Raw genomic sequence first — 55,563 nt, forward strand, 5'->3', positions numbered from 1 at the left:
TTCGCTCTCGCTGTACGGGAGGGTGTCGTAGGCCTGACGCTCGCCGCCTTCGAGTTCACGCTGGCCACGCGGGGCACCGAAGTAGATGCCGCCGGTCAGCTCACGGACGATGAGGATGTCCAGGCCCGAGACGATTTCCGGCTTGAGCGACGAGGCATCGGCCAGTTGCGGGTAGAGGATGGCCGGGCGCAGGTTGGCGAACAGGCCCAGCTGCGAGCGGATTTTCAGCAGGCCGCGCTCAGGGCGGATGTCCCGCTCGATCTTGTCCCACTTCGGCCCGCCCACAGCGCCCAACAGAACGGCATCGGCCTGGCGCGCACGCTCCAGGGTCTCGTCGGCCAGCGGCACGCCGTGCTTGTCGATGGCAGCACCGCCGATCACGTCGTGCTCGAGGCTCAAGCCGAGCTGGAACTTGTCGTTGGCCAGCGCCAGCACCTTGACCGCCTCGGCCATGATTTCCGGACCAATGCCATCACCTGGGAGAATCAGAATCTGCTTGCTCATGCTTTCCTCTATCCATTCAAGCGGTGCGGCCAGCCCGGCCGCACCGTAAAAAACTCAGCGCTCTGCCCACAACACGATCACGTCGGTGCTGAACGAGCCGTCTGCCTCAATCTGGTAATACTGCCGCACTTCCTCGCCCATGGCTTGCTGCAACTGGCGTATGGCCACGCGCAGCGGCTCGGGCGTGCGCATGCGCTCGACCCACGAGGCCCACTCCAGGCGCAGGCGCTGGCGGGTGTGGCTGCGGGCATGCAGGCCAGCTTCGCTGACCTGGCGCTGCCACTGGGCGGCAGAATAATCGCGTACGTGGCTGGTGTCGCGCAGCACTTCAACCGTTTGCAGATAGGTATCGAGCAACGGGCTGCCCGGCGACATCACGTCAATGAAGGCTGCCACCCCGCCCGGCTTCAACACCCGCCGCACTTCGCGCAAAGCCACACCCAGGTCGCTCCAGTGGTGCGCTGAATAGCGGCTGAAGACGTAATCGAACGAGGCATCGGCGAACGGCAGGCGTTCAGCGGCACCACGCTCGGTGGTGATATTGCCCAGGCCGCGCTCGGCGGCGGCGCTGGCAACCACGTCAAGCATCGACTGCGACAGGTCGTAGGCGACCACCTCTGCCACCAGAGGCGCTACGTGGAAGCTGACATGACCGGCACCACAGCCCAGGTCCAGCACGCGAGCCGCACCCTGCCCCGCCAGCTCGGCTTGCAGCAGGGCGAACTCACTGCCCTGGGCGTGCACGGCGCTGCTGAGGTAGGCACTGGCCTGTTCGCCGAACTGGCGTTGGACCACATCGGTGTGGGTGGTGCTGGTCATGGGCGCATTCCTTTTGATTTTGGGTTGTCTCTACGGCCGCTATCGCCGGCAAGCCGGCTCCCACAGCGACTGCACAGTGCGGGGTCGATGTGGGAGCCGGCTTGCCGGCGATGAGGCCAGCAAACCCGATTACATCATTCAGGCATCACGGAACAGCCAAGGCTGTGCGGTGCGGTGTTTGCCTTCAAACGCCTTGATCGCCTCGCCGTCCTGCAAGGTCAGGCCGATATCGTCCAGGCCATTGAGCAGGCAGTGCTTGCGGAACGCGTCGATCTCAAAGTGCAGCACCTTGCCGTCCGGACGGGTCACCGCCTGTGCCTGCAAGTCGATGGTCAACTGGTAGCCAGGGTTGGCTTCGACCTGCTTGAACAGCTCGTCGACTTCCTCATCGCTCAGAATGATCGGCAACAAGCCGTTCTTGAAGCTGTTGTTGAAGAAGATGTCGGCGAAGCTCGGCGCGATCACGCTGCGGAAGCCGTATTCGTCCAGCGCCCAAGGGGCGTGCTCACGGCTCGAACCACAGCCGAAGTTCTCCCGCGCCAGCAACACACTGGCACCCTGGTAGCGCTCGTGGTTGAGCACGAACTCTTTGTTCAGCGGGCGCTTGCTGTTGTCCTGGTAAGGCTGGCCGACGTCCAGGTAACGCCACTCGTCGAACAGGTTGGGGCCGAAGCCGGTACGCTTGATCGACTTGAGGAACTGCTTGGGAATGATCTGATCGGTGTCGACGTTGGCACGGTCCAACGGCGCGACGAGGCCGGTGTGCTGGGTAAAGGCTTTCATGCTGCGCTCCCTTGGATCAACTCGCGAACATCGATGAAGTGACCAGTCACCGCCGCAGCGGCAGCCATGGCCGGGCTGACCAGGTGGGTACGGCCACCGGCGCCCTGACGGCCTTCGAAGTTGCGGTTGGACGTGGACGCGCAATGCTCGCCGCTTTCCAGGCGGTCCGGGTTCATCGCCAGGCACATCGAGCAGCCTGGCTCACGCCATTCGAAACCAGCCTCGAGGAAGATCTTGTCCAGGCCTTCACGCTCGGCCTGGGCCTTGACCAGGCCCGAACCCGGCACGACGATGGCCTGCTTGACGGTGGCAGCCACCTTGCGACCTTTGGCGATTTCGGCTGCAGCGCGCAGGTCTTCGATCCGCGAGTTGGTGCAGGAGCCAATGAACACGCGGTCCAGTTGGATATCGGTGATCGCCTGGTTGGCGCTCAGGCCCATGTACTTGAGGGCGCGCTCGATCGAGCCACGCTTGACCAGATCGGCTTCGGCGGCAGGGTCCGGCACACGCTGGTCGACGGCCAGGACCATCTCGGGCGACGTGCCCCAGCTGACCTGCGGCTTGATTTGCGCTGCATCGAGCTCGACCACGGTGTCGAATACCGCATCGTCATCGGATACCAGGTCTTTCCACGCCTCGACCGCACGCTCCCACTGCTCGCCTTTGGGCGCATAAGGGCGGCCTTCGACGTAGGCAATGGTGGTGGCATCGGTCGCAACCAGGCCAACCCGTGCACCGGCCTCGATCGACATGTTGCAGATGGTCATGCGGCCTTCCATGGACAGGGCGCGGATGGCGCTGCCAGCAAATTCCATGGCGTGGCCGTTGCCACCGGCGGTACCGATCTTGCCGATCACGGCAAGCACGATGTCCTTGGCCGTCACGCCGGCAGGCAATGTGCCCTCGACGCGCACCAGCATGTTCTTCATCTTTTTGGCGACCAGGCACTGGGTGGCGAGCACATGCTCGACCTCGGAGGTGCCGATACCATGGGCCAAGGCCCCGAAAGCGCCGTGGGTGGAAGTGTGCGAGTCGCCACAGACCACGGTCATGCCGGGCAAGGTGGCGCCCTGCTCGGGGCTGATGACATGGACGATGCCCTGGCGCACGTCATTCATCTTGAATTCGACGATGCCGTATTCGTCACAGTTCTCATCGAGGGTCTGCACCTGCAGGCGCGACACCTGGTCGACGATGGCCTCGATCCCGCCCTTGCGTTCCGGGGTGGTCGGCACGTTGTGGTCCGGGGTGGCGATGTTGGCATCGATGCGCCACGGCTTGCGGTTGGCCAGGCGCAGGCCTTCAAAGGCCTGGGGCGAGGTCACTTCGTGAATGATATGGCGGTCGATGTAGATCAAGGACGAGCCGTCATCACGGCGCTTGACCTCATGGGCTTCCCAGAGTTTGTCGTAGAGCGTTTTGCCAGCCATCAGACTGTTCCTCATCAGCGTCTTTCTATGCCAAAGACCCCTTGGCTTGTACGGACGATGCTATGGCGATAGATTGAATAACTCAAATTCATAATTTTCATGCTTTGCATAACCATCAGGAATTCGAACAATGGACCTGGCCAACCTCAGCGCCTTCATTGCCATTGCCGAGACCGGCAGCTTCTCCGGGGCCGGCGAACGCCTGCACCTGACTCAACCGGCCATCAGCAAGCGCATTGCCGGGCTGGAGCAACAGCTGGACGTACGCCTGTTCGATCGCCTGGGCCGCGAGGTGACCTTGACCGAAGCCGGCCGCGCCCTGCTGCCACGCGCCTATCAGATCCTCAACGTCCTCGATGATACCCGACGTGCGCTGACCAACCTGACCGGGCAGGTGAGTGGTCGCCTGACCCTCGCCACCAGCCATCACATTGGCCTGCACCGCCTGCCCCCGCTGCTGCGGGCATTCACCCGCCAGCACCCGGCCGTTGCGCTGGATATCCAGTTCCTCGATTCAGAAGCGGCCTATGACGAGGTTCTGCACGGGCGCGCCGAGATAGCGGTCATCACCCTGGCGCCAGAGCCCCATCACCTGATCAAGGCCATCCCCGTCTGGGACGACGCACTGGACTTCGTCGCCGCCCCCGAGCACCCGCTGGCCAGCAATACCCAGGTCAGCCTGGCTGACGTTGCCCGCCATCCGGCGGTATTCCCCGGCGGCAACACCTTCACCCACCACATCGTCCAGCGCCTGTTCGAAAGCCAGGGCCTGGCCCCGAACATCGCCATGAGCACCAACTACCTGGAAACCATCAAGATGATGGTCTCGATCGGCCTGGCCTGGAGCGTGCTGCCGCGCACCATGCTCGACGAGCAGGTTGCACCCATCGCTTTGCCCGGCATACAGCTGTCACGCCAGCTAGGCTACATACTGCATACCGAGCGAACGCTATCGAACGCCGCCCGGGCCTTCATGGCCCTGCTCGACAGTCACGCAGGGGCCGCCTGACCGGTCGTCAGCCCTGCACTTCCAACCAGGGACGCGTCAAACGCCAAAGGTCTGGTATCCATGCCCAAATCAGCAAACCGCTTTCCGCGCCTGCCGCGCATCCCTGCGGCCGACCCCCAGGAGTCGGAACTGGCCTGGCAGAACGCTCCGCAATTACTGGCTGCGCTCAATGGTGCCCGCCTGGGCGCCTGGCTGTGGGACATCGACAGTGGCCGGGTCAGCTGGTCGCGCGGCACCCAGGCACTGTTCGGTTTCGATCCGCAGCGCCCCTTGCCCAACGACATCGACTACCTGGACCTGTTGCCGGAAGAAGATCGCGCCCGCACACGCCAACTGTTCCAGGCAGTGGTCAACGGTGAACCGGCCGAGAAAGCCATGCGCCATCGCATCCGCTGGCCGGATGGCAGCCTGCACTGGCTGGAAATCAACGGCAGCCTGACCCATGATCGCCAGGGCCGGCCTCAGATGATCGGGGTAATCCGCGAGATAACCCGCCAGCGCGAGCGGGAAACCGCCCTGATCAACTCGGAGAAACGCTTTGCCACCCTGTTCCACCTGAGCCCCAACGCAATTCTGCTCACCCGCCACCACGACGGCATGATTTTTGAAGTCAACCAGCATTTCGAAGACATGTTCGGCTGGCCGGGTGACCAAGTGATCGGCAAGAGCACCCTGGAGCTGGGCCTCTGGGCAACCCCGGAGCAGCGCCACCTGGTACTGGATGCGACCCGTGCCAGCGGCGGCCCGGCCATCTTGGAAGTGCAGTTGCGCGCCAGCAGCGGCAAGATCCACGATGGCATCCTGTGCGCCCAGGGCATCGAACTGGAAGGGGTGACGTTCCTGCTCAGCACCTTCGTCGACACGTCCGAGCGCAAACGCGCCGAGCAAGCGCTCAAGGATAGCCAGGAACGCCTTGACCTGGCCCTGGACTCGGCGCAACTGGGCACCTGGGACTGGCACATACCCAGCGGCATGCTCTATGGCTCGGCCCGTGCCGCACAATTGCACGGGCTGGACCCGATACCCTTTCACGAATCGTTCGACGCATTTTTCGAAGGCGTGCCCCAGGACGAACGCGATGGCATGCGCCAGGCTTACCGCAGCCTGCGCGAAGGCCCAGAAGGCAACTACCAGATAACCTACCGGGTGCAACTGGAAAACGGCGCTTCACGCTACATCGAAAGCCGCGCTCGCCTGTACCGCGACGAGCACGGCAACCCGTTGCGCATGGCTGGCACCCTTCTGGACATCACCGAGCAGGTCGAGCGCGAACTGCGCCTTAGCGCCTCGGAAGAGAAGTTCGCCAGCCTTTTCCAGGTCAGCCCCGACCCGATCTGCGTAACCCGCCAGGACACTGGCCAGTTCATCGAGATCAACCCGGCCTTCACCCAAACCTTCGGCTGGAGCGCCGAACAGGTGATCGGCCGCACCGCCGAACAGATCGGCCTGTGGGCCGAGTCGATCGAACGCGCCCACCGCATCGAACGGGTTATCCGCGAACAGGCCCTGAGCAATGTCGCCGTGGTGGTCAACCACCGCAACGGCTCACCACTGACCTGTGTGATTTCCAGCCGGCTGGTCAGCGTCGACAACCAGCCCTGCAGCGTCACGACCCTGCGCGATATAACCCAGCAGCAACGGGCCGAAGCGGCGCTCAAGTCCAGTGAAGAGAAGTTCGCCAAGGCATTTCACTCCAGCCCGGACGCCATCACCATCACCGAGCGCCACAGCGGTCGCTATGTGGAAGTCAACGATGGCTTCTGCCGGCTGACCGGCTACAGCACCGCCGAAGTGATCGGCCGCAGCGTCTACGAGCTGGGTATCTGGGCCGACGACAAGCAGCGCAACGCGTTGCTGGTGGAGCTGAAGGAGCGTGGCCGGGTACACCACCGGGAGATGCTCGGGCGCAACAAGCGTGGCGACATTCTCACTGTGGAAGTATCGGTTGAGCCGATCAGCCTCAACGAGGCCGATTGCCTGTTACTCACCGCGCGCGATGTCAGCCAGTTGAAGAATGCCCAGGCACAGATCCGCCACCTGGCCTACCACGACCCGCTGACCAACCTGCCCAACCGCGCCTTGCTGATGGACCGCCTGAGCCAACAGATCGCCCTGCTGCGCCGGCACAACCTGCGCGGCGCCCTGCTGTTCCTCGACCTCGACCATTTCAAGCACATCAACGACTCCCTCGGCCACCCGGTGGGCGACACGGTGCTGAAGATCATCACCGCCCGCCTGGAAGCCAGTGTGCGCCTGGAAGACACGGTGGCACGCCTGGGTGGTGATGAATTCGTGGTACTGCTCAGTGGCCTGGAAGGCAGCCGCGAAGCGGTGGAGAACAAGGTTCGGGAGCTGGCCGATACCCTGCGCGAACTGCTGGCCGAACCCATGTCGCTGGACGGCCAGCGTCTGCAGGTAACCCCAAGCATTGGCGTGGCACTGATCCCCGACCACGGCACCACCCCCGCCGACCTGCTCAAACGCGCCGACATCGCCCTGTACCGCGCCAAGGACTCAGGGCGCAACACCACCCAGCTGTTCCATACCACCATGCAGAAGGCCGCCAGCGAGCGCTTGCGCATGGAAAGCGACCTGCGCCTGGCCCTGGCACGGGGCGAGCTGGCCTTGCACTTTCAGCCCCAGGTGGATGCCCGCGACAACCGCATTGTCGGGGCCGAGGTACTGTTGCGCTGGCATCACCCGCAATTGGGCCAGCAACCGCCGGCTCAGTTCATCCAGGTGCTGGAGGAAAGCGGCCTGATCCTGGAAGTTGGCAGCTGGATACTCGACGAAGCCTGCGACGCTTGTTCGCGCATGCTCGCAGACGGGTTGATCGATGCCGATGATTTCAGCCTGTGCGTGAACATCAGCCCCCGGCAGTTCCGCCAGAACGACTTCGTCCAACGGGTGCTGCGCAGCCTGGACGACTATCGCTTGCCACGGCACATGCTCAAGCTGGAAATCACCGAGGGCATCGTGATCCAGAACCTGGAAGACACCATCAGCAAGATGCGCGAGCTCAAACGCTATGGGGTGAGCTTCGCCATGGATGATTTCGGTACGGGCTATTCCTCGCTGACCTACCTCAAGCGCTTGCCGGTGGACGCGCTGAAGATCGACCAGACCTTCGTGCGCGACGCCCCGCAAGACTCCAACGACGCCGAGATTGTCCGCGCCATCGTCGCCATGGCGCGCAGCCTTGACCTGGCGGTGATCGCCGAAGGCGTGGAGCTGACAGAGCAACTGGAATTTCTGGAGCGGCTGGGGTGCCACCTGTACCAGGGTTACCTGCACAGCCGGCCGCTGCCGCTACCGGAGTTCCGGCAGATGCTGCTGGAGGCCCCCGCCGATTTCTGAGCAAGGAAAAAAGGATTTGGGGCCGCCAGGCGGCCCAATGCAGGAAAGCCGGCTCCCACAGGGTAGGAGCCGGCTTGCCGGCGATGGGCTGCGTAGCAGCCCTGATAACGCCGCCAGCCTCAGTTGAGTGCTGGTTTGTCACCATTGATCGGGATGCGCTTGGCCTTGGCTTCTTCCGGCACAATGCGCAGCAAGTCAATGCTGAGCAGCCCATTGGCGAGGCCTGCCGATTTGACCTCGATATGGTCCGCCAGGCGGAACGACAGCTTGAACGCGCGCTGGGCGATGCCCTGGTGCAGGTAGGTCACTTCTGCGGCGCCGTTTTCGCGTTTGCCGCCGATCACGGTCAGGACGCCTTTCTCGACCTGAAGGTCGAGGTCCTGCTCCTGGAAACCGGCTGCGGCAACGACGATGCGATAGTGGTCATCGCCATGCTTTTCAACGTTGTAGGGAGGGTAGCTGCTACCCGCCTCGTTACGTGCCGCAGACTCGAACAGGTCGTTGAAACGGTCGAAGCCAACGGAATGGCGGAACAGAGGTGCAAGAGAGAAAGCGGTAGTCATGGTCATAAACTCCTGAGATTCAGCAAGTAAAGTCACTACGCGACCCGGCTTCGGCATCGCGTACTGAATAAATAGGGCTCAGGAGATGGCTTTCAAGGGGCAAAAACAAAAAATTTTGCGGTGGCTTTACCGGCCCCAGGCAGAACTGATCACGCGACACATTCCTCGAATGCCTGCACTTCAACGCCCAGTAACCGGCTGATCCGCTGGCAATCATCTTCCCTGCGCAGCTCGGCAAACAGCAGCACCGCCTCGGGGTAGCTACGCGTCAGCATCGCCAACCACTGCTTCATCCGCCCCGGTGCGTAGCGCGGCGACAGCTTGGCCTGGGCCTGGCGCCAGAACTCGCGCAGCAAAGGCAACAACGCCTCCCAACTCATCGGCTGGTACTCACGCCCGTCCCGCGCAGCCGCAATCTGCAAGGCCAGGTCCGGCCGCGACACCAGCCCCCGCCCGAGCATGATGTCCTCGGCGCCGCTCACCTCGCGGCAACGCCGCCAGTCGTCCACGGTCCAGATCTCACCGTTGGCGAACACCGGCACCTTCACCACATCCTGCACCCGCGCCACCCACTCCCAGTGCGCTGGCGGCTTATAGCCCTCGACTTTGGTGCGTGCATGTACCACCAGGTGCGCCGAGCCGCCCTCAGCCAGCGCGGTCGCACAATCGAGCGCACCGTCCGGGGTATCGAAGCCAAGGCGCATCTTGGAGGTGACCGGGATGTGCGCCGGCACTGCGCGCCGCACTTCACGCACGATGGCGTGCAGCAGTTCGGGTTCCTTGAGCAGCACTGCGCCGCCGCGTGACTTGTTCACGGTCTTGGCCGGGCAACCGAAATTAAGGTCAATCACCGGCGCCCCCAGCTCACAGGCCAGCGCAGCGTTTTCGGCCAGGCAGACGGGGTCCGAGCCCAGCAACTGCACACGCATGGGTACACCGGCAGCCGTGCGCGCGCCCTGACGCAGTTCAGGTGCGAGCTTGTCGAAGGAAGAAGCAGGCAACAGGCGGTCGCACACGCGGATGAACTCGGTGACGCACCAATCGATGCCGCCCACTCGGGTCAGAACGTCGCGCAGGATGTTGTCGACCAGCCCCTCCATAGGGGCCAGGGCAATTTGCATTTCGAGGTCTCGGCGGGAAAAGCCGGCAGTCTACCAAAAAATGCCGGGTATTCAGGCGCCGATCAGCGCAGGACCGTACCCGTCGATGAACTCCGTCGGCATGCGCCTGGGTTTGCCACTGGACAACTCGATGCAGGCAAAGGTGGTCTGCGCGCGCAGCAGCGTCACACCGTCACGCGGGCGCTTGAGCTGGAAGCGCCGGGACATGCGCAGGCGCTGATCCCAATCGATGATCCAGGTTGCCAGTTGCAACTCGTCATCTTCGTAGGCTGCAGCGAGGTAGTCGATTTCATGGCGCACCACCGCCATGGCCCGGTCCAGGCGCCGGTATTCGGCCAGGTCCAGCCCCAGGCGCTGGGAGTGGCGCCAGGCGCAACGCTCCAGCCACGTGACGTAGACCGCGTTATTGGCGTGCCCGAGGCCGTCGATGTCCTCGCTGCCGACGCGCAGGTCGATGATGAATGGCGTTGCCAGGTCCCAACTCATGCCCGCTCCCAATGTCAGTGAACGGGCAGAGTGTATCGGATGTTCAAGCGCTTTGCCGGGCGGGCGCACTGACACGCGCCAGTAATTCGAGCACCGCCTCGCTCACGCGCGGGTTGGCGAGCACGCGCTGGTGGCCACCCTCCTCCAGCCGCAGCAGGCGGCTGTCGAACCAGGCCTTGTGGATGATCTCGGCCTCACCGGCGGGCACCAAGGCATCATCGGCGGCATGCACGACCAGCCCTGGCAGCTCCAACTGGTAACCACTGACATCCAGGCGGTTGATCTGCATGCCGACGTCCTGTTCGACCTTGCGGATGAACGCGGCCCTGGCTCGCGCCGGCAGGCCAAGGTGGCGGGCGAAGCCGCGCAGCACACCAAGCAGCTGGGCCGGCGCTGCAATACTCACCGCAGCCTCGGCCCGAAGCCCCATCTGCAGTGCCAGCAAGACACTGGCACCGCCCATGGAATGGCCTATCACGGCACGCAACGGCGGCAGTTCGGCGGCAGCCTCCAGCAGCGCACGGGCAAACAACACCACGTGCGCTTGCTGCCCAGGCGAACAGCCATGGGCCGGCCCCTCCAGAGAGACCACGGTATGCCCGGCCTTTACCAGGGTTTCGATCAACGCGGCAAACTGGGTCGCACGCCCTTCCCAGCCGTGCATCAACAACACGGTCGGGCCTTGCCCCCAACGCAATGCCGACAGCCCGAAGCGCAGGGTGATGCGCTCGGCGCTCGCCAGCAATGGCAACTCCCACTGCCTTGGCGGCAGGTTGCGCGGGGTCATGAAGGCCCGGCGCATCTTGCCGGCCACATGCTCGGGGGCCAGACGCCCCAGGGTGCCATTCACGCCGCGAATCCAGCTCAGGGTAGTCATTGCCTTGCTCCAGAGTCAGAAGCTTAGATAACCGCCGATTTGGCGGCACGCAGGATGCGGTCAGAAAGATCGCCCGTGCCCAAGGCACGCGCCAGGGCCAGGCCGCCTATCATCAGGGCCAGATCAGCCAGGGCCTTGTCGGCATCTTCAGGGCGGTCAACCATCGCCGCCGTCATCAATTCGATGTGCTCGGCCAGTACCTCGCGAAACACGTCTGGCAGGCGCTGCATCTCGCCGATCGAATTGGGCAGTGGGCAGGCATGCACCTGAGCATCGCGGTGCTTGCGCGAAAGGTAGAACGCGCTCACCAGCGCCCGCCGCCCTTCCCCGTCCAGGCTCGGGTCAACGTGAGCCAGCAGGGCCCTGCGCTCGCTGAGCAATTGCCGAAATGCCTCCAGCATGAGCTCGTCCTTGCTGTCAAAGTGCGCATAGAAGCCTCCCACGGTAAGCCCTGCAGCACCCATGACCTGGCTGACGCTTGGCTCGGCGGGGCCGTGCTGGATCAACGCGCTTCGCGCAGCCTCAAGGATACGCTCGCGGGTCTTGGTCTTCTTGTCGCTCATGGCGGGCTCACGATCAGAATATGATGATCGAAATATTATCCTCATAATATTTTTTGGCAAGCAGAATTGACCACCGCCTGTCGGTGCACATTTTTCAGGGAGGGAAAAAAACAAAAGGCCCATTCAATAATCGAATGAGCCTCTAAAGTCCCGCAAAACGCGGGTAAAAATGGCGTCCCCTAGGGGACTCGAACCCCTGTTACCGCCGTGAAAGGGCGGTGTCCTAGGCCACTAGACGAAGGGGACATAACCTTCGCGAAGATCCGCATGTGCGAACCCTGGCTAAATTGGTGGAGCTAAGCGGGATCGAACCGCTGACCTCCTGCATGCCATGCAGGCGCTCTCCCAGCTGAGCTATAGCCCCGAAAACAAAAGGCTCATCCAATATGCGAATGAGCCTCTTTAAGTCCCGCAAAACGCGGGTAAAAGTGGCGTCCCCTAGGGGACTCGAACCCCTGTTACCGCCGTGAAAGGGCGGTGTCCTAGGCCACTAGACGAAGGGGACGTAACCTTCGCGAAGATTCGCTACTGCGAACCCTGGCTAAATTGGTGGAGCTAAGCGGGATCGAACCGCTGACCTCCTGCATGCCATGCAGGCGCTCTCCCAGCTGAGCTATAGCCCCGGATTTCTAGCCTCTCGGCCCAGCGGCGTTTTAAACATCGCTTGTGCAAAACTGGCGTCCCCTAGGGGACTCGAACCCCTGTTACCGCCGTGAAAGGGCGGTGTCCTAGGCCACTAGACGAAGGGGACGAACCTTCTTACCTTCAAGACCCGGTTGCTGGACCCGGTCTTGCTTATCAGCCGAAGCTGTTAAGCGGAATTTGGTGGAGCTAAGCGGGATCGAACCGCTGACCTCCTGCATGCCATGCAGGCGCTCTCCCAGCTGAGCTATAGCCCCACAATGTCGCTTTGAACTGAATTACCGGCTGGGTGCCTGGCGCTTCGTTTCGTTCATCGCTGTGGACGGGGCGCATATTAAGTTCGGATTGCAGGGCTGTCAAACGAAATTTTGAAATTATTCAAAAGTTTTTTCACAGATAACAACCACTTACCACCCTGCCCTGATTTGCGCACTCTGCTTTTGAGCACTTGAACCATTGCCAGCGGCATAGCCCGCTGGCAATGGCCCCGCGTCAAAGCCGCATCAGGCGATGTTGGCCAGCAGCTTTTCCCACTCTTTGTTTTCTTTCTTCGACACACCACCGAGCAGGTCCAGGGCTTGGCGCAGGCGATAGCGGGTAAGGTCAGGGCCGAGGATCTCCATGGCATCGAGCACCGACACCGAGCTGGCCTGGCCGGTGATGGCGGCGAACATCAGCGGCATGGCGTCACGCAGCTTCAGCTCCAGCGCTTCGACCACTGCCTGGATGCAGCCGGTGATACACTCTTTTTCCCACTGGCGAAGGCTTTCCAGTTTCCACAGGATCAACTGCATCACCTGGCGCACCTGGTCGGCGGAGAGTTTCTTGCTTTCGAACAGTTTGGCGTCGAGCTTGAGCGCGCCCTCGAAGAAGAAACCACCCAGCGGAGCAACCTGGCTGAAGGTTTCGACCCGCCCCTGCACGTGCGGGGCGATTTTCATCATGTAGTCGCTGTTGAACGCCCACTTCTGCACGCGCGCGGCGAATTCTTCCACCGGCAGTTCGCGCAGCCACTGGCCGTTGAGCCACGACAGCTTCTCGATGTCGAAGATCGGGCCACCCAGAGAGATACGCGACAGGTCGAAGTGCTCGACCATTTCGGCCAGGGAGAACTTCTCGCGCTCGTCCGGCATCGACCAGCCCATGCGGCCGAGGTAATTGAGCATGGCCTCAGGCATGAAGCCCATGCGCTCGTAGAAGGTCACCGAGGTCGGGTTCTTGCGCTTGGAGAGCTTGCTCTTGTCCGGGTTGCGCAGCAGCGGCATGTAGCACAGCTTGGGCTGTTCCCAGCCGAAGTATTCGTACAGCTTGATCAGCTTGGGTGCCGATGGCAGCCACTCTTCACCGCGCAGTACGTGGGTGATGCCCATCAGGTGGTCGTCGACCACGTTGGCCAGGAAGTAGGTCGGCAGGCCGTCGTTCTTCATCAGCACCTGCATGTCCATGCGGTCCCATGGGATCTCGACATCGCCACGGAGCATGTCCGGGACCACGCAGATACCTTCGCTCGGTACCTTCATGCGGATCACATGGGGCTCGCCAGCGGCCAGGCGGCGCTGCACTTGCTCGTCGCTCAGCAGCAACGCGCGGCCATCGTAGCGCGGGGTTTCGCCACGGGCCATCTGCTCGGCGCGCATCTGCTCCAGCTCTTCGGCGGTGCAGAAGCAGTAGAACGCATGGCCGGCATCGACCAGTTGCTTGGCGTACTGGGCGTAGATCTCGCCGCGCTCGCTCTGCCGGTACGGGCCGTGCGGGCCGCCCACATCCGGGCCTTCGTTCCATTCGATGCCAAGCCAGCGCAGGGCGTCGAAGATCTGCTGCTCCGACTCGCGGGTCGAGCGCAACTGGTCGGTGTCCTCGATGCGCAGGATGAACTCACCGCCATGCTGCTTGGCGAAGCAGTAGTTGAACAGGGCGATGTAGGCGGTGCCGACATGGGGGTCGCCCGTGGGCGATGGCGCGATACGCGTGCGTACGGTGGTCATGGAGGGTCTCGAACGAAAGATGAAACAAAGGCACGATGTTAGCAGGGTGCGGGCACCGCGCTCCAGCGCGGGAGGTGGGTTATTGGGCTATCGGACGCCTGGAGACCGCCAAACATCATGCCGCTCCCCAAGGACCGAACCAGGCTTCAACTGGTAATCAACCGCTCGCGCAGCTTGGTAATCTCGTCGCGCAACTGCGCCGCCGCCTCGAATTCCAGGTCGCGGGCAAACTGCATCATTTTCTCTTCCAGTTGCTTGATGCGCTTGGTGATCTCGCCCGGCGTGCGCAGTTCGGCCTCGTAACGGGCGCTCTCCTCGGCGGCCTTGGCCATGCCCTTGCGCTTCTTGCTGCGCGACCCCGGCACGGTGGCGCCTTCCATGATATCGGTGATGTCCTTGACCACGCCCTTGGGCACGATGCCATTGGCCTGGTTGAAAGCGATCTGCTTCTCGCGGCGGCGCTCGGTTTCATCGATGGCACGCTGCATGGAGCCGGTTATCTGATCGGCATAGAGAATCGCGCGGCCATTGAGGTTGCGCGCGGCACGCCCGATGGTCTGGATGAGCGAGCGCTCGGAGCGCAGGAACCCTTCCTTGTCGGCGTCCAGGATCGCCACCAGTGACACCTCGGGCATGTCCAGGCCCTCGCGCAGCAGGTTGATGCCAACCAGTACATCAAAAGTGCCCAGGCGCAGGTCACGGATGATTTCGACCCGTTCCACGGTATCGATGTCCGAGTGCAGGTAGCGCACCCGCACATCGTGATCGGCCAGGTAGTCGGAGAGATCCTCAGCCATGCGCTTGGTCAACGTGGTGGCCAGCACCCGCTCGCCCAGCGCCACGCGCTTGTGGATTTCCGACAGCAGGTCGTCGACCTGGGTCAGCGCCGGACGCACCTCGACCTGCGGGTCGACCAACCCGGTCGGGCGCACCACCTGCTCGACCACCCGCCCGGCGTGCTCGGCTTCGTAAGGCCCGGGCGTTGCCGAGACAAAGATGGTCTGCGGGCTGACCGACTCCCACTCATCGAAGCGCATCGGCCGGTTGTCCAGCGCCGATGGCAGGCGAAAGCCGTACTCGACCAGCGTTTCCTTGCGCGAGCGGTCGCCCTTGTACATCGCCCCGACCTGCGGAACGCTGACGTGGGATTCGTCGATCACCAGCAGCGCATCGTCCGGCAGGTAGTCGTAGAGGGTGGGCGGCGGCGCACCCGCCGGGCGCCCGGACAGGTAGCGCGAGTAGTTCTCGATGCCGTTGCAGTAACCCAGTTCGAGAATCATCTCCAGATCGAAACGGGTACGCTGCTCCAGGCGCTGGGCCTCGACCAGCTTGTTGGCCTTGTGCAGGTACTCGAGGCGGTCCTTCAACTCGTCCTTGATACCCTCCACCGCGTCTAGCAAGGTTTCCCGCGGGGTAACGTAATGGCTCTTGGGATAAAAGGTGAAGCGCGGCAACTTGCGGAAGACTTCCCCGGTGAGCGGGTCGAACGCAGCGATGTTCTCCACCTCGTCGTCGAACAGCTCGATGCGGATGGCTTCAAGGTCCGATTCGGCCGGGAAGATATCGATGACATCGCCGCGCACACGGAAGGTGGCACGGGCAAAGTCCATCTCGTTGCGCGTGTACTGCAGATCGGCCAGGCGGCGCAACAGCGCGCGCTGGTCAAGCTTGTCGCCGCGGTCGACGTGCAGGACCATCTTCAGGTAGGTTTCGGGGCTGCCCAGGCCGTAGATGCATGAAACCGTGGTGACGATGATCGCATCGCGACGCTCCAGCAGCGCCTTGGTCGCTGAAAGCCGCATCTGCTCGATATGATCGTTGATCGAAGCGTCCTTCTCGATGAAGGTGTCCGAGGAAGGCACGTAGGCTTCGGGCTGGTAATAGTCGTAATAGGAAACGAAATACTCGACGGCGTTGTTCGGGAAGAACGCCTTGAACTCGCCATACAACTGCGCGGCGAGCGTCTTGTTGGGCGCCAGCACCAAGGTCGGGCGCTGCACCTGCGCAATGACGTTGGCAACGCTGAAGGTCTTGCCCGAGCCGGTCACACCGAGCAGGGTCTGGTGCGACAGGCCTGCCTCGATGCCCTCTACCATCTGGCGGATAGCCTCGGGCTGGTCGCCGGCCGGCTGAAAACGGGTGACGAGCTGGAACTCGGACATGTCGGACCTCGCGGTAACGCAGCAACTGTAAATTTAGCCAGTAGTCTATACCCAAATGCGCCCGCCTGGGGCCGCATTCAAGGCGGCGGTATGAACGCTCACTGCGGTGGACCGGGCAATTCGACCAATGGTTGAAAAAAATTTGCGCAAATAGCCGGAAAAGCTGCGCCACACTGTCGCAGTGACCGGTCGGTATCACTATACTGACTCCCCGTTTGTGCACCGCTTCAGTGCATTCGGCTGGAGCGTGTACGCCCTATCACTCTCCATTCAGAGCCAAGGTAACAATGAGCCTGTTTTCCGCTGTCGAGCTGGCACCCCGCGACCCCATTCTGGGCCTCAACGAAGCATTCAACGCCGATCCCCGTACCGACAAGGTCAACCTGGGCGTGGGCGTGTACTGCAATGAGGAAGGCCGCATTCCGCTGCTGCGCGCCGTGATCGAAGCCGAAACCCAGCGTGCCGCCCAGCACGCTTCGCGCGGCTACCTGCCGATCGACGGCATCGCCACCTACGACCAGGCCGTGCAGAAACTGATCTTCGGCGCCGAGTCGCCACTGCTGGCCGCTGGCCGCGTGGTTACCGTGCAGGCCGTTGGCGGTACCGGTGCACTGAAGATCGGCGCCGACTTCCTCAAGCGCCTGTCGCCCAATGCCGTGGTCGCCATCAGCGACCCGAGCTGGGAAAACCACCGCGCCCTGTTTGAAACGGCCGGCTTCCCGGTACAGAACTACCGCTACTACGACGCCCCGAGCAACGACGTCAACCGCGCCGGCATGCTCGAAGACCTGAACAACCTGCCGTCTGGCTCGATCATTGTCCTGCACGCCTGCTGCCACAACCCGACAGGCGTCGACCTGGGCCTGGACGACTGGAAAAACGTTCTGGAAGTGGTCAAGGCCAAGGGCCACGTACCGTTCCTCGACATGGCCTACCAGGGCTTTGGCGAGGGCATCGGCGAAGACGCCTTCGCCGTGCGCCTGTTCGCCGAGTCGGGCCTGGACTTCTTCGTTTCCAGCTCGTTCTCCAAGTCGTTCTCGCTGTACGGCGAGCGCGTTGGCGCACTGTCGATCGTGACCGGCAACAAAGACGAAAGCACCCGCGTGCTGTCGCAGGTCAAGCGCGTGATCCGCACCACCTACTCCAACCCGCCGACCCACGGCGCAACCATCGTTGCCACCGTACTCAACAGCGCCGAACTGCGCCAGATGTGGGAAGCCGAGCTGGGTGAAATGCGCCAGCGCATCCACGGCATGCGCAAGCAGATGGTCGAACTGCTGGCCGAGTACGGCGCCAAGCGCGACTTCAGCTTCGTTGGCCGCCAAGCGGGCATGTTCTCCTATTCGGGCCTGACGGTAGAGCAAGTGGCACGCCTGAAGAACGAGTTCGGCATCTATGCACTGGACACAGGCCGTATCGCCGTGGCCGCACTCAACCAGAGCAACATCCACGTGGTCACCAAGGCCATCGTAGAAGTGCTGTAACTGCTTGATTTGGCTGGCTGATTCGCTGGGGGCGGGTTGACTTGCCCCTGGCAATCGGTAAGATATGCGCAGATTCCGCGATAGCTCAGTCGGTAGAGCAAATGACTGTTAATCATTGGGTCCCTGGTTCGAGTCCAGGTCGCGGAGCCAAATACTAAAAACCTCCAGATGCGCAAGCACTGGAGGTTTTTTTATTGCTACGCCGAGGTATTCAGCAGTTGCGCCCGATGGGATAGAACTGCCCATGGCTCCAGACGCCCAGCCATTGCTCGCCATCGATCTCACGAGGCACCGCCAGCTCGACCAACTGGTAGAACACATTGCGATGGATCAACGCCTCTAGATTGTTGCGCATCAGCACATAAGGCGAAGGCTCCTGAGTGACAGGGTCAACCTCTACCCGCAGCGGATTGCGCGGCCCGGCCTCTACCTGATCCTCGACGTTGCTGGTAAAACTCAGCACCTGCTGCTCGCCCGTGCCCCGCACATCCAGCGTCACGGCAACGAACGGCGCATCGTCGACCCGAATACCCACTTTCTCTACCGGCGTGACCAGGAAGTAGTCGTCGCCATCCCGGCGGATGATGGTGGAAAACAAGCGCACCATCGGCTTGCGCCCGATCGGCGTGCCCAGGTAGTACCAGGTACCGTCACGGGCAATACGCATATCGATATCGCCACAGAAGTCCGGATTCCACAGATGCACCGGCGGCAGGCCCTTGTGCTTGGGTAACTGCGCCAGAAGATCATTGGCCTTGCCGGAATCTGTCATCACCCTGCCCTCACTCACTCATGCCCAGAAGGCTACGAGCGTACTCGCGCATCGGCGCTGCGAGCAAATCCTGCGGAGCATTGTCGTGGAACGTCAACAAACCGCCACGGCTTTTGATTCGCGCAGTGTCGATGAGGTAGCGGGTACTGGTTTCGATCAGCATCATCTGCACCACACCGGTGTCCCAGCCCAGGCGGTCGACAGCCTGCTCGTCGTACCACTCATCGCCATTGCCGATACGGTCGTCGGTGCGGGCAAAACGGGTATACAGCACATAGTCGGCGCCGACCGAGCGGGCCTCGGCGATGGCCTCTTCGAGGCCCAGCGGGCCCTGGGCGCGCCGTACCAGCGGGAAATACTCGACGAAGCTCTTGAAGGCCTCCTCGGCAACCACGTTCTGCTTCGGTACTGGCCCTTTGCTTGGCGGCATGAAGGCGCCCTGGCCGATGAAGATGAACGAATCGGGCTGCAGGCGAATCGACAGCGTGCGGCGTGTGTCGCTGTGATCCAGCAGGCCGGCATCGCTCATGTGGTAACGGACGCCCTCGCCCATATCGCTGACATTCATGCAGCCGCCCAGCGCCATAAGCGCCAGCAGCAAGACCAGGCTACGCATCTTTCCTCCAGTGACCGGCGACGAAAAACCGGCGAATAGCCGGCGGATGCAGCTTTTGCGCCAGATCAGCCGCCAATCACCTTCATCACCATCACGTCACCGGAAAACGCCAGCGCCTGTTTGTCGGCCAACGCCTTGACCAGCAACCGCTGCAGGGCTGGGAGCGCCTGATGACGGGGCTGCTCCAGCAGATCGCCGACAAAGTGACGGTTGCTCGACGACAGGCACCCGTGCAGCCAGCCGGTAGATGACAGGCGCAGGCGCGAGCAGCTCCGGCAGAACGGTACGCTCTCGTTGGCGATCACGCCGAAATGGCCCTTGCCCGGCACCTGGTAACGCAGCGCAGTGGCATCCAGCGGCGCATCGGCCCTCTCAAAAGCATGCGCGTGGCCAATCAGATCCAGCAGTTGGTCCAGCCCCACGAACTGCTGCAGGAATGCGTTGTGATCACGGGCCAGATGGCCCATGCGCATCAGTTCGATGAAACGCAGTTCGAAACCGCGGGCCAGGCAGTAGTCGAGCATGGGCACAACCTGGTCCAGGTTCTGCCCACGCATGGGTACCATGTTGACCTTGATCTGCATGCCCCTGGCACTGGCCTGCTGCATGCCCGCGAGAACGCTGGCCAGGTCGCCACCACGGGCGATGCGCCGAAATGCCTGGGGGTCGAGCGTATCGAGGGACACATTCAGACGACGGATGCCGGCCGCCTGCAACTGCGGCAACTTGCGCCCGAGCAACTGACCATTGGTGGTCAGGGTGATGTCCTGGAGCTCGAGCTTGGCCACTGCAGCCAAAAAAGCATCCAGCCTGGGGCTGACCAGTGGCTCACCGCCGGTAATACGCAGGCGCTCGATACCGGCTGCCTCGATCAGGTAGGCCACCCCGCGGGCCAGCGCCTCGGCGGACAGCTCATCCTGCGCCGCAACCAGGCGTTTGCCGTTGGGCACGCAGTAGCTGCAGGCATAGTTGCAGGCAGCCGTCAGGCTGACGCGCAGGTTGCGAAAACGCCTGCCTTGACGATCGACAATCATGAATGACTCCGGCATGGATGAAACGGGGCCGGCAAAACCTGACTCAAAATTCAGGTTTTTGCAAGCCCCCGTTCCACACCGGATTCAACCGCCCGGGACGGAGCGCTTCAGTTCGCGGGTTCCGGGTCACGCTTGCGCTTGTTGCCCATGCGCACGCCGATGTCCATGAGGAACTGGAAGAAACCTTCCTGGTCCTCGAGCACATTGCTCCAGAATGGCGAGTGGTAGAGCGCCACGGCACCGTGCACCAAGGCCCAGGCGGCGCAGTAATGGAAGTATGGCGGCACGTCTTCGAGCTTGCCTTCGCTGATGCGGCCCTTGATCAGCTGGGTCAGCCGGTCGAAGTTGGAGGCACGGATGCTGTGCAGCTCCTCGACCATCTCCGGCACCTGGTTGCCCTTGACCACCTTTTCTTCCAGGCGATCGAACAACCGGTAACGCTGCGGGTCGCGCATGCGGAACTCGAAATAGGCGCGCGACAGCGCCTCCTTGTCGCGGTCGACATCGGCCGAATGCAACAGCGCATTCAGGTCACGCTCGTAGTCGAGCATCAGGCGCAGGTAGATCTCCGCCTTGGACTTGAAGTGCTTGTAGATCGTACCTTTGCCGATACCTACAGCGTCAGCGATCATCTCGACGGTGACACTGTCTTCACCCTGTTCGAGAAACAGCTTGAGCGCAGTATCGAGGATTTCCTGTTCGCGACGGCGAAACTCACGGACCTTACGAGGTTCTTTCTGCATGGGAAGGACTGGATGACATTGAAGCGGTTTATTATGCCTAACTTGCAGCAAATTGCACGGATCATCCAACCATGTCTATGTTTCACGATGAGTTTGACCAGGCTCCGGGGCTGCGCTACCTGAACCATGCGGCCATCGCCCCCTGGCCACGCAGGGCCAGCGAAGCCGTGGCGCGCTTTGCGCGGGAAAACGTGAACCTGGGCGCCAGTGACTACCCGGCATGGTTGGCCACCGAGCGACGCCTGCGTGAGCGGCTCGCGCGCCTGCTCAACGCACCCTCACGCGGCGATATCGCGCTGGTCAAGAACACTTCCGAGGCGCTGTCACTGGTAGCTTTCGGCCTGGACTGGCAGCCCGGCGACCAGGTGGTGATCAGCGACGAGGAGTTCCCCTCCAACCGGGTTGTCTGGGAGGCGCTGACCGATCGCGGCGTCGAGGTGGTTCAGGCAAGCCTCGCCGGGGCCGATCCGGAGGCTTCGCTACTGGCGGCCTGCAACCGGCGCACACGCCTGCTGGCGGTCAGCGCCGTGCAGTTCGGCAGCGGCCTGCGCCTGGACCTGACGCGCCTGGGCCAGGGGTGCCGGGCACGCAAGGTACTGTTCTGCGTCGATGCCATTCAGCAAATTGGCGCCCTGCCTTTCGACGTGCAGCGCTATGAGTGTGATTTCGCCATGGCTGACGGGCACAAATGGATGCTGGGCCCTGAAGGCCTGGGGGTATTTTACTGCAGGGCCGCGCTGCGCCCGCAGCTAAGGCTCAACGCCTATGGCTGGCACATGCTGGATAATATGGGTGACTTCGAACGCCGCCAGTGGCAGCCCGCCCGCAGCGCACGGCGGTTCGAATGCGGCAGCCCGAACATGCTCGGCGCCTGCGCGCTGGAGGCCAGCCTGTCGCTGCTCGAGGAAGTCGGCATGGACGAAGTTGCCCGGCAATTGCAGCAACGTGTCGAGCAGTTGCACCAAGGGCTGGCGGGTATTTCCGGGGTCCAGTTGCACAGCCCGGATAGCCCGGCGCGACGGGGTGGAATCGTCACATTCAGTATTTGCGGCCAGAACAGCGCAGACATTCACCGCAGCCTGACCGCAGAGCGGACGATCTGTGCCCTACGAGGCCCAGGTGTGCGCTTTTCGCCGCACTTCTATACCAGTGAGCAGCTTATCGACGAAGCTGTGCAGCAAGTACGGCGCCTGGCCATGCGCTGAGGAAGGAAGCGGGCCCGCGCGTATTCCAAATCTGTTTAAAAAACGAACAATTGGCACTGGCACTGCGCCAAACCTGACCAATACTTGAAGTGTTGGCGCGGCGCATCCCCCCCAGTGGCGCGTCGATAAAGGTGCTCACGGACCGCGTACCTTTGTTTTACTCCTAATGGTCTTAACCCGGATTCCTCCCCCAGAACCCGGGTTTTTTTTGCCTCAATGGCGCAGCTGGGGCCACGGGCAGATTTGCAGCGCCCTTGAAAGTCAGCGCCCGGCTCAGGCCACCCGGGCCAAAGGGAACAACCGCTTGAAGTTGTCGGTAGTCTGCCCGGCCAACTGCTCATAGCTGACGCCGCGCAAGGAAGCCACGTACTCGGCCACCTCACGCACATACTGCGGCAGGTTAGGCTTGCCACGGTAAGGAATCGGAGCCAGGTACGGCGAGTCGGTCTCCACCAGCAAGCGATCGACCGGCACCTGTCGCGCCACCTCGCGCAAGGCATCGGCATTGCGGAAGGTGACAATACCGGACAGCGAAATGTAGTAGCCCAGGTCCAGGGCCGCCTTGGCCATTTCCCAGTCCTCGGTGAAGCAATGCAGCACGCCGGCCTGCGGCAGGCTGGCCTCACGCAGCAGCGCCAAGGTGTCGGCTTTGGCTGCTCGCGTATGCACAATCACCGGCTTGCCGGTCTGGCGCGACGCCTCCAGGTGCAGGCGGAACGACGCCTGCTGCAGCTCGGCCGCCTCCGGCTCGTAGTGGTAGTCCAACCCGGTTTCACCGATCGCGACGACATGCGGGTGCGCCAGTTCGCGCAGGAGCCATTCCAGCGCTGGGGTCTCGCCGGGGGCCAGGTCAAGCGGGTGCACGCCCACCGAGCAATCGACATCGGCGTACTGCTCGCTCAGCGCCTTCACTGCCCCGGCATTTTCGGCGCTGACACCGATACACAGAAAATGCCCGACCCCGCGCTCGCGGGCCGCCTGCAGGGCGGCATCGAGGGAGCCCTGATGGGCACTGAGGTCAAGACGGTCGAGGTGGCAATGAGAATCTACGAGCATGGGAGACGTCACACATGAAAAAATGAAAAATCAGCGGGAGCCGGGCAACTGCACCCAATGGGCCAACAAGGCTTCCAGCAGCAGCACGCGGTTGAGGTTGGCCTTGCCCAGCACCTTCTGGCGCTGCTCGAGGATCCACGCCTGCACCTCGAGCACCTTGGCCTGCCGGCTCTTCTGCGCAAGGTATTGCACCACCTTGCGCATATCGGCCAAGCCTAACCCCTCCTCGTCCTGGGTCAATTGATAACGCAGGATCAGGTGCGACCAGTCGAAGAACCAGTCAAACAGCAGCAACAAGGGCACACCACTCCACGCCTCGGCCAGCTGACTGGGTGATTGCTGTTGCTTGAGCAGCTTTTTCACCCCATCGGTCACCAGCGCACGTTGCTCGCGCACACCTTGGGCCTGCAGGTTCACCGCCATCAACGGCGAGCCGGCAGCGAGGGTCAGCAGCTCGTCACGCTCGGCCTCGTCACTGCCGGCCAGCGCAGTGGCCAGCCAGGCCTGGCTCTGGGCAAGGCTCGGCTGCGGGCAGCTGACCTGCTGGCAGCGGCTCTTGATGGTCGGCAACAGGCGGCTGGGCTGGTGGCTGACCAGCAGCAGCACGGTGTCGCCGGAAGGCTCTTCCAGGCTTTTGAGCAGGGCGTTGGACGCATTGACGTTCATCGCCTCGACCGGCTCGATCAGGATGACCTTGCGCCCGCCCAACTGCGCCGTCTGCACGACGAAGGACACCAGTTCGCGCACCTGATCGACCTTGATCGGCTTGTCAGCCTCTTCAGGCTCCAGCACAAAGTTGTCCGGATGGCTGCCCGCTTTGAGCAGCAAGCAGGACTTGCACTGCCCGCAGGCATCAAGCCCCTGTGGCTGCTGGCACAACAAGCGGGCCATCAGGCGCTCGGCCAAGGCGCGCTTGCCGATACCCTGCGGCCCGTGCAGCAGGTAGGCGTGGGCATGCTGCGCACGCCCCGCCAACTGCTGCCACAGCGCCTGCTGCCAAGGGTAGGCTTCAGCCACGGCAACGCTCCAGGATGCCCGGCAACAGCGCGTCAATGGCGCGCTGCACGGCTTCCAGCGGCTGCGCCGCGTCCAGCAGGTCGTAGCGCTGCGGCTCGCGCCGGGCGCGCTGCAGGTAAGCCTGGCGCACGGCCTCGAAGAAGGCCTGGCCCTCCTGCTCGAAACGATCCAGCCGCCCACGGGCGGCAGCACGGGCCAACCCTACTTCCACCGGCAGGTCGAAAACCAGCGTCAGGTCGGGGCGCAGCTCGCCTTGAACGAACTGCTCGAGCACGGCGATCCGCTCTACCGAAAGGCCGCGGCCACCGCCTTGGTAGGCGTAGGTAGCGTCCGTGAAACGATCACATAGCACCACGGCCCCACGCTCCAGCGCCGGGCGGATCACCTGCGCCAGATGCTGAGCGCGCGCGGCGAACACCAACAACAGCTCGGTGTCGGCAGCCATCACTTCATCACTCGGTGCCAACAGCAGTTCGCGGACCTTTTCAGCCAGCGGAGTACCGCCAGGCTCGCGGGTAAGCACCACATCCAGCCCCTGCTCTCGCAGGCGTGCTGCCAGGTAATCACGGTTGGTACTTTTGCCCGCGCCTTCGGGGCCTTCCAGGGTAATAAACAAGCCGCTCACAGGCAGTCCTTAATGTTGTTCGTCAGCCGCAGGCGCGTCGGCCGGCGCGGGGTCGCTGGCCGGTGCCGGGTCCTGGGCAGAGGGTTCGCCAGACTCTGGCGACGCTTGGGGAGCGGGGCTTGACCGGTAGTCTGCACGGCGCTTGAGCTGATACTCGCGCACTGCAGAATTGTGATCGTCCAAGTCATCGGAGAACACATGGCTGCCATCACCCCGGGCGACGAAGTACAGGCTGGTGCCATCGGCTGGATGGAGCGCAGCGTGGATCGCCTCTCGCCCGACCATGGCGATCGGCGTGGGCGGCAGGCCAGAGATGGTATAGGTGTTGTATGGCGTTGGCTCACGCAGGTCGGCACGGGTGATTCTGCCGTTGTAGCGTTCGCCCATGCCGTAGATGACCGTAGGGTCTGTCTGCAGCATCATGCCCAGCCGCAGGCGACGAACGAACACCCCGGCAATCTGCCCGCGCTCCTGAGGGATGCCGGTTTCCTTCTCCACCAACGAGGCCATGATCAACGCCTGGTACGGGTCACGATAAGGCAGGTCGGTGGCGCGCTCGGCCCACTCTTTGGCCAGCACTTCGTCCAGCCGCATATAGGCCTGCTGCAGCAGCTCGACGTCACTCATGCCCCGCACGAAACGGTAGGTATCAGGGAAGAACCGGCCCTCCGGAAACACGCCGGTGTGGCCAAGCTTGTCCATGACTTCGGAGTCGGTAAGACCATCGAGGGTGTGCTTGATCTTCTCGTGCCTGGCGATCGCCGAACGCACCTGGCGGAATGTCCAACCCTCCACCAGGGTCAGGTTGTACTGCACCACATCGGCACGGCGCCAGGCGTCGAACAACGCTTCGACGGTCATGCCCGGCGTGATGCGATATTCGCCGGTTTTCAGGGGTGTGCCGGCCATGTTGAAGCGCCAGTACAGGCGCAACCAGAAGGCGTCATCGAGCAACCCCTCGCCCTCCATGCGGTAGAACATGCGATTGGGGTTGGTGCCACTGGGCACGTCGAGCAGTTGCTCCTGCGTCACGCGCAAGGGCTGCTCCAGCACCGAGTTGACCTTCCAGGCAGACCAGCCCAATGCCAGGCCGGCCAGGATCAAGCCCATTTCCAGCAGCAGCAGGATTTTGCGTCTCACGAATTCAGGTATCCAGTAACGTACGGGCAAAGGCCTGCAGTTTACGGGTGAGCGGGCCCGGCGACCAGTTCAGCGCAGCAAAAGCCCGCACCGGCCAGACCCCATAAACGCTGTTGCAGATGAATACCTCATCGGCCAGCGCAAGCTCGTCGAACGGCAGGTCACGCACCTGCACCGGAATGGCCAGTGCCTGCGCCTGTTCCAGCAACGCACCGCGCATCACCCCTGCCACGCCGCAACGGCTGAGCTCGGCAGTAAGCAACACGCCGCCGCGCACCAGGAAAAGATTGCTGTAAACACCTTCGACCAGCCTGCCTTGCCCATCACACATCAAGCCTTCGGCATGTTCGCTGTCCTGCCATTCGGCACGGGCCAGCACCTGCTCCAGGCGGTTGAGGTGTTTGAGGCCTGCCAGCAACGGTTGTTCCCCAAGCCGGGTCTGGCAAGGGAAAAGACGCACACCGTGTTCGGCATGTTCGGCAGGGTAGCCGGGCAGCGGGCTGCCCAGCAGGATGCGCCGCGGCGCGGCACCTGCCAACGGCGCATAGCCACGCTGGCTGTCGCCCCGGGTGAGGATCAGCTTGGCGACACCGTCACCCAGCTGGCTGGCATAACGCAGGATTTCATCGCGCACCAACGCCAGGTCGGCATCGATTGCCAGGCGCTGGCAGCCCAGGGCCAGACGCGCCAGGTGACCGTCCAGCATGCTGGGGCGGCCACTGCGTACGGCGATGGTCTCGAACAGACCATCGCCGTAGGCCAGGCCACGGTTCTGCAGGTTGACCGCAGTCGCGGGCTGGCCGTCGATCCAGCTGTGCATCAGCCGGCGAACCGGCGGAACACCAGCGAGCCGTTGGTGCCACCAAAGCCGAACGAGTTGGACAGCACTACGTCGATCGGCATGCTGCGCGCCTGATGGGGCACGAAGTCGAGGTCGCAGCCTTCGTCCGGCTCATCGAGGTTGATGGTTGGCGGTGCCATCTGGCTGTTGATCGCCAGCACGCTGAAGATCGCCTCTACAGCGCCCGCAGCCCCCAGCAGGTGACCGGTCATCGACTTGGTCGAGCTGACAGCCAGCTTGTAGGCGTGCTCGCCAAACACGCGCTTGATCGCCGCGACTTCAGCAATATCGCCAGCCGGAGTCGAGGTACCGTGGGCGTTGATGTAGCTGACCTCAGCCGGCTGGATGCCAGCATCACGCAAGGCGTTGGCCATGCAGCGCGCAGCGCCTTCGCCACTGTCGGGTGGCGAAGTCATGTGGTAAGCGTCGCCGCTCATGCCGAAACCAACCAGCTCGGCATAGATGGTCGCACCACGGGCCTGGGCATGCTCCAGCTCTTCGAGCACCAGCGCACCGGCGCCGTCGGAGAGTACAAAACCGTCACGCCCCTTGTCCCACGGGCGGCTGGCACGGGCCGGCTCATCGTTGCGGGTCGACAGTGCGCGAGAAGCACCGAAGCCACCCATGCCCAAGCCGCAAGCGGCCATTTCGGCGCCACCGGCGATCATCACGTCGGCTTCACCGTAGGCGATGTTGCGAGCAGCCATGCCGATGCAGTGGGTGCCAGTGGTGCAGGCAGTGGCAATGGCATAATTGGGGCCCTGCAACCCCAGATGGATCGACAGGAAGCCGGAGATCATGTTGATGATCGAGCCTGGCACGAAGAACGGCGAAATGCGGCGCGGGCCTTGATCGTGCAAGGTGCGACTGGTTTCTTCGATATTGGTCAGGCCGCCGATCCCAGAGCCCATGGCCACGCCAATGCGCTCGCGGTTGGCGTCGGTGACTTCCAGGCCGGCATTGCGTACCGCCTGGAAACCGGCCGCCAGGCCGTACTGGATGAACAAGTCAAGCTTGCGAGCTTCCTTGGCCGACAGGTACTGCTCGACCTCAAAGCCCTTCACCGAGCCGCCAAAACGGGTGGAGTAGGCAGAAAGGTCCGTATGCTCGATCGGACCGATGCCACTGCGGCCAGCCAGAATGCCCTGCCAGGTGCTCGGTACATCCGTACCCAGTGGCGACAGCATACCCATACCAGTGACCACGACGCGTCTACGCGACACAGTACTCTCCTTTTCTAATAACAGAGTCTCTTGCCATTGCATTCAAGGCAATGGAATGAAATGGCAACAGGCTCTCGAAGCCCGCGGATCATTGCAGGACCTTCGCAAAGAAAAAACCGCACGCCGGCAAAGGCAGTGCGGTTCTTCTCGACAAGAAGCGTCGACTACAGCGTCTTAAGCCTGGTGGGCGTTGACGTAGTCGATGGCCGCTTGAACGGTAGTGATCTTCTCGGCTTCTTCGTCAGGGATTTCGGTCTCGAATTCCTCTTCCAGAGCCATCACCAGCTCAACGGTGTCAAGCGAGTCGGCACCCAGATCATCAACGAAAGAAGATTCGTTCTTGATTTCCTCTTCCTTGACGCCCAGTTGCTCGGCGACGATTTTCTTGACGCGTTCTTCGATGGTGCTCATACCTAGTTTTCACTCCTAATGGATATATGTCAGGCAGCTGGCCGGTGACCAATTTTATAGAAAGACGTTCGCTTTTCAAGCGGAACGCACCTTCGCTTCAGTCACCCTGCCCCCTGCCTGGAATCTGGTTGCAGCTTTATAACGGATTTTAGGCTGGGAGTATGACTCTTTTTTTAAGCAATCCGTCACATTGAGTTGCAGTGTTACATGTACATCCCGCCGTTCACCGGCACGGTAGCGCCGGTGACATAGGCTGCGCCGTCGGATGCCAGGAAGGAAACCACCTTGGCGATTTCTTCGGCCTGACCCAGGCGGCCCAGCGGAATCTGGGTCTGCAGGGCTTCGCGCTGCGCTTCTGGCAATTCGCGGGTCATGTCGGTATCGATGAAGCCCGGGGTCACCGAATTGACGGTGATGCCGCGCGAGCCGACTTCACGCGCCAGGGCGCGGCTGAAGCCTTCCAGGCCGGCCTTGGCGGCCGCATAGTTGGCCTGGCCAGCGTTACCCATGGCACCGACGACCGAGCCGATGCTGATGATACGACCCCAACGCGCCTTGGTCATGCCACGCAGCACGCCCTTGGACAAACGGTAGAGGCTGTTCAGGTTGGTGTCGATCACATCGAACCACTCGTCGTCCTTCATGCGCAGCATGAGGTTGTCGCGGGTGATGCCAGCGTTGTTGACCAGAATGGCCGGGGCACCGAACTGCTCGCCGATGGCACCCAGTACCGCCTCCACCGACTCGGCGCTGGTGACGTTCAGCTCCATGCCGGTACCGGTGATACCGTGCTCTTTCAGGGTGGCAGCGATGCGCTCGGCACCGGAAGCCGAGGTGGCGGTACCGATCACGGTAGCGCCCTGGCGGCCCAGCTCGAGGGCGATGGCCTGGCCGATACCCCGGCTGGCGCCGGTAACCAGTGCAACTTTACCTTGCAGGCTCATGCAAGCTTCTCCAAATTCAGGCCAGCGCCGCACGGGTGGCGGCGACGGCGTCGGGGGTGTTGAGGTTGTAGGTGGTCACACCGTCGGCGCAACGCTTGTTCAGGCCGGCCAGCACCTTGCCCGGGCCACATTCGACCAGGTTGACCGCGCCGTTCGCGGCGAGGGTCTGCACGCATTCAACCCAGCGAACCGGCTGATACAGCTGCGCCAGCAGATCCTGCTTGAGGGTGTCGAGGTCGGCGGCGACGGCGGCAGTAACGTTCTGCACTACCGGAATCTGCGGCGCCTTCCATTCGACGGCATTGACGTGCTCGGCGAAACGATCGGCAGCCGGCTTCATCAGGGCGCAGTGCGACGGCACGCTGACCGGCAGCGGCAAGGCGCGCTTGGCGCCCTTGGCCTTGCACAGCTCGATGGCACGATTGACCGCCGCGACGTTGCCGGCGATGACCACCTGGCCCGGCGAGTTGAAGTTGACTGCGCTGACCACTTCATCTTCGGCCGCTTCGGCGCAAATGGCCTTCACATCATCGTCGCCCAGGCCGAGGATGGCGGCCATGGCGCCATGACCGGCCGGCACGGCTTCCTGCATCAGTTCGCCACGGCGCTTGACCAGCTTGACGGCGTCTTTGAGCGACAGGCTGCCAGCAGCGACCAGAGCGCTGTACTCGCCCAGGCTGTGGCCCGACACGAAGGCCGGCTGCGCGCCACCCTCCTCCAGCCACAGGCGCCACAGGGCGATGGAGGCAGTGAGAATGGCCGGTTGGGTCTTGTCGGTTTGATTGAGTTGCTCTTCCGGGCCTTCCTGGACCAGCTCCCACAGGTCGTAACCCAGAGCCTCGGAGGCTTCCTTGAAGGTCTCAACGATCACCGGCTTTTCAGCGCCCAGTTCTTTGAGCATGCCCAGCGACTGGGAACCTTGACCGGGGAAGACGAATGCGAGGGATGCAGACATTGAACAAGCCCTTATGATCTTGTCGTCGGATAGGGTGCGCCGAGCCAAAGACTAGACGCGGAAACTGAAAACTTGGATGGAAACGCGGACCAAGCGGTCACATTTAAGCACTTCATCGGCGAAATGCCTAAGGCAACAGGTCTTCAAGGCGCCCGTGCAAGCGCTGCGGGAGGTTTTCCTGGATCTCGATCAGCGCACGCTGGATGGCGCTTTGAAAGCCCTGCACGCCGGCCGAGCCATGGCTCTTGATGACGATACCCTGCAGCCCCAGAAAACTTGCCCCATTGTGCCGCGCCGGCGCCAGGTCGGCCTGCAGACGCTTGAGCAACGGCATCGCGACAGCCCCGGCAACACGTGACAGCGGGCCACCCTTGAACAGTTTTTCGATACGCGCAGCGATCATCGTCGCCAGGCCCTCGCTGGACTTGAGCAGGATATTGCCGACAAAGCCGTCGCACACCACCACGTCCGCCTCCCCCCGATAAAGGCCATCACCCTCGACGAAGCCGACATAATTGAGGCCGCGAGCGTTCTGCAACAGCGTGGCAGCCAGCTTGACCTGCTGATTGCCCTTGATGTCCTCGGTGCCGATATTCAACAGTGCCACCCGCGGGCGCTGGACACCCAAGGCCTGTGCGGCCACCGAGCCCATTACAGCGAACTGGTAGAGGTTTTCGGCACTGCAGTCGACATTGGCACCCAGGTCGAGCAACTGGCAGTACCCCGCCTGAGTCGGGATAGCCGCGACCATGGCAGGCCGATCGATACCCGGCAGCGTCTTGAGCACCAAGCGCGACAACGCCATCAGCGCGCCGGTATTGCCGGCACTGACGCAGGCCTGGGCCTTGCCATCACGCACCAGTTCAAGGGCGATGCGCATCGACGAGTCCGGCTTGCCGCGCAGCGCCTGGGATGGCCGCTCGTCCATACCGATCACCTCACTGGCAGCGACAATCTGCAGGCGCGCACGATCCGCAGCCGCAAGGCCACTGACAAGATCTTCTAGGAGGGATGGTTGACCGACGAGGGTCAGGTGCAGCGAGGGGGTAGCCGAAAGGCAGGCTATGCTAGCCTGGACAATGCTGCGGGGACCGAAGTCCCCGCCCATTGCGTCGATCGCGATGATCTGAGCAGACAAGGATTACTCGTCAGCGCCCTTGTCGATCACTTTACGACCACGGTATACGCCTTCTGGCGATACGTGGTGACGCAGGTGTACTTCACCGGTGGTCTTTTCTACCGACAGCGCGTTTTCCGACAGAGCGTCGTGCGAACGGCGCATGTCACGGGCAGAGCGGGATTTTTTGTTCTGCTGAACAGCCATAATTGATTAACTCCTAAACGTTTGGGTCACGCTTTAACTGCGCCAAAACACTGAACGGGTTGGACCGCGATACCTCGTCCTTGCTCGATTCGGGCTCGTCTGCGCCCGCCGGCTGCTGGCATTCTTCCGGATGATGAGCAGGCACGATGGGCAAGGCGAGCAGAAGCTCCTCCTCGATCAAGGCCTGCAGATCCAAAGGATCTTCGCCCAGTTCCAGCACGTCATAGCCTTTCGGCAACGACTGGGTATTCGCACCCTCCTTCACCACAGCGTAAGTGCATTCGCTGTGAATCGGCAGGGTGACCAGCTCAAGACAACGCTGGCAAACCATTTTGACTTCGACATCCAGCTCGCTGTGGATAACCACCACGTGCTGTTCATCTCGTTCAAAATCGAACTTCGCCTGCACCGTACCGACATTGTCGGAAAGCGGGTCGCAGAGTCTTTCCAAATCAGCGAGTTGCAGCGAACCGTTAAGGGTTACGCCACGATCGGCTAATTTGCGCGGGTCAACGTGAGGTGGAATCGGGTCATTCAACATAGGCGCAGCATTCTAGGGATGCCCCCTGCACCTGTCAAAGGAAATTCGGCGGTATGTTGCATGTTAGAATCGGGATCAACTGATCAGGAGTCTACCATGCTGCCTTTGTTGCTGGCTTCCAGCTCCCCTTACCGGCGCGAACTGCTCGCGCGCCTGCGCCTGCCCTTCACCTGGGCAAGCCCCGACCTTGACGAGCGGCGGCTCGCTGACGAGCCCGCCACAGAGCTGGTGCGACGCCTGGCCAGGCAGAAGGCCGAGGCACTGGCCGGCAGCCACCCGCAGCACCTGATCATCGGCTCCGACCAGGTCGCGGTACTGGGCGAGCAGATCCTGGGCAAGCCGCACAGTTTCGAGCGCGCCTGCGAGCAATTGCTGGAGGCCAGCGGACAGCACGTCACCTTCCTGACCGGGGTGGCACTGCTGAACACCGCCACAGGGCAATGCCAGGTCGATTGCGTGCCGTTTACCGTAACGATGCGGGAACTGGACCGGGAGCGCGTGGAGCGCTACGTGACGGCCGAGCAGCCGCTCGATTGCGCAGGCAGCTTCAAGGCCGAGGGGCTGGGTGTGAGCTTGTTCAAGAGCACCCACGGGTGCGATGCCACCAGCCTGATCGGGCTGCCGTTGATCCGGCTGGTGGATATGCTGAGCACGGAAGGCGTGACAGTGCCCTGAGACCACCAGAGGCGGTCTTGCGCCCCATCACCCGCAAGCCTTATGCAGCAATTGCCGGCGATGGGGCCAGGCAGGCACTCAGCGCAAGGCAGGCCCCTGGAAGCCCATGTACATGGCCAACTTCTCCGCCACGCTGGCACCAATGCGCTTGGAGAAGCGATCGAACGGTGACTCCTCGACCGTGAAGTCGACCAGCTCCTTCTCCCCCACGATCTCACGCGCCACATAGCTCGCACTGCCCAGGCCATCGACAAGCCCCAGCGCCTTGGCCTGCTCACCCGACCACACCAGGCCACTGAACAGCTCAGGGTGCTCCTTGTCTTTCAGGCGATCACCCCTGCCCTGCTTGACCATGGCAATGAACTGCTGATGGGTGGTATTCAGCACGCCCTGCCAGAACGCCCGCTCTTCAGGCTTCTCCGGCGAGAACGGATCCAGGAAGGCCTTGTGCTCACCGGCGGTATACGTGCGCCGTTCCACACCAAGCTTCTCCATCGACCCCACAAAGCCATACCCGGCCGCCGTCACACCAATGGACCCCACCAGGCTAGCCTTGTCGGCATAGATCTCGTCCGCCGCACTGGCAATGTAATAGGCACCCGACGCACCCAGGTCAGCGATTACCGCGTACAGCTTGATGTCCGGATACTCACCGCGCAGCCGGCGAATCTCGTCATAGACATAACCTGCCTGGACCGGGCTGCCTCCGGGGCTATTGATACGCATGACCACGGCCTTGGTCTTTGGATCCTTGAACGCCTCGCGCAGGCTCTTGACCAGATTGTCGGCACTGGCAGCTTCCTGATCGGCGATCACCCCGCGCACTTCCACCAATGCGGTATGGCTGGTGCTGCGCGAAGCGGCCTTGTCCATATCCGTCCAAGGCAGGAACAGGGCCAATACGCCGAAGAGGTAGACGAAGGTCAGCAGCTTGAAGAAGATCCCCCAGCGACGCGCCCGGCGCTGCTCCTGGACACCGGCCAGCAGGGTCTTCTCCAGCAGCTTCCAGCTTTTGCGCTCTACACGCTCATCCTCTTGACGGTCTTCGCGCGCCAGGCGCTCTTCTTCAGTCTCGGAACCGGGTGCTTTCCACTCGTCAACCATGCTCACCTACCTTGGAATTGGATTTGCGCAGAACCTGCCAGCCACTCGCGCAGCTGGGAAAAGTGATCGATGCACACTTGCGGACCGAACTCGGCCAAAGCCTGCAGCGACATGGCACCATAGCCCACGGCCGCAGAATGCATACCGGCGTTATTGGCCATCAGCAGATCGAATGCCGAATCTCCGACCATCAGCGCCCGCCCAGGTTCGACACCGCAATGCCCTAGAATCTCCTCGAGCATCAGCGGGTGCGGCTTGCCACGGGTCTCATCAGCGGCGCGGGTGATGTCGAAAAAACGCTCCCAGCCATTGGCCTTGAGCACCCGGTCCAGACCACGACGCGCCTTGCCGGTCGCCACAGCCAGGCGATAACCCTCGACCCGGAAGGCATCCAGCGACTCGACCACCCCCTCGAACAACGGAGAAGGCTGCTGATCAAGCGCCGTATAGATGTCGGCATAGTGCTGACGGAAGGTTTCGACCTGCACAGGATCGAGGTGCGGATAGAGGGTTGAAATGGCTTCACCAAGCGCCAGGCCGATGATGCCCTTGACCGCCTCCTCCGGGCTTGGCGCCTCACCGGCGCGCTCGGCGGCGGCATTCATCGCCTCGACGATCCGCCCGATCGAGTCGGCCAAGGTGCCGTCCCAGTCGAAGATCAGCAACTCGTAAGACTTTTTCATGAATCAGGACGCCCCCAGACGCTCCACGGTTTTCGCCCAGACTTCGTCCACAGGCGCTTCGAGCTTGAGCTCACCACCATCAGGCAGCGGCACCGTGAGCGCATAGGCGTGCAGGAACAGGCGCTTGCCTCCCAAGTCACGAATTTCGCGGCTGAAATCCTCGTCGCCGTACTTGCTGTCACCAGCGATCATGTGGCCAGCGTGCAGAGTATGTACGCGAATCTGATGGGTACGCCCCGTGATGGGGCGCGCCTCGACAATGGTGGCGAACTCGCCGAAACGGCGAAGCACACGGAACAGGGTGAGCGCCTCCTTGCCCTCCTCGTTCACCTCGACCATACGCTCGCCCGAACGCAGGTTGCTCTTGAGCAACGGAGCATTGACCTGCTTCTTCGAGGTAGGCCAGTGGCCACGCACCAGCGCCATGTAGCGCTTGTCGACCCCATCGCCACGCAGCGCGGCATGCAGGTGGCGCAGCATGCTGCGCTTCTTGGCAATCATCAGCAGGCCCGAGGTGTCGCGGTCCAGGCGGTGCACCAGCTCCAGCTCCTTGGCATCGGGGCGCAACTGGCGCAGCGCCTCGATCACACCGAAGCTCAGGCCACTGCCGCCATGCACGGCGATACCGGCCGGCTTGTTCATCACGATCAGCGCCTTGTCCTCGTAGACGATGGCAGCTTCCAGGCGCTGCAGCAGCCCCTGGGCAACCGGGGCCGGCTCGTCACGCTCGGGGAGGCGCACAGGGGGCACACGGACGATGTCACCCGCCTGGATCTTGTACTCAGGCTTGACACGGCCCTTGTTGACCCGAACCTCGCCTTTGCGCAGGATGCGGTAGACCAGCGTTCTGGGTACACCCTTGAGCGCCGTGATGAGGAAATTGTCGATGCGTTGGCCGGCAAGCTCCGGCGCGACTTCGATCAGCTGAACGCCGGAAGTCGGAGGGGTATTGGTCGTCATCAAGGGATCATAACAATTTTTTATGGAATTGAAGCACTTAATCATTACTGCTATAGTCGCGAACGCCGCCAAAAGCGGCAGGCCAGCGGAACCAGGCCCTTGGCCGGTCCCTGACCAACGCAATTCTGCAGGACGCGAGGCCGTCCTACGGGGTTTTCGCCAGTTTACCGAATTGCCTGGAATCGCCACCAGCGCTGTGTAGAGAAGACCGAAAAAAAACGACAAGTGCGGTGTTTCACCTGCTTACCCGCTTCTTTTCGCTGCACCTCTGCCCGCCCCGACGCTTGCACGCAACGCACGGCGAATGCTTCGGAAATACCTGCCTTGGACATGAATGGCGTCAGCGCGGAAACTGCGCTGGCGAAAAATGCAACCCGTTGCGGATTCAGCGCGCGGCAGCACCCGAATTATCAGGGATACGTGCAGGGTGGAGATGCACAGCCCTCGGACCGTGTAGCACCGCGTCCGGCCACCGGCCCAGTGAATGGCCGGCGAGCGGATAAGGTCCTGAACAGATGCCCCATGGGCGTCCACGGCTGACGGTTGATTCCTCCTCCTGACTGAGTGCACGAGGCCTGCTGGGTTGATTCGGATATCGATTCGGATATCTCTGCAGATACCGCAGGGGCCTCTTGGCACCGCAGCAAACAGGACGCGTCGTCGCGACAACGGCAGGCTGGGAAACCGGCTGGTGCCGAACGTTGCTCGACACGGGGGTGGCCCGGCCACCCTTTGCGCACCTTGGCACCGACCATGAGAAGTCGTGTGTGCCGAACGCCGTTTCCGGCAGCCCGGAAACCGACGGTACAACATGAAAAGAATGCTGATTAACGCAACTCAACCCGAAGAGTTGCGTGTAGCCCTGGTGGACGGCCAACGTCTCTACGACCTGGACATCGAGTCCGGCGCGCGTGAGCAGAAAAAGGCCAACATCTACAAAGGCAAGATCACCCGGATCGAGCCCAGCCTCGAAGCCGCCTTCGTCGACTTCGGCTCCGAACGTCACGGCTTCCTGCCGCTGAAGGAAATCTCCCGCGAGTACTTCAAGAAAGCCCCTGAAGGCCGCGTCAACATCAAGGATGTCCTGAGCGAAGGCCAGGAAGTCATCGTCCAGGTCGAGAAGGAAGAGCGCGGCAACAAAGGCGCCGCCCTGACCACCTTCATCAGTCTGGCAGGTCGCTACCTGGTGCTGATGCCCAACAACCCACGCGCTGGCGGCATCTCCCGCCGCATCGAAGGCGAAGAGCGCAACGAACTGCGTGAAGCCCTCAACGGCCTGACCGTGCCAGGCGACATGGGCCTGATCGTGCGCACCGCTGGCCTTGGCCGCAGCAGCGAAGAAATGCAGTGGGACCTCGATTACCTGCTGCAGCTGTGGACCGCCATCAAGGAAGCATCCCTGGATCGCGCTGCACCCTTCCTGATCTACCAGGAAAGCAACGTCATCATCCGCGCCATCCGCGACTACCTGCGCCAGGACATCGGCGAAGTGCTGATCGACAGCATCGATGCCCAGGAAGAAGCCCTGACCTTCATCCGCCAGGTGATGCCGCAGTACGCCAGCAAGGTCAAGCTGTACGAAGACAGCGTGCCGCTGTTCAACCGCTTCCAGATCGAAAGCCAGATCGAAACCGCCTTCCAGCGCGTCGTCGACCTGCCATCGGGCGGCTCGATCGTGATCGACCCGACCGAGGCCCTGGTTTCCATCGACATCAACTCGGCGCGCGCCACCAAGGGCAGCGACATCGAGGAAACCGCCCTGCAGACCAACCTGGAAGCGGCCGAGGAAATCGCCCGCCAGCTGCGCCTGCGTGACATCGGCGGCCTGATCGTCATCGACTTCATCGACATGACGCCGGCGAAAAACCAGCGCGCCGTCGAAGAGCGTGTACGCGAAGCCCTCGAGGCAGACCGCGCCCGCGTGCAGGTCGGCCGCATCTCGCGCTTCGGCCTGCTGGAAATGTCCCGTCAGCGCCTGCGCCCGTCGCTGGGCGAAAGCAGCGGCATCGTCTGCCCGCGCTGCTCCGGCACCGGCATCATCCGTGATGTCGAGTCGCTGTCCCTGGCCATCCTGCGCCTGATCGAAGAAGAAGCCCTGAAGGACCGTACTGCCGAAGTACGCGCCCAGGTACCGATTCCGGTGGCCGCCTTCCTGCTCAACGAGAAGCGCAACTCGATCACCAAGATCGAACTGCGCACCCGTGCCCGCATCATCATTCTGCCGAACGACCACCTGGAAACCCCGCACTTCGAAGTCCAGCGCCTGCGCGACGACAACCCGGAAGTGCTGAACAACCAGTCCAGCTACGAAATCGCCGCCACCGAAACCGAAGAAGCGCCGCAGCCGACCGCCACGCGCACCCTGGTGCGCCAGGAAGCAGCGGTCAAGACTGCACCGGCCCGCGCCAACGCTCCGGTACCGAGCGCTGTCGAAGAACAGCAGCCTGCCGCACCGGCAGCCCCGGCACCCAGCGTACCGGAGCCAAGCCTGTTCAAAGGCCTGGTGAAGTCGCTGGTCAGCCTGTTCGCCGGCAAGGAAGAGCCTGCCGCCGCCCCGGTGGTCGCCGCCGAGAAGCCTGCCACCGAGCGCACTCAGCGTAACGAGGAGCGTCGCAACGGCCGCCAGCAGAGCCGCAACCGCAACGGCCGCCGTGACGAAGAGCGCAAACCTCGTGAAGAGCGCGCCGAGCGTGCGCCGCGTGAAGAGCGCCAGCCGCGTGAAGAGCGCGCCCCTCGTGAAGAACGTGCCCCTCGTGAAGAGCGCGCACCTCGCCAGCCACGCGAAGACCGCCGCGGCAACCGCGAAGAGCGCGTCCGCGAACTGCGTGAGCCTCTGGATGCAGCACCGGCCGCTCGTGAAGAGCGCCAGCCACGTGAAGAGCGTGCTCCACGCGAAGAACGTGCGCCTCGCGAAGAACGTGCGCCTCGCGAAGAACGCGCACCTCGCGAAGAACGTGCGCCTCGTGAAGAGCGTGCCCCACGCGAAGAACGCGCTCCACGTGAAGAGCGTGCACCTCGCGAAGAACGCGCACCGCGCGAAGAACGTCAGCCTCGCCCGCCACGCGAAGAGCGCCAGCCACGTGAAGCTGAGCAGGCTGCCGAGAAGGCTGCAGAGCTCGCCGATGAGCAACTGCCGAACGAGGAGCTGCAACAGGACGAGCAGGAAGGTTCCGATGACGAGCGTCCGCGCCGCCGCTCCCGCGGCCAGCGTCGCCGCAGCAACCGTCGTGAGCGCCAGCGCAACGCCAATGGCGAGCTGATCGAAGGCAGCGAGGAAGAAGGCAGCGACGAGCAACCGCAACAGCACCAGGCCACCGAGCTGGGTGCCGAACTGGCTGCCGGCCTGGCCGTCACCGCCGCTGTCGCCAGCAGCAACATCAGTGCCGGCGCCGAAGCGCAAGCCAACCAGCAGGCTGAACGCGCCAGTGCCGAAGCCGCGACCACCGACAACAGCGAAGTCGCTCAGCCGGCCGAGCAGGTCGAAGCCGTCGCCAAGGCCGAGGAAGTCGCCATTGCACCTGTGGTCGAGCAGCCGCTCAGCGAGCCGGTCGCCGCGGTCCAAGCCAGTGCCGAGCCTGTGGTTGAAGTTGCGCCTGAGCCGGTAGTCGAACAGGCCCCTGCGGTCGAGCCGGTAGTGGTTGCCGAGGCGCCTGTAGAGGCACCTGTCGAAGCACCGGCCATCGAAGCAGGTGAAGCAGAGAAAGCCCAGGTCGCCGCTGAACAAGCGCCGGCTGCCGAGCTGCCTTCTGCTGTCGTCGAAACCCAGCCAGAAGTGGCTGCCGAGCCTGTAGCAACCGTAGTTGAAGCAGCACCTGTAGTCGCCGAGCCTGCCCCGGTAGAAGCACCGGCAGCGGTCGAAGCGGCCACCGTCATGCTGCCTAACGGCCGCGCCCCTAACGACCCACGCGAAGTGCGTCGTCGCAAGCGTGAGGCCGAAGCGGCAGCCAAGGCTGCGCAGGAAGCGGCCGCTGCTGGCACGCCAGCGCTGGAGACCGCCGATGAGCACAAGCCTCATCACGGTTGATAGCCACGGCTGAATGAAAAAGCCCCGCCAGTGTGAACTGGCGGGGCTTTTTCTTGGCCGTTTGTCGTGCCTGCACCGGCCTCAGTACAGGTTGGGCTCCATCTCCAGCTCAACCCCGAACCGCGCCAGGATATCCGCCTGGATGCGCTGCGCCAGGCCATGCAACTGCGCCCCGCTCGCCTGGCCATAATTGACCAGCACCAGCGACTGCAAGCGGTGTACGCCGGCATCGCCATCCCGATAACCCTTCCAGCCGGCCTGCTCGATCAACCAGCCTGCGGCCAGCTTCACCTGCCCGTCAGCCTGGGGATAAGCCACCACACCTGGAAACTCAGCGCGGATGCGCGCCACCTGTTCGACGGCAACGACCGGGTTCTTGAAAAAGCTGCCGGCATTGCCCAACTCGGCCGGATCGGGCAGCTTCTCGCGGCGAATGCTGCAAATAGCGTCGCTGATCGCCTGCGCCGTCGGCTCCTGCACGCCCTGCTCGGCCAGACGCTGACGCACCGGGCCGTAATCCAGATGGGCCTGCAGCTGGTGGCTCAGGGCAAAACGCACCCGCAGGATCAACCAACGCCCAGGGTTACGCTTGAACAGGCTGTCGCGGTAACCGAAGGCGCATTCCTCAAGCCCGAAGTCACGCAGCTCGCCCGTCTGCCGGTCCAGTGCCGTCAAGCCAGCGAACACATCCTTGATCTCCACCCCATAGGCACCCACATTCTGCATTGGCGCCGCGCCCACCGTGCCCGGGATAAGGCTGAGGTTTTCAAGGCCACAAAGGCCTTGCTGCAACGACCATTGCACGAAGGGATGCCAGGGCTCACCCGCCTCGGCCTCCACCAGCACACACCCCGCGTCATCGCCAAGGACGTGGCGGCCACGGCTGGCCATGTGCAGCACCAGCGCGTCGACATCACGGGTCAGCAGCACGTTGCTGCCGCCGCCGATCACCATCACCGCAAGCCCTCGCTGGCGCGCTTGCGCCAGGGCCTCGCGCACCTCATCGTCGGTATGTACCTGGGCGAAGTAGCGGGCTTTAACATCGATGCCGAAGGTGTTGTAAGGCTTGAGCGAAACCTGCTCCTGCCAGTGCGCCGTCATAACCGCCCCTTGATTTCGACAACCAGCTCACGGCAGGCCGCCTCGATCAGGTCCAGCACCTGCTCGAAGCCCTCTGCACCGCCGTAGTAAGGGTCCGGCACTTCATCCACAGCCGCCTCATAGCGGCGCAGGAACAGGTCCAGCTCGCCAGTCGCATTGTACGGACGCATGGCGCGCAGGTGGCCCAGGTTGCTTTCATCCATGGCCAGAATCAGGTCGTACTCGGCAAAGTGCTCAGCCTTGACTTGCTGGGCACGCTGTCGCGACAGGTCATAGCCCCGCGCCAGGGCGGCCTTGCAGGTGCGGCTGTCAGGCCCCTTGCCCACGTGCCAGTCACCGGTACCGGCAGAGGCCACGTGAACCTGCCCAGCCAGGCCTGCGGCCTGCAACTGATGACGCAGCACACCTTCGGCGGTGGGCGACCGGCAGATATTGCCCAGGCAAACGAACAGGACGCGCATCAGGCCTCCAGCAAGCGCCGCACGCGCTCGAGGTCTTGTGCAGTATCGACACCCACTGCTGGCGCCTCGATGGCGTCCGCCACGTGAATACGCACGCCATGCCACAGCGCACGCAGCTGCTCAAGCGCCTCGGTCTGCTCGAGCCAGCACGGGCCCCAGCTGACGAAGTCCTGAAGGAAACCGACGCGGTAGGCGTACATGCCGATATGGCGACGGTAGGGCACGCCCTGCGGCAGTTGATCGCGGTCCTTGGCGAAAGCGTCACGCGCCCACGGCAGCGGCGCACGGCTGAAGCTCAAGGCCAGGCCGTTCTTGTCGCTGACCACCTTGACCGCATTGGGGTTGAACACGGTTTCAGGGTCGTGGATCGGCTCGGCCAGGGTCGCGATACCTGCCTCCGGATGCGCCGCCAGGTTGGCTGCGACCTGATCGATGATCACCGGCGGAATAAGCGGCTCGTCACCCTGGACGTTGACCACGATGGCGTCGGCAGGCAAGCCAAGCTGCGCAGCCACTTCAGCCAGGCGGTCGGTACCCGACTCATGGTCGGCGCGGGTCATCAGCACTTCAGCGCCAAAGGCCTGACAAGCCTCGACGATACCGGCGTCGTCGGTGGCGATGACCACACGGCCGGCACCGCTCTTGCGCGCCTGCTCCCAGACATGCTGAACCATCGGCTTGCCGGCGATCAGCAGCAACGGCTTGCCCGGCAGGCGCGTCGAGCGCAGACGGGCGGGAATGACCACGGTAAAGTTCAAGCTCATTTGTCCAGACGCTCGTCGTCGGTCAGGGTACGCGCCTCGCTTTCCAGCATCACCGGGATGCCATCGCGAATCGGATAGGCCAGGCCTGCGCCCTTGCTGATCAGCTCGGTCTTGTCAGCGCTGAGCTTGAGCGGGCCCTTGGTGATCGGGCAGGCCAGGATGTCGAGCAGTTTGGTGTCCATGGAAGCGTCCTTGAGGCCAGATGGCCGGAAATTGAAAAACGGGCTCAGGGCGTTCGATGCCCAGGCAGCAAGCGTTGCAGCTGGCTGTCGAACCAGTCGCAGAAGGCCGGCGTAGGCAGGGCCTCCACGGCCAGGTACCACCAGTCATCGGCAGCGAAGGCGCGGCACTTCACCGCATCCTTCTCGGTCATCACCAACGGCAGTGGCGGGCTGAAAGCCAGGCTCTGAGCGCTGAACTGGGCGTGGTCGGCGAACGGATGCGGCACCGGCTGCCAGTTTAGCCCCAGCAGGGTATTGAAGAAACGTTGCGGGTTGCCGATACCGGCTACCGCATGCAGGCGCTGGCCCGCCGGGAAGAAGTCGAGCGCGCGGCGCTCGCCACTGCGCAGGTTGACCAGCGCACTGGGTTGCAGACGAAAGGCGAAGCCCTCCGGGCGGTCGGCGCTGGCGCCGTTGAACAGCACCGCATCAGCCTCTTGCAGGCGCTCGGCAGGCTCGCGCAGGGGCCCGGCCGGTAAGCAGCGGCCATTGCCCAGGCCACGCGCAGCGTCGATCAGCACCAGTTCCAGGTCGCGTGCCAGGCGGTAGTGCTGCATACCGTCGTCACACAGGATCAGGTCCAACGGCTCGCTGGCCAGCAATGCCTGCACGGCGCGGGAGCGGTCGGGGTCGATCATCAGCGGCACACCCGTGCGCTGAACGATCAGCAACGGTTCATCGCCGGCCTGCTCGGCACTCTGCGAGGCTTCGACACGCCAGGGCAAGCGAGGCGGTTCTGCACCGTAGCCGCGGCTGACCACCCCCACCTTCAGCCCTTGGCGCCGGCAATGCTCGATCAACCAGAGGATCATCGGCGTCTTGCCGGTGCCACCAATGGTGATGTTGCCCACCACGATGACCGGTACCGGGGCGCGGTAGCTGGCGCTTTCGCCACTGAGAAACCGTGCGCGCTTGCGCGTCACTACCCGCCGGTAAAGCGCCTCGAGCGGGCGCAGCAGGGCAAGGGCCGGGTGCCCGGCGTACCAGGCGGCTAGCAGACGGTCAGCGAGCGCCATCAAGGTGTCCCCTGGGCGGCCTCGACGGTGGTCATGCGCAGCTGGCTGAAACCGAGCTTGCCGGCGGCATCCATCGCAGTGATCACGGCCTGGTGCGGGGTCTTGCCGTCGGCACTGATGGCCAGCGGCAGCGTGTTGTCACCGCCCGATTCGCGCTGGATCGCCTCGGTCAGGGTCGCCAGGTCGCTCTTGGGCAACAGGTGATTGTTCACCGAATACACGCCGTCTGCACTGATGGTGACCTCCACCAGCTTTTCCGGGTCTGCGACGGGCTGTTCGGCGCTGACGGCCTCGGGCAGCTCCACACGCAGCTGGGTCTCACGGGTAAAGGTGGTGGTGACCACGAAGAACAGCAGCAGGACAAACACCACGTCGATCAACGACGCCAGGTTGATGTCGACGTTCTCCCGCTGGCGATTGCGCCGGAACTTCACGCCTTGCCTCCGGCCACTTCGACTTCGCGGTCGCCCTGGATGACCTCCACCAGCTTGATCGCCTCCTGCTCCATGCCCACCACCAGTTCGTCGATGCGGCGCAACAGGAAGCGGTGGAAGAACACTGCCGGGATGCCGACCATCAGGCCGGCTGCCGTAGTGACAAGGGCCTTGGAGATACCACTGGCCAGCACCGCCGCATTGGCGGTCATCTGCGACCCCATGAAGGCGCTGAAGATATCGATCATGCCCAGCACGGTACCCAGCAGGCCGAGCAGTGGGGCCATCGCGGCGATGGTACCGAGGGTGCTGATGTAGCGCTCCAGTTCATGAATGACCCGCGAGGCAGACTCCTCGATGCACTCTTTCATGATTTCACGGCCATGGCGCGAGTTGGCCAGGCCCGCAGCGAGGATTTCACCCAGCGGCGAATCGGCGCGCAGGGCCTTGAGCTTGTCACTGGTGAGCTGCTTGTCCTTGATCCACATCCACACCTGGCCCAGCAGGTGCGGCGGGGTAACGCGGCTGGCGCGCAGGGTCCACAGGCGCTCGACGACGATAGCCATGGCAGCGATGGAGCTCAGAATGATCGGCAGCATCATCCAACCACCGGACTTGACCAATTCCCACACAGTAAACGCCCCCTCGGAAAAAGGCCGCCACTCTAACATAGGCGCGCGGGGGGCTCATCTGCCGAAGGTCAGGGAATTGTGTGGCTATACCCAGGGCAGGCTCATCAACCATCACGGCGCGCTGCCCCGCCAAAAGCGCTTTTGCGCCCGCACCCCTTCCACTTCGCCATGGTTGCCCAGCAGCAACCGCAACGCCCCCTCCACCGCCGTATCGTGAATGGCCATCCCATGCCGCCGATAGCGCTCGACCACCTGCACATGCGGATGCCCAAAACCGTTGTTGCGCCCCCGTGAAATCAGCACGCCGCGCGGCGCCGTAGCGCGGATGAATGCCTCTGTCGAGGAACTGCGGCTGCCATGGTGCGGTGATTGCAACCAATCGATACGTGGCGTCGCGTGGGCCGCCAACCACGCGCGCTCGGCGCCCGCCTCCATATCGCCTGCCAACAGCAGCCGCTCCCCCTGCGCCTCGACCAGCAACACGCAAGAGCGGTCGTTGCTGCTCTGCCCTTGGGCCCAATGCCACAGCGAAAAGCGCACGCCATCCCATTCCCACTGCTCATCACTGGCACAAGGCTGCAGTGCAAGGTCCTCCAACACTTCGCCGCCCAGCACACGCAACACCGGCAACCCACGGTAGACAGCCGGCGCGCCACCTGCATGGTCGGCATGGGCATGGCTGATCAGCATGATGTCCAGGCGCTTTACGCCCAACTTGTGCAGGGTCGGCAACACCACCCGCTCACCCAGATCGCTCTCGCCCCGCGCCGGGCCGGCGTCGTAAAGCAGGCTATGGTTTTGCGTGCGCAGCAGTACCGCCAAGCCCTGCCCGACATCCAGCTGCCAGACCTCCACCTGCCCCTGCGGCACAGCCTCCCTGGGCACCCACAACGCCAGCAGCATCGCCCCGCCCAGGCTGCGCAGGGGCACACCGGACGGCAGCAGCACCAGCAACGCCCCCAAACAGACCATCAGCCAGGCCCAGACCGGCAAAGCAGGCGGTATCCACGCCGGGCGCCAGTGCGCCACCCAAGCCAGCAACCGGAACAAGACATCCAGCAGCCCACCCGCCAACCACAACAGGCCTTCACCAACCCCTGCCAAGGGCAGCAGCAACGTTCCAAGCAGCGCCAAGGGCAATACCGCAAGGCTGACCCAGGGCACTGCCAGCAAGTTGGCCAGTGGCGCACTCAGGCTGACTGGCAAACCGGTGGCGATCAGTACCGGCAGCAAGCCGATGGCGATCACCCACTGGGCGCGGGTCCATCCTTGCCAGGGCCGCCAGCGGCCCAGACGTGAGCTGAAGCAGTAGACCAGGGTCGCCACCGCCGCAAACGACAACCAGAACCCTGGCAGCAGCGGCGCCAGCGGCTCGGCGACCAGCACCCCGATGAGGGCCAGCAGCAAAGGGAACAGCGCCCCAAGATGGCGAAAGCGCAGGCGCCAGAGCAGAACCACCGCCAGCATCAGGCAGGCGCGCTGCACCGGCACCCCCGCACCGGCCAGCCAGCCATAGGCCAGCGCCGCGCCCAGTGCCAGGCCGCACGCACACGGCAACCAGGGTAGCGCCCGTGGCCACAGGCCCCAGCGCGCCAGGCCGGCGACCAAGGCGTAAAGCAGGCCGGCGACCAGGCCGATGTGCTGCCCCGAGATCACCAACAGGTGTACCGTGCCCGTGGCCTGCAGCGCTTGCCAGTCCTCACGGGCCAGGCCGGCGCCATCGCCGAGCACCAATGCGACAAGGGCCGCTTCCCGGCCATGCGCGGCGACGCTCAACAAGCGCTGGCGCAGTGCGTCACGCCAACCCGGCTGCGCGGCGTCCAGCACATGGCCCGCCTTGACCGTACCAGTGGCGCCGATACGCCTGGCCAACAACTGCGCCTCCCGGTCCGGACCATGCGGGTTGAGCAGCCCGGCCGGGCGCTGCAAGGTAGCGGCCAGGCGCCAGCGCTCGCCAGCCCGCACCGGCGGGCCATCGAACCAGTGCAATTGCAGGCGCTGGGGCAACGCAGCGCGGCGCGAGCGAGGTTGCTCCAACTCAAAGCGCACACCACTCAGCGTATGGGCCGGCAAGCCGACCACCCTGCCCTCCAGCCACAGCGTTCGGCCATCCAGGCCTGGGGCCAGGCGATCATCCAGTGCCTGCTGCGCCGACCAGCAAGCCCAGCACATACCCAGCACGCAGCAGCCCAGCGGCCACAGCCGTGTGCCCAGGCAAACCAGGCCGCCGCCGAACAGCAGCCACAGCCACCCGACCGATGGCAACTCGGGGAGAACGCCCAGGCACAACAGCCCGAGCGCCAGCGCAAACATCCCTGTGCGCATGAGTTAGAGCTCCAGAAACGCAGTTACCCCTCAGGCATAGACGAAATGACGCCAAGGCTCGCTCAACAATTGTCACAAACTCTGAACGAGGCTGAGATGGAATCAAGGCATACTTCCCCGATGACCGCTCGGGGAGCCTACATGCCGCGCCGCCTTTTCAAACGCTACATGCCGGACCCGACCAGCATTCGGGAACACAAGTCCTTACGCTTTTTCGGCAAGTTGCTGCACGACCCGAATCTCTGGCACCTGAACCGCCACTCGGTGGCCCGGGCCATGGGTGTGGGCCTGTTCGCGGCGTTGATTCCCGTCCCCATGCAGATGCTGCTGGCGGCAGCGCTGGCGATACCGGTGCGTGGCAACCTGCCGATCGCCGTCAGCCTGGTGTGGCTGACCAACCCGCTGACCATGCCGCCCGTGTTCTTCGTCACCTACATGACCGGCGCCTGGTTGCTGGGCACGCCGCCGCGCAGCCTGCCCGAAGACCTTACCTTCGAATGGATCACCGGCCAGCTGGCAACGCTCTGGCAGCCGTTCCTGCTGGGCTCGGTAGTGTGCGGTGTGGTGCTGGGCATCATCGCCTGGTTCACCACCCTTCTGTACTGGCGCTGGTGGATTGGCCGGCAATGGCGCCGGCGCAAGCACAGGGTCTCAGGCGCGCATGCCGCGGCCACTGACCAGCAGGCGGACGCACAGCGCGTAGAGCACTGCGGTGGCGACCAGCATGAAGGTGATCGCCGTACCAATGCTGATATCCGACACCCCTAGGATGCCGTAGCGGAACGAGTTGACCATGTGCAGCACCGGGTTGGCCAGCGACACGGTCTGCCAGAACGGCGGCAGCAGGTTGATCGAATAGAACACCCCACCCAGGTAGGTCAGCGGCGTCAGCACGAACGTCGGGATGATCGAGATATCGTCAAAGTTGCGTGCAAACACGGCGTTGACGAAGCCAAGCAGCGAAAAAATGGTCGCCGTCAGCAACACCACGACCACCGTCACGCCCAGGTGATGGACCTGCAGGTGGGTGAAGAACAGCGACAGGATGGTCACGATCACCCCCACCGCCAGGCCTCGCAGCACCCCGCCCAGCACGTAGCCGACCAGAATGATGTGCGGCGATACCGGCGACACCATCAACTCTTCGATCGAGCGCTGGAACTTGCTGCCGAAAAAGCTCGACACCACGTTGCCGTAGGAGTTGGTGATCACCGACATCATGATCAGCCCGGGAACGATGTACTCCATGTAGGTGAAGCCGCCCATGTCGCCGATCTGCCGGCCGATCAGGTTACCGAAGATGACGAAGTACAAGACCATGGTGATGGCCGGCGGCAGCAAGGTCTGCGGCCAGATACGCAGGAAGCGCCGCACTTCGCGGTAAACGATGGTGTTCAGGGCGACCCAGTTGGTGCGCAGTTCCACACTCATACGGCCACCTTCGACAGGTTCTTTTCAACCAGGGACACGAACAGCTCCTCGAGACGGTTGGTCTTGTTGCGCAGGCTCTGCACTTCGATGTTCTGCAGGGCCAACTGGCCGAACAGCGCGGTAATGCCGATGTCCTTGTCCACTTGCACCTCAAGGGTGTGGGGTGTCAGCAGGCGGCATGGGTAGCCCTGCAGCGTGGGCGCCTGGGCCAGGTCCTGCCTGAGGTCGAGGACGAAGGTCTCGACATGCAGCTTGCCCAGCAGCTTGCGCATGCTGGTGTTCTCGACAATCGTGCCGTGGTCGATGATGCCGATGTTGCGGCACAACTGCTCGGCCTCCTCCAGGTAATGCGTGGTCAGGATGATGGTGATGCCCTTCTGGTTGAGCTCGGTGAGAAAGCTCCACATCGAACGGCGCAGCTCGATATCCACCCCCGCTGTCGGCTCATCGAGGATCAGCAGGCGCGGTTCGTGGATCAACGCCCGGGCGATCATCAAGCGGCGCTTCATGCCACCGGATAACGAACGCGACTGCACGTCACGCTTGTCCCACAGCCCCAGCTGGGTCAGGTATTGCTCGGCGCGCTCCTTGGCCAGTTTCGGCGGGATGCCGTAATAGCCGGCCTGGGTCACGACGATGTCGAAGGTTTTCTCGAACTGGTTGAAGTTGAACTCCTGGGGCACCACGCCCAGGCAGCGCTTGAGCGCCGAGGGTTCGCGATCCAGGTCATGGCCAAACACGTTCACCGTGCCGCTGGTCTTGTTGACCAGGGTCGAGAGGATGCCGATGGTGGTGGATTTGCCGGCGCCATTGGGGCCCAGCAGGGCGAAGAAGTCACCTTCGGCGACGTCCAGATCGATGCCTTTGAGGGCCTGGAAGCCGTTGCCGTAGGTTTTGGTCAGCTGTCGGATGGACAGGGCAGAACTCATAGCGGGTCACGTACCGAGTGAAAAGGTCAGGACACGCCAGGGCAAGTCACTGGCGCAGTGAGTGCGGCCATGGTGCAAGGCCTGGCCGCACAAGTACAGTCATGTGTATTGATAGTGACTATCGAAGCAGGTTCAGGTCAGTGCCGTCATCACCGCCGCCTGGTAGGCCGGGCGTTGCTTCAGCCGCTCGTACCAGGCTTGCAGGTGGGGCATGGCCGGGCGCTCGATGGGCATTTCGAACCAGGCGTACACGAAGCTCCCCAGTGGGATGTCGCCCATGCCGATCTGGTCACCGGAAAGGTACGGTTGGTGCGCCAGGGTTTCATCGGCGATCGACAGCAACTGCGCGCACTGTTTGTGCGCGGCATTGATCGCGACCCAGTCGCGCTGGTCTTCGGGGGTGCGCAGCAGGCCCCAGAACAACGGGCGGAACGCCCCTGCAAAGGACGAGGTGGTCCAGTCCATCCACTTGTCCGCCAAGGCGCGCTGGCGCGGGTCTTTCAGGTACCAGCCCTGCTCTGCGCCGTACTCGGCGCACAGGTAGCGCACGATGGTGTTGGACTCCCACAGGGTAAGGTCGCCGTCTTCGAGCATGGGCACCAGGCCATTGGGGTTGCGGGTGCGGTAGTGCGGCTCGTTGACGACACCGAAGGCGCCGCCGGCGTCGATGGATTCGAAATCCAGGCCCAGCTCGTGGGCGATCCACAGCGCCTTGCGCACATTGCTCGAATTCTTGCGACCCCAGATCTTCAGCATGACGACGTCCTTATGAATGCGAAGGGGTGAGTCTACTCCAGGCCTCTGTCGCCTGCATCGGCGAGTGGGTCGATATAGACGAACAATGAGCTGAAACTCCCACAGCCACACCCTGTCACTGTTCTGATACTGCCGTTCACTGTGTTGCGTCTAAGCTCTGTGAGACGGCCCAAGCCCCTGGTTCCAAGGAGGAAGGATTATGTTGCTGTTGTGGTTGCTGGTCCTGGTGATCGGCACGGCGTACCTCACCCACCGGCGTCTGCCACCGCTGCAGATACTCGCCATCGTTGCCGGCTATACCTTGCTGATGGGCATCTTCAGCTCGGCGCCCGGCTGGCTGCTGGCGTTGATCTGGCTGGTTCTGGCCGCCAAGGCTGCCCTGCTGTTACTACCCGAGTGGAGGCGCAAGGTATTCACCGGCCCTGTGTTCAAGTGGTTCCAGCGCACCCTGCCGCCCATGTCGCAGACCGAACGCGAAGCCATCGACGCCGGCACCGTATGGTGGGACGGCGAGTTGTTCAGCGGCCGCCCCGACTGGCGCACGCTGCTCGACTACCCTGCGCCAACACTTACCGAAGAAGAACAGGCCTTCATCGATGGCCCGACCGAGGCGCTGTGCGCGATGGTCAGCGACTGGCAAATCGGTCAGGATCTCGACCTGCCGCCCGAGGCTTGGGCCCATATCAAATCGCAGGGTTTCTTTGCCCTGATCATTCCCAAGGAATACGGCGGCAAAGGTTTCTCCGCTTACGCTCATTCTCAGGTCGCCATGAAGCTCGCCACGCGCAGTGGTGACCTAGCCTCCACGGTGATGGTACCCAATTCCCTCGGCCCGGCTGAGCTGTTGCTGCACTACGGCACCGACGAGCAACGCAACCACTATCTGCCACGCCTGGCCCGGGGCGACGACATTCCGTGCTTCGCGCTCACTGGCCCCCTGGCCGGCTCCGATGCAGGCGCAATGCCGGATACCGGTGTCATCTGCAAAGGCCAATGGCAAGGTGAGGAGGTCATCGGCCTGCGCCTGAACTGGGAAAAGCGCTACATCACCCTCGGCCCGGTCGCCACCCTGCTCGGCCTGGCCTTCAAGGCCTACGACCCGGATCACCTGCTGGGCGAAGAAGAAGAGCTGGGCATCAGCCTGGCGCTGATACCCACCGACACCCCCGGTGTGGAAATCGGCAAACGCCACCTGCCACTGGGCGCGGCCTTCATGAACGGCCCCAACAGCGGCAAGGACGTGTTCATCCCGCTTGAATTTCTCATCGGCGGCCAGGCCATGCTTGGCAAGGGCTGGATGATGCTGATGAACTGCCTGTCGGTGGGCCGCTCCATCTCCCTCCCTGCTGTGGGCACAGGTGCTGCCAAATACACCAGCCTGGTCACCGGCCAGTACGCCAACATCCGCGAGCAGTTCAACGTGCCACTGGCGGCTTTCGAAGGCATCCAGGAATCATTGGCGCGCATCGGCGGCAACGCCTGGCTGATGGACAGCGCCCGCCTGCTGACCGCCAAGGCCGTGGACCTGGGCGAAAAGCCTTCGGTGCTGTCGGCGATCCTCAAGTACCACCTGACCGAACGGGGCCGCGAATGCATTCAGCACGCCATGGACGTGCATGGCGGCAAGGGCATCATCATGGGCCCGAACAACTACCTGGGGCGCAACTGGCAAGGGGCGCCGATTTTCATCACGGTCGAAGGCGCGAACATTCTCTCGCGCAACCTGATGATCTTTGGGCAGGGTGCCATCCGCTGTCACCCGTTCGTGCTCGAGGAAATGGCCCTGGCAGGCCGCGAGGACCACGGCCAGGCCCTGAAGGAGTTCGACGAACTGCTGATGAAGCACATCATGTTCGCCGCAGGTAACGCGGCGAGCACACTGGTGCACGGGTTGGGGCTGGGTCATCTGGAGAAGGTGCCAGGCGACGCCCTGAGCCAGGGATATTTTCGCAGCCTGAACCGCCAGGCTGCGGCCTTTGCCTTGCTGGCTGACCTGTCGATGATGCTGCTCGGTGGCGCACTCAAGCGCCGCGAACGCCTCAGTGCAAGGCTCGGCGATGTGCTCAGCTACCTGTACCTGTCTTCGGCTGCACTCAAGCGCTACCATGACCTTGGCTCGCCCGAGCACATGCGCCCCCTGCTGCGCTGGGCCATGGAAGAAAGCCTTGGCCAGGCTGAAAACGCCCTGGACCGGCTGTTGGACAACTTCCCCAACCGCTTCGTCGGCTGCGCCCTGCGGGTGCTGGTATTCCCGTTCGGTCGCAGGCATACCGGGCCGAGCGACGAACTGGATGCGCAGGTGGCCGAACTGATTGGCAGAAGCAAAGGCGACCCAGCGCTGGAAGAATTGCTGGCAGGGTGCTTCCGGCCCCAGGCCGAAGGCGACCCTGTGGCTGCGTTGCAACGCGCCAGCGACCTGCTCGATGAGGTCGCGCCACTGCAACGAACGCTGCACCAGTCAGTGAAGGACGGTACCGTACGACCAGCACCCGGGGAGTCGCCCATCGATGCGGCTGTGGATGCTGGCGTACTGCAGCCGCATGAAGGCCAGCGTTTGCTCGATGCGCAGCACGCTCGCCGCCAGGTCATCGATGTGGATGCCTTTGAAAAAGCGCAGCTTACGCGCGCTGAAGGGCATATTCGCTAACGTCAATGTCAGCGCCCGGGGCCTGCCGCCGGCCTCGGGTTGCTCTTCGATACTCCACATTCAACCGTTGGTCAGCTCAACGAAGCGGGCGGCAGTCAGTGTTGGCACGGGTATTACAATCGAGGCCCAATAATGAAACCGGGCTTGGTCTTGAGTATCTTCAGCCAATAGCACCGTGAACGGTGAAGGCGCCGTCGGATGTGGCGTAAAAACACCCGTTGCGGACACTGTGCCGTTGCCACTAATGACAGTCCATCGAGTGTCAGCGGCTCGCACCTCCACCTCACCTTCCCAACTGTCATAAAAAAGCAGCAGCCTGACTTTGTTGTTTACCAGTTCTGCTTTCAGGTAGTGGGATTCTATGGTGTGCAACGTAACGAAGGTGGATATGGCTGTTTCACTACCTGCCGTGGCCTTGATCACATCTGCACTGATAAGCGTACGCGGGCCAGATTGTAGTGCCACCTCACGTTTGGTCTTGTTGTTGGAGTCAAGCGCGAATGCTGGCGTAGGTGCACTGGCTGGATAATAAAACATCTCATCCCTCTCGCTCATCAGGCGCCCTGATGCTGCACCCTCGAACGCCCATTGCACATTTGCCGCGGCTGGCGCCAACGTCAATGCCTGTTTCTCATCACTGACTCCAACCAATCGAAGCCGTGGGGTAATGGCGAGCGGTTGTTCGACGTGTGCCTGATGGCGGTATTGGTCAGCCACGCTGTTAGCGTCGTACATTGCCCAATACAGTAGCAACTCCGGAATCAATTGCCCGGCGGTAAAACGCAGCGATCCTGGCGGTGTGCAAAAACCGGCGAGCCAAGCGTTGTCAACCGGAGGCAACCCCAGTAAAACCTCGGGAAAGAGAACGCTCAAAAAAGACAATACGCCCGCATCCCCCGCCGTTTCCGGGGCACTCAGCGAGTTGGTCCCCCCCAGCGCAAGTTCACTCGACCCACTGGACAACGTCAGGTCCAATGACGCTTCTCGAAGCTTGAAAGAGCCTTTCACATCGTGCAGTAACGGGCTGATAGGCGGCAACACTCCATACAGGTTGACACGCGCCGTTTCTTTATAGTGCTCGGTAAGCGCTGCCCAACTAAAGTCACCGTCCGTATGTTCGAACAGTGCCTCACCGGACCACTGCAGCCGAAGGAACGACCCCTCTAGCAACTTGTAACGCAGGTAGCCGTTGGCAAGTGGCACCTTGACTGTGAATGCCGTTCTCGAAGCCGGTAATGTTTCCAGCATTTCATGAACTCGTCGCCCAACACGCCCCAACACCGCGCGCAAAGCAAACTGTGAATCTTTTACGATGGTGTTCGTTATCGTGATGTGCTGTTCGTTGTAGGTAACGCATGGTGCACCCAAGCTCAGGGTGCCCACGCGCCATATAGCGCCCTCGACCATCCGGTCGTACTGCACCTGCTCACTCACGCGGCGCGAATTACGCCGGGCGTAGTCAACCCATGACGCATTGACGATCTGGCGACTCAAGACACCGACCACCAGTGTAAGCGGGTCGACCAAAACAGTATTCAGCGTATCGCCGCGGGTCGGGGGTTGCGCGCTGTCGGGTATACCATCAGCCATTGCAATATCTCCTGTTTCAATGGGTTCATGTGAACATCCCGAACGTACAGCGGCAACTGGCAGTAATTGCAGTTGATAGTGCACTCGCTTGCAGAAGCTGGTTTGAGCCGAACCAGCCTCCAGCCAGGAGATAGCCTGTGTGCGCTCGGTCGCGACACGAAGTGGCCGGGAGCGTATGATTCAGCACTGTCTACGCAATCGAGTTACGTTCATGGCCCAATCCTACCTGGCACACCACCTGCAATTGCTGCACCACCTGCGTACCATTCTGGTGGCGCTCGGAGAAAGCGAGCAGGTTCCCGAAGAAAGCCACGTGCTGTTCCTGGAACGCTTCGACGAGCTGCTTACCCATCTGCCAACCGATCCGCTGCAAAGCCAGTACCTGGGCCAGGATCTGATCTGCCAGGTCATCCAGCGCTATCCGCAGATTGCCCACCTGGTACCCCGTGACCTGCTCTGGTTCTTTGGCGGCGATTGCCTGCACTTCATGCCGGATGAAGAACTCGAGTTGTATCAACAGCTGGAAGAAATGCGCTACGAAGCCGAACAACAGGGCGAAACATTCGATTGGCATCAACACAAAGAAATGCTCAGCCTGTCGAATCGACGATCAGCGCACTAAGCGATACGCCCTGCCGCATCAGGGGGGGGCGCGACAGGCCGACGCGCCGCGCCTTGCGGCGGCTGCCATCCCGCAATCCATGCAGGCTTGCTAATTATTCCTACATCCCGCTTATCCCCCCCCCTTTAACCTGTTCGCCGCTCCCCCCAACAGGCGCTTAGCCGTCTGGGAGCATTCCGGGACTGCCCCACATACGAACAGGATTCAAGGAACTGCCAATGAAAAAGACTTTACTCATGCTTGCCTTGGGAATGGCCAGCAGCAACGTATTCGCAGCCCCCGAAACCGGCCAGATCAACTTCTACGGTACGGTCTATGGCGGCGGCACCTGCCCGATCGAAGTGGTCAACCCCGGCGGAAGCGTTATCCCTCGTGTATCGCTCGGCAACTTCACCACCAAGTACTTCAGCGCCAGCGGCACCGTTACCCCAGACGTGGCATTTGCGTTGCGCGTAACGCCTAGCGCTACTTGCACCATCGCACCCGGCGCAAAAACCAAGATCACCTTTACTCCATTGCACGGTGTAGTGGGCACAAACCTCTACGGTATTCGCGGCGGCGGCGCCACGGGCCTGGGTCTTGTGATCAAGGACCAGGCTCGCACCAAGATCAACCCCAATGCCGAATCCAAAGAATACGACCTGTATGAAACCCGCCCGACAGACTTGATGTTCTACGCGGCGTATGAATCCTTTGCCGCCACCGTTAGCGAAGGCTTGGCCGAGGCGGAAGTTTCTTTCGTGGTGAACCTGCCTTGACACGCACTCCAGGTGCCTGCACCTGGAGTCGATTCCAACTACACCCGGTCCAACGCCATGCTGTTTTTCCGTCACCCCCTGGCTGTTGTGTGCAGTTGCCTGCTGCTGCTCGGCGCCAACACGCCAATTGCCTATGCGGCACTTACCATCAGCCATACCCGTATCGTCCATGAGAGCGCCAAACGCAGCGCCTCAGTG

General features: G+C 62.8%; 53 protein-coding genes and 7 tRNA genes (2 of these 60 only partly in view). 12 read left to right on the forward strand and 48 right to left on the reverse strand.

Going from position 1 to position 55,563, the window contains the following annotated elements; translation table 11 throughout:
- The 4 genes from leuB to leuC form a co-directional block, all read right to left on the reverse strand.
- Positions 1-504 carry the 5' portion of a 3-isopropylmalate dehydrogenase gene (gene leuB / locus IWW33_RS03775; protein ID WP_115275634.1) on the reverse strand. The gene continues 579 nt to the left of window position 1, outside the view, so only the first 504 of its 1,083 coding nucleotides appear in the window; it begins with the start codon at positions 502-504; its stop codon lies beyond the left edge, outside the window.
- A gap of 54 nt (positions 505-558) precedes the next feature.
- Positions 559-1,323 (reverse strand): class I SAM-dependent methyltransferase, encoded by a 765-nt coding sequence (locus IWW33_RS03780; protein ID WP_115275633.1) that lies wholly within the window; start codon positions 1,321-1,323, stop codon positions 559-561.
- A gap of 138 nt (positions 1,324-1,461) precedes the next feature.
- Complete coding sequence (gene leuD / locus IWW33_RS03785) at positions 1,462-2,106, reverse strand: 3-isopropylmalate dehydratase small subunit (RefSeq protein ID WP_046786537.1); 645 nt, start codon at positions 2,104-2,106, stop codon at positions 1,462-1,464.
- Positions 2,103-3,536 carry a 3-isopropylmalate dehydratase large subunit gene (gene leuC / locus IWW33_RS03790; RefSeq protein WP_046786538.1) on the reverse strand — a complete coding sequence of 478 codons (1,434 nt, stop codon included), beginning with the start codon at positions 3,534-3,536 and terminating at the stop codon, positions 2,103-2,105. The genes leuD and leuC overlap by 4 nt, the downstream gene beginning before the upstream one ends.
- A gap of 130 nt (positions 3,537-3,666) precedes the next feature.
- Here leuC and IWW33_RS03795 point away from each other — a divergent pair, with 130 nt between their 5' ends.
- Both IWW33_RS03795 and IWW33_RS03800 read left to right on the forward strand, forming a co-directional pair.
- A complete protein-coding gene (locus IWW33_RS03795) occupies positions 3,667-4,545 on the forward strand; it encodes a LysR family transcriptional regulator (protein ID WP_174141815.1) in 879 nt (292 codons plus the stop codon).
- 60 nt (positions 4,546-4,605) lie between these two features.
- Positions 4,606-7,902, forward strand: a complete 3,297-nt coding sequence (locus IWW33_RS03800) for a PAS domain S-box protein (RefSeq protein ID WP_174141816.1) — start codon at positions 4,606-4,608, stop codon at positions 7,900-7,902.
- Positions 7,903-8,021: 119 nt separating this feature from the next.
- On the opposite strand, the gene IWW33_RS03805 is transcribed toward IWW33_RS03800, so the two are convergent.
- The 13 genes from IWW33_RS03805 to uvrB all read right to left on the reverse strand — a co-directional run bounded on the left by IWW33_RS03805 (position 8,022) and on the right by uvrB (position 16,301).
- Positions 8,022-8,465 carry an Hsp20 family protein gene (locus tag IWW33_RS03805; protein ID WP_012313453.1) on the reverse strand — a complete coding sequence of 148 codons (444 nt, stop codon included), beginning with the start codon at positions 8,463-8,465 and terminating at the stop codon, positions 8,022-8,024.
- A 149-nt stretch (positions 8,466-8,614) separates the two neighbouring features.
- Positions 8,615-9,586, reverse strand: a complete 972-nt coding sequence (locus IWW33_RS03810; RefSeq protein ID WP_046786541.1) for a tRNA-dihydrouridine synthase — start codon at positions 9,584-9,586, stop codon at positions 8,615-8,617.
- Positions 9,587-9,637: 51 nt separating this feature from the next.
- The gene (locus IWW33_RS03815) at positions 9,638-10,072 is read right to left on the reverse strand and encodes a thioesterase family protein (protein WP_115275630.1); all 435 of its coding nucleotides are present in this window, start codon (positions 10,070-10,072) and stop codon (positions 9,638-9,640) included.
- A gap of 43 nt (positions 10,073-10,115) precedes the next feature.
- The gene (locus tag IWW33_RS03820; protein WP_115275629.1) at positions 10,116-10,949 is read right to left on the reverse strand and encodes an alpha/beta fold hydrolase; all 834 of its coding nucleotides are present in this window, start codon (positions 10,947-10,949) and stop codon (positions 10,116-10,118) included.
- A 23-nt stretch (positions 10,950-10,972) separates the two neighbouring features.
- Positions 10,973-11,512, reverse strand: coding sequence for a TetR/AcrR family transcriptional regulator (locus tag IWW33_RS03825; protein ID WP_174141817.1), 540 nt, complete (start codon positions 11,510-11,512; stop codon positions 10,973-10,975).
- 170 nt (positions 11,513-11,682) lie between these two features.
- Positions 11,683-11,758: transfer RNA gene (locus IWW33_RS03830), tRNA-Glu, on the reverse strand.
- 42 nt (positions 11,759-11,800) lie between these two features.
- Positions 11,801-11,876: transfer RNA gene (locus tag IWW33_RS03835), tRNA-Ala, on the reverse strand.
- A 65-nt stretch (positions 11,877-11,941) separates the two neighbouring features.
- A tRNA-Glu gene (locus IWW33_RS03840) sits at positions 11,942-12,017 on the reverse strand.
- Positions 12,018-12,059: 42 nt separating this feature from the next.
- A tRNA-Ala gene (locus IWW33_RS03845) sits at positions 12,060-12,135 on the reverse strand.
- A gap of 52 nt (positions 12,136-12,187) precedes the next feature.
- Positions 12,188-12,263, reverse strand: a tRNA-Glu gene (locus IWW33_RS03850).
- A gap of 72 nt (positions 12,264-12,335) precedes the next feature.
- A tRNA-Ala gene (locus IWW33_RS03855) sits at positions 12,336-12,411 on the reverse strand.
- A gap of 246 nt (positions 12,412-12,657) precedes the next feature.
- A complete protein-coding gene (gene gltX / locus IWW33_RS03860; RefSeq protein WP_174141818.1) occupies positions 12,658-14,139 on the reverse strand; it encodes a glutamate--tRNA ligase in 1,482 nt (493 codons plus the stop codon).
- Positions 14,140-14,285: 146 nt separating this feature from the next.
- Positions 14,286-16,301 (reverse strand): excinuclease ABC subunit UvrB, encoded by a 2,016-nt coding sequence (gene uvrB / locus IWW33_RS03865; RefSeq protein ID WP_174141819.1) that lies wholly within the window; start codon positions 16,299-16,301, stop codon positions 14,286-14,288.
- A 287-nt stretch (positions 16,302-16,588) separates the two neighbouring features.
- Here uvrB and IWW33_RS03870 point away from each other — a divergent pair, with 287 nt between their 5' ends.
- Together IWW33_RS03870 and IWW33_RS03875 are read left to right on the forward strand one after the other, a co-directional pair.
- Positions 16,589-17,785: an amino acid aminotransferase gene (locus IWW33_RS03870; RefSeq protein WP_039604031.1), complete on the forward strand. Its 1,197-nt coding sequence runs from the start codon at positions 16,589-16,591 to the stop codon at positions 17,783-17,785.
- 74 nt (positions 17,786-17,859) lie between these two features.
- Positions 17,860-17,935: transfer RNA gene (locus IWW33_RS03875), tRNA-Asn, on the forward strand.
- A 61-nt stretch (positions 17,936-17,996) separates the two neighbouring features.
- Here the strand turns inward: IWW33_RS03875 and IWW33_RS03880 are convergent.
- From IWW33_RS03880 to IWW33_RS03895, 4 genes are all read right to left on the reverse strand, one after another.
- Positions 17,997-18,557, reverse strand: a complete 561-nt coding sequence (locus tag IWW33_RS03880) for a DUF1285 domain-containing protein (RefSeq protein WP_174141820.1) — start codon at positions 18,555-18,557, stop codon at positions 17,997-17,999.
- A 10-nt stretch (positions 18,558-18,567) separates the two neighbouring features.
- Entirely contained in the window at positions 18,568-19,173 is a 606-nt protein-coding gene (locus IWW33_RS03885) for a DUF4823 domain-containing protein (protein WP_012313444.1), read from the reverse strand.
- Positions 19,174-19,238: 65 nt separating this feature from the next.
- Positions 19,239-20,207, reverse strand: a complete 969-nt coding sequence (locus IWW33_RS03890; RefSeq protein ID WP_046786549.1) for a radical SAM protein — start codon at positions 20,205-20,207, stop codon at positions 19,239-19,241.
- Between the two features lie 107 nt (positions 20,208-20,314).
- On the reverse strand, positions 20,315-20,950 hold the full coding sequence (locus IWW33_RS03895) for a TetR/AcrR family transcriptional regulator (RefSeq protein WP_046786550.1): 636 nt from the start codon (positions 20,948-20,950) through the stop codon (positions 20,315-20,317).
- Positions 20,951-21,021: 71 nt separating this feature from the next.
- On the opposite strand from IWW33_RS03895, the gene IWW33_RS03900 reads away from it, so the two are divergent.
- The gene (locus IWW33_RS03900) at positions 21,022-22,155 is read left to right on the forward strand and encodes an aminotransferase class V-fold PLP-dependent enzyme (protein ID WP_174141821.1); all 1,134 of its coding nucleotides are present in this window, start codon (positions 21,022-21,024) and stop codon (positions 22,153-22,155) included.
- Positions 22,156-22,428: 273 nt separating this feature from the next.
- Here IWW33_RS03900 and IWW33_RS03905 read toward each other — a convergent pair whose 3' ends face one another.
- The 12 genes from IWW33_RS03905 to IWW33_RS03960 form a co-directional block, all read right to left on the reverse strand.
- Positions 22,429-23,211: a TatD family hydrolase gene (locus IWW33_RS03905; protein WP_125924768.1), complete on the reverse strand. Its 783-nt coding sequence runs from the start codon at positions 23,209-23,211 to the stop codon at positions 22,429-22,431.
- Between the two features lie 30 nt (positions 23,212-23,241).
- Positions 23,242-24,228, reverse strand: coding sequence for a DNA polymerase III subunit delta' (locus IWW33_RS03910; protein WP_046786553.1), 987 nt, complete (start codon positions 24,226-24,228; stop codon positions 23,242-23,244).
- Complete coding sequence (gene tmk / locus IWW33_RS03915; RefSeq protein ID WP_046786554.1) at positions 24,221-24,853, reverse strand: dTMP kinase; 633 nt, start codon at positions 24,851-24,853, stop codon at positions 24,221-24,223. Before tmk ends, IWW33_RS03910 begins: the two co-directional genes overlap by 8 nt.
- 9 nt (positions 24,854-24,862) lie before the next feature.
- Positions 24,863-25,993: an endolytic transglycosylase MltG gene (gene mltG / locus IWW33_RS03920; protein WP_046786555.1), complete on the reverse strand. Its 1,131-nt coding sequence runs from the start codon at positions 25,991-25,993 to the stop codon at positions 24,863-24,865.
- A 4-nt stretch (positions 25,994-25,997) separates the two neighbouring features.
- Complete coding sequence (gene pabC / locus IWW33_RS03925; protein WP_174141822.1) at positions 25,998-26,813, reverse strand: aminodeoxychorismate lyase; 816 nt, start codon at positions 26,811-26,813, stop codon at positions 25,998-26,000.
- Entirely contained in the window at positions 26,813-28,057 is a 1,245-nt protein-coding gene (gene fabF, locus IWW33_RS03930) for a beta-ketoacyl-ACP synthase II (protein WP_046786557.1), read from the reverse strand. Before fabF ends, pabC begins: the two co-directional genes overlap by 1 nt.
- A gap of 174 nt (positions 28,058-28,231) precedes the next feature.
- On the reverse strand, positions 28,232-28,468 hold the full coding sequence (acpP, locus tag IWW33_RS03935; RefSeq protein ID WP_039603098.1) for an acyl carrier protein: 237 nt from the start codon (positions 28,466-28,468) through the stop codon (positions 28,232-28,234).
- Positions 28,469-28,671: 203 nt separating this feature from the next.
- Positions 28,672-29,412, reverse strand: a complete 741-nt coding sequence (gene fabG / locus IWW33_RS03940; protein ID WP_008096412.1) for a 3-oxoacyl-ACP reductase FabG — start codon at positions 29,410-29,412, stop codon at positions 28,672-28,674.
- Between the two features lie 16 nt (positions 29,413-29,428).
- Entirely contained in the window at positions 29,429-30,367 is a 939-nt protein-coding gene (gene fabD / locus IWW33_RS03945; protein WP_046786559.1) for an ACP S-malonyltransferase, read from the reverse strand.
- 127 nt (positions 30,368-30,494) lie between these two features.
- Positions 30,495-31,505 carry a phosphate acyltransferase PlsX gene (plsX, locus tag IWW33_RS03950; protein ID WP_080952128.1) on the reverse strand — a complete coding sequence of 337 codons (1,011 nt, stop codon included), beginning with the start codon at positions 31,503-31,505 and terminating at the stop codon, positions 30,495-30,497.
- 3 nt (positions 31,506-31,508) lie between these two features.
- Complete coding sequence (rpmF, locus tag IWW33_RS03955) at positions 31,509-31,691, reverse strand: 50S ribosomal protein L32 (protein ID WP_010223221.1); 183 nt, start codon at positions 31,689-31,691, stop codon at positions 31,509-31,511.
- Positions 31,692-31,704: 13 nt separating this feature from the next.
- Positions 31,705-32,232, reverse strand: coding sequence for a YceD family protein (locus tag IWW33_RS03960; protein WP_012313431.1), 528 nt, complete (start codon positions 32,230-32,232; stop codon positions 31,705-31,707).
- A 96-nt stretch (positions 32,233-32,328) separates the two neighbouring features.
- On the opposite strand from IWW33_RS03960, the gene IWW33_RS03965 reads away from it, so the two are divergent.
- The gene (locus IWW33_RS03965) at positions 32,329-32,907 is read left to right on the forward strand and encodes a nucleoside triphosphate pyrophosphatase (protein WP_115275619.1); all 579 of its coding nucleotides are present in this window, start codon (positions 32,329-32,331) and stop codon (positions 32,905-32,907) included.
- A 78-nt stretch (positions 32,908-32,985) separates the two neighbouring features.
- Here IWW33_RS03965 and IWW33_RS03970 read toward each other — a convergent pair whose 3' ends face one another.
- Genes IWW33_RS03970 through rluC form a run of 3 tightly spaced genes read right to left on the reverse strand, consistent with a single transcriptional unit; the run spans position 32,986 to position 35,654 of the window.
- The gene (locus IWW33_RS03970; RefSeq protein WP_046786562.1) at positions 32,986-34,011 is read right to left on the reverse strand and encodes a S49 family peptidase; all 1,026 of its coding nucleotides are present in this window, start codon (positions 34,009-34,011) and stop codon (positions 32,986-32,988) included.
- 2 nt (positions 34,012-34,013) lie between these two features.
- Positions 34,014-34,694: an HAD family hydrolase gene (locus IWW33_RS03975; protein ID WP_115275618.1), complete on the reverse strand. Its 681-nt coding sequence runs from the start codon at positions 34,692-34,694 to the stop codon at positions 34,014-34,016.
- Positions 34,695-34,697: 3 nt separating this feature from the next.
- On the reverse strand, positions 34,698-35,654 hold the full coding sequence (gene rluC / locus IWW33_RS03980; protein WP_115275617.1) for a 23S rRNA pseudouridine(955/2504/2580) synthase RluC: 957 nt from the start codon (positions 35,652-35,654) through the stop codon (positions 34,698-34,700).
- 811 nt (positions 35,655-36,465) lie between these two features.
- On the opposite strand from rluC, the gene rne reads away from it, so the two are divergent.
- Positions 36,466-39,678 (forward strand): ribonuclease E, encoded by a 3,213-nt coding sequence (gene rne, locus IWW33_RS03985; protein ID WP_174141823.1) that lies wholly within the window; start codon positions 36,466-36,468, stop codon positions 39,676-39,678.
- Positions 39,679-39,759: 81 nt separating this feature from the next.
- Here the strand turns inward: rne and murB are convergent, their stop codons facing one another.
- The 8 genes from murB to IWW33_RS04025 all read right to left on the reverse strand — a co-directional run bounded on the left by murB (position 39,760) and on the right by IWW33_RS04025 (position 46,632).
- Positions 39,760-40,779, reverse strand: coding sequence for a UDP-N-acetylmuramate dehydrogenase (murB, locus tag IWW33_RS03990; RefSeq protein ID WP_174141824.1), 1,020 nt, complete (start codon positions 40,777-40,779; stop codon positions 39,760-39,762).
- A complete protein-coding gene (locus tag IWW33_RS03995; RefSeq protein ID WP_115275614.1) occupies positions 40,776-41,240 on the reverse strand; it encodes a low molecular weight protein-tyrosine-phosphatase in 465 nt (154 codons plus the stop codon). The genes murB and IWW33_RS03995 overlap by 4 nt, the downstream gene beginning before the upstream one ends.
- Positions 41,240-42,004: a 3-deoxy-manno-octulosonate cytidylyltransferase gene (kdsB, locus tag IWW33_RS04000; protein ID WP_046786568.1), complete on the reverse strand. Its 765-nt coding sequence runs from the start codon at positions 42,002-42,004 to the stop codon at positions 41,240-41,242. The genes IWW33_RS03995 and kdsB overlap by 1 nt, the downstream gene beginning before the upstream one ends.
- A complete protein-coding gene (locus IWW33_RS04005) occupies positions 42,001-42,186 on the reverse strand; it encodes a Trm112 family protein (RefSeq protein ID WP_003247142.1) in 186 nt (61 codons plus the stop codon). Before IWW33_RS04005 ends, kdsB begins: the two co-directional genes overlap by 4 nt.
- A 44-nt stretch (positions 42,187-42,230) precedes the next feature.
- Positions 42,231-43,241 (reverse strand): tetraacyldisaccharide 4'-kinase, encoded by a 1,011-nt coding sequence (gene lpxK / locus IWW33_RS04010; protein ID WP_119688514.1) that lies wholly within the window; start codon positions 43,239-43,241, stop codon positions 42,231-42,233.
- A complete protein-coding gene (locus tag IWW33_RS04015) occupies positions 43,241-43,675 on the reverse strand; it encodes a biopolymer transporter ExbD (RefSeq protein WP_012313421.1) in 435 nt (144 codons plus the stop codon). Before IWW33_RS04015 ends, lpxK begins: the two co-directional genes overlap by 1 nt.
- Positions 43,672-44,307 carry a MotA/TolQ/ExbB proton channel family protein gene (locus IWW33_RS04020; RefSeq protein ID WP_039601022.1) on the reverse strand — a complete coding sequence of 212 codons (636 nt, stop codon included), beginning with the start codon at positions 44,305-44,307 and terminating at the stop codon, positions 43,672-43,674. Before IWW33_RS04020 ends, IWW33_RS04015 begins: the two co-directional genes overlap by 4 nt.
- Positions 44,308-44,418: 111 nt before the next feature.
- Entirely contained in the window at positions 44,419-46,632 is a 2,214-nt protein-coding gene (locus IWW33_RS04025; RefSeq protein WP_119688513.1) for a DNA internalization-related competence protein ComEC/Rec2, read from the reverse strand.
- Positions 46,633-46,773: 141 nt separating this feature from the next.
- On the opposite strand from IWW33_RS04025, the gene IWW33_RS04030 reads away from it, so the two are divergent.
- Positions 46,774-47,400, forward strand: a complete 627-nt coding sequence (locus IWW33_RS04030; RefSeq protein ID WP_119688512.1) for a DUF2062 domain-containing protein — start codon at positions 46,774-46,776, stop codon at positions 47,398-47,400.
- Here IWW33_RS04030 and IWW33_RS04035 read toward each other — a convergent pair.
- The 3 genes from IWW33_RS04035 to IWW33_RS04045 all read right to left on the reverse strand — a co-directional run bounded on the left by IWW33_RS04035 (position 47,284) and on the right by IWW33_RS04045 (position 49,748).
- Positions 47,284-48,063: an ABC transporter permease gene (locus IWW33_RS04035; protein WP_012313417.1), complete on the reverse strand. Its 780-nt coding sequence runs from the start codon at positions 48,061-48,063 to the stop codon at positions 47,284-47,286. The genes IWW33_RS04030 and IWW33_RS04035 overlap by 117 nt on opposite strands.
- A complete protein-coding gene (locus tag IWW33_RS04040; protein ID WP_039601023.1) occupies positions 48,060-48,992 on the reverse strand; it encodes an ABC transporter ATP-binding protein in 933 nt (310 codons plus the stop codon). The genes IWW33_RS04035 and IWW33_RS04040 overlap by 4 nt, the downstream gene beginning before the upstream one ends.
- A gap of 132 nt (positions 48,993-49,124) precedes the next feature.
- Positions 49,125-49,748, reverse strand: coding sequence for a glutathione S-transferase (locus tag IWW33_RS04045; RefSeq protein ID WP_046786572.1), 624 nt, complete (start codon positions 49,746-49,748; stop codon positions 49,125-49,127).
- A 199-nt stretch (positions 49,749-49,947) separates the two neighbouring features.
- Here IWW33_RS04045 and IWW33_RS04050 point away from each other — a divergent pair, with 199 nt between their 5' ends.
- Positions 49,948-52,395 carry an acyl-CoA dehydrogenase gene (locus tag IWW33_RS04050; protein ID WP_115275611.1) on the forward strand — a complete coding sequence of 816 codons (2,448 nt, stop codon included), beginning with the start codon at positions 49,948-49,950 and terminating at the stop codon, positions 52,393-52,395.
- Positions 52,396-52,455: 60 nt separating this feature from the next.
- Here the strand turns inward: IWW33_RS04050 and IWW33_RS04055 are convergent, their stop codons facing one another.
- Positions 52,456-53,985 carry a hypothetical protein gene (locus tag IWW33_RS04055; protein ID WP_119688511.1) on the reverse strand — a complete coding sequence of 510 codons (1,530 nt, stop codon included), beginning with the start codon at positions 53,983-53,985 and terminating at the stop codon, positions 52,456-52,458.
- Between the two features lie 211 nt (positions 53,986-54,196).
- On the opposite strand from IWW33_RS04055, the gene IWW33_RS04060 reads away from it, so the two are divergent.
- The 3 genes from IWW33_RS04060 to IWW33_RS04070 form a co-directional block, all read left to right on the forward strand.
- The gene (locus tag IWW33_RS04060) at positions 54,197-54,607 is read left to right on the forward strand and encodes a PA2817 family protein (RefSeq protein WP_115275609.1); all 411 of its coding nucleotides are present in this window, start codon (positions 54,197-54,199) and stop codon (positions 54,605-54,607) included.
- Between the two features lie 218 nt (positions 54,608-54,825).
- A complete protein-coding gene (locus IWW33_RS04065; protein ID WP_115275608.1) occupies positions 54,826-55,365 on the forward strand; it encodes a fimbrial protein in 540 nt (179 codons plus the stop codon).
- Between the two features lie 57 nt (positions 55,366-55,422).
- Positions 55,423-55,563: the beginning of a molecular chaperone gene (locus IWW33_RS04070; RefSeq protein ID WP_174141829.1), read on the forward strand. The gene runs 597 nt beyond the window's last position; only the first 141 of its 738 coding nucleotides appear in the window; it begins with the start codon at positions 55,423-55,425; its stop codon lies off the right edge, out of view.

Origin of the sequence: Pseudomonas sp. M2 (assembly GCF_015751845.1) — a bacterium.
Classification (GTDB): domain Bacteria; phylum Pseudomonadota; class Gammaproteobacteria; order Pseudomonadales; family Pseudomonadaceae; genus Aquipseudomonas; species Aquipseudomonas putida_E.

Excerpts from the sequence above, each read along its gene's own strand:
- pabC (WP_174141822.1), bottom strand. The coding sequence starts at position 26,813 with ATGCACAGCTGGATCGACGGCCAGCCCGCGACTGCGGTCAACCTGCAG.
- IWW33_RS04030 (WP_119688512.1), top strand. The coding sequence starts at position 46,774 with ATGCCGCGCCGCCTTTTCAAACGCTACATGCCGGACCCGACCAGCATT.
- IWW33_RS04040 (WP_039601023.1), bottom strand. The coding sequence starts at position 48,992 with ATGAGTTCTGCCCTGTCCATCCGACAGCTGACCAAAACCTACGGCAAC.
- IWW33_RS04065 (WP_115275608.1), top strand. The coding sequence starts at position 54,826 with ATGAAAAAGACTTTACTCATGCTTGCCTTGGGAATGGCCAGCAGCAAC.
- leuD (WP_046786537.1), bottom strand. The coding sequence starts at position 2,106 with ATGAAAGCCTTTACCCAGCACACCGGCCTCGTCGCGCCGTTGGACCGT.
- IWW33_RS03880 (WP_174141820.1), bottom strand. The coding sequence starts at position 18,557 with ATGACAGATTCCGGCAAGGCCAATGATCTTCTGGCGCAGTTACCCAAG.
- IWW33_RS03895 (WP_046786550.1), bottom strand. The coding sequence starts at position 20,950 with ATGCAGAAAGAACCTCGTAAGGTCCGTGAGTTTCGCCGTCGCGAACAG.
- IWW33_RS03995 (WP_115275614.1), bottom strand. The coding sequence starts at position 41,240 with ATGCGCGTCCTGTTCGTTTGCCTGGGCAATATCTGCCGGTCGCCCACC.
- IWW33_RS04045 (WP_046786572.1), bottom strand. The coding sequence starts at position 49,748 with ATGCTGAAGATCTGGGGTCGCAAGAATTCGAGCAATGTGCGCAAGGCG.
- IWW33_RS03965 (WP_115275619.1), top strand. The coding sequence starts at position 32,329 with ATGCTGCCTTTGTTGCTGGCTTCCAGCTCCCCTTACCGGCGCGAACTG.
- rluC (WP_115275617.1), bottom strand. The coding sequence starts at position 35,654 with ATGACGACCAATACCCCTCCGACTTCCGGCGTTCAGCTGATCGAAGTC.
- gltX (WP_174141818.1), bottom strand. The coding sequence starts at position 14,139 with ATGACCACCGTACGCACGCGTATCGCGCCATCGCCCACGGGCGACCCC.
- IWW33_RS03820 (WP_115275629.1), bottom strand. The coding sequence starts at position 10,949 with ATGACTACCCTGAGCTGGATTCGCGGCGTGAATGGCACCCTGGGGCGT.
- IWW33_RS03795 (WP_174141815.1), top strand. The coding sequence starts at position 3,667 with ATGGACCTGGCCAACCTCAGCGCCTTCATTGCCATTGCCGAGACCGGC.
- IWW33_RS03900 (WP_174141821.1), top strand. The coding sequence starts at position 21,022 with ATGTCTATGTTTCACGATGAGTTTGACCAGGCTCCGGGGCTGCGCTAC.
- rne (WP_174141823.1), top strand. The coding sequence starts at position 36,466 with ATGAAAAGAATGCTGATTAACGCAACTCAACCCGAAGAGTTGCGTGTA.
- uvrB (WP_174141819.1), bottom strand. The coding sequence starts at position 16,301 with ATGTCCGAGTTCCAGCTCGTCACCCGTTTTCAGCCGGCCGGCGACCAG.
- IWW33_RS04055 (WP_119688511.1), bottom strand. The coding sequence starts at position 53,985 with ATGGCTGATGGTATACCCGACAGCGCGCAACCCCCGACCCGCGGCGAT.
- leuC (WP_046786538.1), bottom strand. The coding sequence starts at position 3,536 with ATGGCTGGCAAAACGCTCTACGACAAACTCTGGGAAGCCCATGAGGTC.
- rpmF (WP_010223221.1), bottom strand. The coding sequence starts at position 31,691 with ATGGCTGTTCAGCAGAACAAAAAATCCCGCTCTGCCCGTGACATGCGC.
- IWW33_RS03905 (WP_125924768.1), bottom strand. The coding sequence starts at position 23,211 with ATGCTCGTAGATTCTCATTGCCACCTCGACCGTCTTGACCTCAGTGCC.
- IWW33_RS03975 (WP_115275618.1), bottom strand. The coding sequence starts at position 34,694 with ATGAAAAAGTCTTACGAGTTGCTGATCTTCGACTGGGACGGCACCTTG.
- IWW33_RS03970 (WP_046786562.1), bottom strand. The coding sequence starts at position 34,011 with ATGGTTGACGAGTGGAAAGCACCCGGTTCCGAGACTGAAGAAGAGCGC.
- IWW33_RS03810 (WP_046786541.1), bottom strand. The coding sequence starts at position 9,586 with ATGCAAATTGCCCTGGCCCCTATGGAGGGGCTGGTCGACAACATCCTG.
- murB (WP_174141824.1), bottom strand. The coding sequence starts at position 40,779 with ATGACGGCGCACTGGCAGGAGCAGGTTTCGCTCAAGCCTTACAACACC.
- IWW33_RS04005 (WP_003247142.1), bottom strand. The coding sequence starts at position 42,186 with ATGGACACCAAACTGCTCGACATCCTGGCCTGCCCGATCACCAAGGGC.
- IWW33_RS04060 (WP_115275609.1), top strand. The coding sequence starts at position 54,197 with ATGGCCCAATCCTACCTGGCACACCACCTGCAATTGCTGCACCACCTG.
- IWW33_RS04050 (WP_115275611.1), top strand. The coding sequence starts at position 49,948 with ATGTTGCTGTTGTGGTTGCTGGTCCTGGTGATCGGCACGGCGTACCTC.
- fabG (WP_008096412.1), bottom strand. The coding sequence starts at position 29,412 with ATGAGCCTGCAAGGTAAAGTTGCACTGGTTACCGGCGCCAGCCGGGGT.
- kdsB (WP_046786568.1), bottom strand. The coding sequence starts at position 42,004 with ATGAGCTTGAACTTTACCGTGGTCATTCCCGCCCGTCTGCGCTCGACG.
- IWW33_RS03815 (WP_115275630.1), bottom strand. The coding sequence starts at position 10,072 with ATGAGTTGGGACCTGGCAACGCCATTCATCATCGACCTGCGCGTCGGC.
- IWW33_RS03885 (WP_012313444.1), bottom strand. The coding sequence starts at position 19,173 with ATGCGTAGCCTGGTCTTGCTGCTGGCGCTTATGGCGCTGGGCGGCTGC.
- IWW33_RS03805 (WP_012313453.1), bottom strand. The coding sequence starts at position 8,465 with ATGACTACCGCTTTCTCTCTTGCACCTCTGTTCCGCCATTCCGTTGGC.
- IWW33_RS03960 (WP_012313431.1), bottom strand. The coding sequence starts at position 32,232 with ATGTTGAATGACCCGATTCCACCTCACGTTGACCCGCGCAAATTAGCC.
- IWW33_RS03780 (WP_115275633.1), bottom strand. The coding sequence starts at position 1,323 with ATGACCAGCACCACCCACACCGATGTGGTCCAACGCCAGTTCGGCGAA.
- IWW33_RS04025 (WP_119688513.1), bottom strand. The coding sequence starts at position 46,632 with ATGCGCACAGGGATGTTTGCGCTGGCGCTCGGGCTGTTGTGCCTGGGC.
- acpP (WP_039603098.1), bottom strand. The coding sequence starts at position 28,468 with ATGAGCACCATCGAAGAACGCGTCAAGAAAATCGTCGCCGAGCAACTG.
- IWW33_RS03890 (WP_046786549.1), bottom strand. The coding sequence starts at position 20,207 with ATGATTGTCGATCGTCAAGGCAGGCGTTTTCGCAACCTGCGCGTCAGC.
- fabD (WP_046786559.1), bottom strand. The coding sequence starts at position 30,367 with ATGTCTGCATCCCTCGCATTCGTCTTCCCCGGTCAAGGTTCCCAGTCG.
- IWW33_RS03800 (WP_174141816.1), top strand. The coding sequence starts at position 4,606 with ATGCCCAAATCAGCAAACCGCTTTCCGCGCCTGCCGCGCATCCCTGCG.
- IWW33_RS04035 (WP_012313417.1), bottom strand. The coding sequence starts at position 48,063 with ATGAGTGTGGAACTGCGCACCAACTGGGTCGCCCTGAACACCATCGTT.
- lpxK (WP_119688514.1), bottom strand. The coding sequence starts at position 43,241 with ATGGCGCTCGCTGACCGTCTGCTAGCCGCCTGGTACGCCGGGCACCCG.
- IWW33_RS03870 (WP_039604031.1), top strand. The coding sequence starts at position 16,589 with ATGAGCCTGTTTTCCGCTGTCGAGCTGGCACCCCGCGACCCCATTCTG.
- IWW33_RS03825 (WP_174141817.1), bottom strand. The coding sequence starts at position 11,512 with ATGAGCGACAAGAAGACCAAGACCCGCGAGCGTATCCTTGAGGCTGCG.